At 68.6% G+C, this 54865-nt stretch carries 55 protein-coding genes, 9 tRNA genes and 1 other RNA gene (1 of these 65 only partly in view); 24 read left to right on the forward strand and 41 right to left on the reverse strand.

Annotation, left to right across the window (positions count from 1 at the left end):
• Positions 1-87: 87 nt before the first annotated feature.
• The 13 genes from ACTJIL_RS07660 to ACTJIL_RS07720 form a co-directional block, all read right to left on the reverse strand.
• Complete coding sequence (locus ACTJIL_RS07660; protein WP_440754944.1) at positions 88-771, reverse strand: 2OG-Fe(II) oxygenase; 684 nt, start codon at positions 769-771, stop codon at positions 88-90.
• Positions 772-841: 70 nt separating this feature from the next.
• A complete protein-coding gene (locus ACTJIL_RS07665; protein ID WP_440754945.1) occupies positions 842-1201 on the reverse strand; it encodes a PilZ domain-containing protein in 360 nt (119 codons plus the stop codon).
• Positions 1202-1364: 163 nt separating this feature from the next.
• On the reverse strand, positions 1365-2309 hold the full coding sequence (locus ACTJIL_RS07670) for a DNA polymerase III subunit delta' (RefSeq protein ID WP_440754946.1): 945 nt from the start codon (positions 2307-2309) through the stop codon (positions 1365-1367).
• Positions 2306-2965: a dTMP kinase gene (tmk, locus tag ACTJIL_RS07675; protein WP_440754947.1), complete on the reverse strand. Its 660-nt coding sequence runs from the start codon at positions 2963-2965 to the stop codon at positions 2306-2308. The genes ACTJIL_RS07670 and tmk overlap by 4 nt, the downstream gene beginning before the upstream one ends.
• Positions 2962-4017, reverse strand: a complete 1056-nt coding sequence (gene mltG, locus ACTJIL_RS07680) for an endolytic transglycosylase MltG (protein ID WP_440754948.1) — start codon at positions 4015-4017, stop codon at positions 2962-2964. Before mltG ends, tmk begins: the two co-directional genes overlap by 4 nt.
• 128 nt (positions 4018-4145) lie before the next feature.
• The gene (locus tag ACTJIL_RS07685; protein ID WP_440754949.1) at positions 4146-5510 is read right to left on the reverse strand and encodes an aminodeoxychorismate synthase component I; all 1365 of its coding nucleotides are present in this window, start codon (positions 5508-5510) and stop codon (positions 4146-4148) included.
• A gap of 262 nt (positions 5511-5772) precedes the next feature.
• A complete protein-coding gene (gene fabF / locus ACTJIL_RS07690) occupies positions 5773-7008 on the reverse strand; it encodes a beta-ketoacyl-ACP synthase II (protein WP_440754950.1) in 1236 nt (411 codons plus the stop codon).
• 180 nt (positions 7009-7188) lie between these two features.
• Positions 7189-7428: an acyl carrier protein gene (gene acpP, locus ACTJIL_RS07695; RefSeq protein WP_027081355.1), complete on the reverse strand. Its 240-nt coding sequence runs from the start codon at positions 7426-7428 to the stop codon at positions 7189-7191.
• Positions 7429-7574: 146 nt separating this feature from the next.
• Positions 7575-8318, reverse strand: coding sequence for a 3-oxoacyl-ACP reductase FabG (gene fabG, locus ACTJIL_RS07700; RefSeq protein WP_440754951.1), 744 nt, complete (start codon positions 8316-8318; stop codon positions 7575-7577).
• A gap of 104 nt (positions 8319-8422) precedes the next feature.
• Positions 8423-9367, reverse strand: coding sequence for an ACP S-malonyltransferase (gene fabD / locus ACTJIL_RS07705; RefSeq protein ID WP_440754952.1), 945 nt, complete (start codon positions 9365-9367; stop codon positions 8423-8425).
• 182 nt (positions 9368-9549) lie between these two features.
• Positions 9550-10545, reverse strand: coding sequence for a beta-ketoacyl-ACP synthase III (locus ACTJIL_RS07710; protein WP_440754953.1), 996 nt, complete (start codon positions 10543-10545; stop codon positions 9550-9552).
• Positions 10546-10668: 123 nt separating this feature from the next.
• Positions 10669-10863 (reverse strand): 50S ribosomal protein L32, encoded by a 195-nt coding sequence (gene rpmF / locus ACTJIL_RS07715; protein ID WP_027081359.1) that lies wholly within the window; start codon positions 10861-10863, stop codon positions 10669-10671.
• A 138-nt stretch (positions 10864-11001) separates the two neighbouring features.
• A complete protein-coding gene (locus ACTJIL_RS07720) occupies positions 11002-11520 on the reverse strand; it encodes a YceD family protein (RefSeq protein WP_440754954.1) in 519 nt (172 codons plus the stop codon).
• Between the two features lie 138 nt (positions 11521-11658).
• Between ACTJIL_RS07720 and ACTJIL_RS07725 the strand changes: the two genes are divergently transcribed.
• Both ACTJIL_RS07725 and ACTJIL_RS07730 read left to right on the forward strand, forming a co-directional pair.
• Positions 11659-12021 (forward strand): hypothetical protein, encoded by a 363-nt coding sequence (locus tag ACTJIL_RS07725; protein ID WP_440754955.1) that lies wholly within the window; start codon positions 11659-11661, stop codon positions 12019-12021.
• Positions 12021-12593, forward strand: a complete 573-nt coding sequence (locus ACTJIL_RS07730) for a Maf family protein (RefSeq protein ID WP_440754956.1) — start codon at positions 12021-12023, stop codon at positions 12591-12593. Before ACTJIL_RS07725 ends, ACTJIL_RS07730 begins: the two co-directional genes overlap by 1 nt.
• Before the next feature lie 198 nt (positions 12594-12791).
• Here the strand turns inward: ACTJIL_RS07730 and ACTJIL_RS07735 are convergent, their stop codons facing one another.
• The gene (locus ACTJIL_RS07735) at positions 12792-14606 is read right to left on the reverse strand and encodes an ArnT family glycosyltransferase (protein WP_440754957.1); all 1815 of its coding nucleotides are present in this window, start codon (positions 14604-14606) and stop codon (positions 12792-12794) included.
• 80 nt (positions 14607-14686) lie between these two features.
• Between ACTJIL_RS07735 and ACTJIL_RS07740 the strand changes: the two genes are divergently transcribed.
• Genes ACTJIL_RS07740 through ACTJIL_RS07755 form a run of 4 tightly spaced genes read left to right on the forward strand, consistent with a single transcriptional unit; the run spans position 14687 to position 19157 of the window.
• Positions 14687-15640 (forward strand): AAA family ATPase, encoded by a 954-nt coding sequence (locus ACTJIL_RS07740; RefSeq protein ID WP_440754958.1) that lies wholly within the window; start codon positions 14687-14689, stop codon positions 15638-15640.
• A gap of 13 nt (positions 15641-15653) precedes the next feature.
• Entirely contained in the window at positions 15654-16640 is a 987-nt protein-coding gene (locus ACTJIL_RS07745; RefSeq protein WP_440754959.1) for a DUF58 domain-containing protein, read from the forward strand.
• 43 nt (positions 16641-16683) lie between these two features.
• Positions 16684-18612: a transglutaminase TgpA family protein gene (locus ACTJIL_RS07750; protein WP_440755876.1), complete on the forward strand. Its 1929-nt coding sequence runs from the start codon at positions 16684-16686 to the stop codon at positions 18610-18612.
• A gap of 56 nt (positions 18613-18668) precedes the next feature.
• Positions 18669-19157, forward strand: coding sequence for a Slp family lipoprotein (locus ACTJIL_RS07755; RefSeq protein WP_440754960.1), 489 nt, complete (start codon positions 18669-18671; stop codon positions 19155-19157).
• Between the two features lie 123 nt (positions 19158-19280).
• Here the strand turns inward: ACTJIL_RS07755 and ACTJIL_RS07760 are convergent, their stop codons facing one another.
• The 5 genes from ACTJIL_RS07760 to dnaX all read right to left on the reverse strand — a co-directional run bounded on the left by ACTJIL_RS07760 (position 19281) and on the right by dnaX (position 22818).
• Positions 19281-19628 (reverse strand): histidine triad nucleotide-binding protein, encoded by a 348-nt coding sequence (locus tag ACTJIL_RS07760; protein WP_440754961.1) that lies wholly within the window; start codon positions 19626-19628, stop codon positions 19281-19283.
• 89 nt (positions 19629-19717) lie between these two features.
• Complete coding sequence (gene recR / locus ACTJIL_RS07765) at positions 19718-20314, reverse strand: recombination mediator RecR (protein ID WP_440754962.1); 597 nt, start codon at positions 20312-20314, stop codon at positions 19718-19720.
• A 43-nt stretch (positions 20315-20357) separates the two neighbouring features.
• Positions 20358-20666, reverse strand: a complete 309-nt coding sequence (locus ACTJIL_RS07770) for a hypothetical protein (RefSeq protein WP_440754963.1) — start codon at positions 20664-20666, stop codon at positions 20358-20360.
• Positions 20667-20717: 51 nt separating this feature from the next.
• Positions 20718-21038 carry a YbaB/EbfC family nucleoid-associated protein gene (locus tag ACTJIL_RS07775; protein WP_440754964.1) on the reverse strand — a complete coding sequence of 107 codons (321 nt, stop codon included), beginning with the start codon at positions 21036-21038 and terminating at the stop codon, positions 20718-20720.
• Positions 21039-21048: 10 nt separating this feature from the next.
• Complete coding sequence (gene dnaX, locus ACTJIL_RS07780; RefSeq protein ID WP_440754965.1) at positions 21049-22818, reverse strand: DNA polymerase III subunit gamma/tau; 1770 nt, start codon at positions 22816-22818, stop codon at positions 21049-21051.
• Between the two features lie 162 nt (positions 22819-22980).
• On the opposite strand from dnaX, the gene ACTJIL_RS07785 reads away from it, so the two are divergent.
• Positions 22981-23073: transfer RNA gene (locus ACTJIL_RS07785), tRNA-Ser, on the forward strand.
• 241 nt (positions 23074-23314) lie between these two features.
• Positions 23315-23411, forward strand: an RNA gene (gene ffs / locus ACTJIL_RS07790) — signal recognition particle sRNA small type.
• A gap of 436 nt (positions 23412-23847) precedes the next feature.
• Here the strand turns inward: ffs and ACTJIL_RS07795 are convergent.
• The 6 genes from ACTJIL_RS07795 to ACTJIL_RS07820 form a co-directional block, all read right to left on the reverse strand.
• On the reverse strand, positions 23848-24273 hold the full coding sequence (locus ACTJIL_RS07795; protein WP_440754966.1) for a molybdenum cofactor biosynthesis protein MoaE: 426 nt from the start codon (positions 24271-24273) through the stop codon (positions 23848-23850).
• Positions 24270-24512, reverse strand: a complete 243-nt coding sequence (locus ACTJIL_RS07800; protein WP_440754967.1) for a MoaD/ThiS family protein — start codon at positions 24510-24512, stop codon at positions 24270-24272. Before ACTJIL_RS07800 ends, ACTJIL_RS07795 begins: the two co-directional genes overlap by 4 nt.
• Complete coding sequence (gene moaC, locus ACTJIL_RS07805; RefSeq protein WP_440754968.1) at positions 24512-25006, reverse strand: cyclic pyranopterin monophosphate synthase MoaC; 495 nt, start codon at positions 25004-25006, stop codon at positions 24512-24514. The genes ACTJIL_RS07800 and moaC overlap by 1 nt, the downstream gene beginning before the upstream one ends.
• A 275-nt stretch (positions 25007-25281) precedes the next feature.
• Positions 25282-26304 carry a GTP 3',8-cyclase MoaA gene (moaA, locus tag ACTJIL_RS07810; protein ID WP_440754969.1) on the reverse strand — a complete coding sequence of 341 codons (1023 nt, stop codon included), beginning with the start codon at positions 26302-26304 and terminating at the stop codon, positions 25282-25284.
• Positions 26301-27059, reverse strand: a complete 759-nt coding sequence (locus ACTJIL_RS07815) for an MBL fold metallo-hydrolase (protein WP_440754970.1) — start codon at positions 27057-27059, stop codon at positions 26301-26303. The genes moaA and ACTJIL_RS07815 overlap by 4 nt, the downstream gene beginning before the upstream one ends.
• Before the next feature lie 45 nt (positions 27060-27104).
• A complete protein-coding gene (locus tag ACTJIL_RS07820; protein WP_440754971.1) occupies positions 27105-27863 on the reverse strand; it encodes a 3-deoxy-D-manno-octulosonic acid kinase in 759 nt (252 codons plus the stop codon).
• A gap of 20 nt (positions 27864-27883) precedes the next feature.
• On the opposite strand from ACTJIL_RS07820, the gene ACTJIL_RS07825 reads away from it, so the two are divergent.
• Both ACTJIL_RS07825 and ACTJIL_RS07830 read left to right on the forward strand, forming a co-directional pair.
• Positions 27884-28957: a glycosyltransferase family 9 protein gene (locus ACTJIL_RS07825; protein ID WP_440754972.1), complete on the forward strand. Its 1074-nt coding sequence runs from the start codon at positions 27884-27886 to the stop codon at positions 28955-28957.
• Positions 28958-29499: 542 nt separating this feature from the next.
• Positions 29500-29850 (forward strand): hypothetical protein, encoded by a 351-nt coding sequence (locus ACTJIL_RS07830; RefSeq protein ID WP_440754973.1) that lies wholly within the window; start codon positions 29500-29502, stop codon positions 29848-29850.
• Positions 29851-29925: 75 nt separating this feature from the next.
• Here ACTJIL_RS07830 and ACTJIL_RS07835 read toward each other — a convergent pair whose 3' ends face one another.
• A complete protein-coding gene (locus ACTJIL_RS07835) occupies positions 29926-30333 on the reverse strand; it encodes a DUF6165 family protein (RefSeq protein ID WP_440754974.1) in 408 nt (135 codons plus the stop codon).
• A 114-nt stretch (positions 30334-30447) separates the two neighbouring features.
• Here ACTJIL_RS07835 and ACTJIL_RS07840 point away from each other — a divergent pair.
• Together ACTJIL_RS07840 and ACTJIL_RS07845 are read left to right on the forward strand one after the other, a co-directional pair.
• Positions 30448-30538, forward strand: a tRNA-Ser gene (locus tag ACTJIL_RS07840).
• Positions 30539-30843: 305 nt separating this feature from the next.
• Positions 30844-31548: a PP2C family protein-serine/threonine phosphatase gene (locus ACTJIL_RS07845; protein ID WP_440754975.1), complete on the forward strand. Its 705-nt coding sequence runs from the start codon at positions 30844-30846 to the stop codon at positions 31546-31548.
• A gap of 106 nt (positions 31549-31654) precedes the next feature.
• Here the strand turns inward: ACTJIL_RS07845 and dnaQ are convergent, their stop codons facing one another.
• From dnaQ to ACTJIL_RS07860, 3 genes are read right to left on the reverse strand one after another with little or no spacing between them, the layout of a single operon-like run.
• Positions 31655-32353, reverse strand: coding sequence for a DNA polymerase III subunit epsilon (gene dnaQ / locus ACTJIL_RS07850; protein WP_440754976.1), 699 nt, complete (start codon positions 32351-32353; stop codon positions 31655-31657).
• 35 nt (positions 32354-32388) lie between these two features.
• Positions 32389-32844, reverse strand: a complete 456-nt coding sequence (gene rnhA / locus ACTJIL_RS07855; protein WP_440754977.1) for a ribonuclease HI — start codon at positions 32842-32844, stop codon at positions 32389-32391.
• On the reverse strand, positions 32841-33494 hold the full coding sequence (locus ACTJIL_RS07860; protein ID WP_440754978.1) for a methyltransferase domain-containing protein: 654 nt from the start codon (positions 33492-33494) through the stop codon (positions 32841-32843). The genes rnhA and ACTJIL_RS07860 overlap by 4 nt, the downstream gene beginning before the upstream one ends.
• A gap of 36 nt (positions 33495-33530) precedes the next feature.
• On the opposite strand from ACTJIL_RS07860, the gene gloB reads away from it, so the two are divergent.
• The 3 genes from gloB to ACTJIL_RS07875 are packed head-to-tail and all read left to right on the forward strand — an operon-like array spanning position 33531 to position 36379.
• Positions 33531-34295, forward strand: coding sequence for a hydroxyacylglutathione hydrolase (gene gloB / locus ACTJIL_RS07865; RefSeq protein WP_440754979.1), 765 nt, complete (start codon positions 33531-33533; stop codon positions 34293-34295).
• Positions 34292-35563, forward strand: coding sequence for a transglycosylase SLT domain-containing protein (locus tag ACTJIL_RS07870; RefSeq protein WP_440754980.1), 1272 nt, complete (start codon positions 34292-34294; stop codon positions 35561-35563). Before gloB ends, ACTJIL_RS07870 begins: the two co-directional genes overlap by 4 nt.
• Before the next feature lie 27 nt (positions 35564-35590).
• Positions 35591-36379, forward strand: coding sequence for an enoyl-ACP reductase FabI (locus ACTJIL_RS07875; RefSeq protein WP_440754981.1), 789 nt, complete (start codon positions 35591-35593; stop codon positions 36377-36379).
• Between the two features lie 82 nt (positions 36380-36461).
• Here the strand turns inward: ACTJIL_RS07875 and ACTJIL_RS07880 are convergent, their stop codons facing one another.
• The 8 genes from ACTJIL_RS07880 to tig all read right to left on the reverse strand — a co-directional run bounded on the left by ACTJIL_RS07880 (position 36462) and on the right by tig (position 45235).
• Positions 36462-38441: a SurA N-terminal domain-containing protein gene (locus ACTJIL_RS07880; protein ID WP_440754982.1), complete on the reverse strand. Its 1980-nt coding sequence runs from the start codon at positions 38439-38441 to the stop codon at positions 36462-36464.
• Between the two features lie 116 nt (positions 38442-38557).
• A tRNA-Asp gene (locus ACTJIL_RS07885) sits at positions 38558-38634 on the reverse strand.
• A gap of 30 nt (positions 38635-38664) precedes the next feature.
• A tRNA-Val gene (locus ACTJIL_RS07890) sits at positions 38665-38739 on the reverse strand.
• Positions 38740-38783: 44 nt separating this feature from the next.
• Positions 38784-39056, reverse strand: a complete 273-nt coding sequence (locus ACTJIL_RS07895) for an HU family DNA-binding protein (protein ID WP_440754983.1) — start codon at positions 39054-39056, stop codon at positions 38784-38786.
• Between the two features lie 218 nt (positions 39057-39274).
• Positions 39275-41740: an endopeptidase La gene (gene lon, locus ACTJIL_RS07900; protein WP_440754984.1), complete on the reverse strand. Its 2466-nt coding sequence runs from the start codon at positions 41738-41740 to the stop codon at positions 39275-39277.
• Between the two features lie 173 nt (positions 41741-41913).
• Entirely contained in the window at positions 41914-43200 is a 1287-nt protein-coding gene (gene clpX, locus ACTJIL_RS07905) for an ATP-dependent Clp protease ATP-binding subunit ClpX (protein WP_440754985.1), read from the reverse strand.
• Between the two features lie 101 nt (positions 43201-43301).
• Positions 43302-43928, reverse strand: a complete 627-nt coding sequence (gene clpP, locus ACTJIL_RS07910; protein ID WP_440754986.1) for an ATP-dependent Clp endopeptidase proteolytic subunit ClpP — start codon at positions 43926-43928, stop codon at positions 43302-43304.
• Between the two features lie 5 nt (positions 43929-43933).
• Complete coding sequence (tig, locus tag ACTJIL_RS07915) at positions 43934-45235, reverse strand: trigger factor (RefSeq protein ID WP_440754987.1); 1302 nt, start codon at positions 45233-45235, stop codon at positions 43934-43936.
• Between the two features lie 240 nt (positions 45236-45475).
• Here tig and ACTJIL_RS07920 point away from each other — a divergent pair.
• From ACTJIL_RS07920 to ACTJIL_RS07945, 6 genes are all read left to right on the forward strand, one after another.
• A tRNA-Pro gene (locus tag ACTJIL_RS07920) sits at positions 45476-45552 on the forward strand.
• A gap of 40 nt (positions 45553-45592) precedes the next feature.
• A tRNA-Arg gene (locus ACTJIL_RS07925) sits at positions 45593-45669 on the forward strand.
• 136 nt (positions 45670-45805) lie between these two features.
• A tRNA-His gene (locus tag ACTJIL_RS07930) sits at positions 45806-45882 on the forward strand.
• Positions 45883-45994: 112 nt separating this feature from the next.
• A tRNA-Lys gene (locus ACTJIL_RS07935) sits at positions 45995-46070 on the forward strand.
• A gap of 92 nt (positions 46071-46162) precedes the next feature.
• Positions 46163-46247: transfer RNA gene (locus ACTJIL_RS07940), tRNA-Leu, on the forward strand.
• Positions 46248-46350: 103 nt separating this feature from the next.
• Positions 46351-47106: a Bax inhibitor-1/YccA family protein gene (locus ACTJIL_RS07945; protein ID WP_440754988.1), complete on the forward strand. Its 756-nt coding sequence runs from the start codon at positions 46351-46353 to the stop codon at positions 47104-47106.
• A gap of 197 nt (positions 47107-47303) precedes the next feature.
• Here ACTJIL_RS07945 and ACTJIL_RS07950 read toward each other — a convergent pair whose 3' ends face one another.
• From ACTJIL_RS07950 to grxC, 4 genes are all read right to left on the reverse strand, one after another.
• The gene (locus ACTJIL_RS07950; RefSeq protein WP_440754989.1) at positions 47304-48629 is read right to left on the reverse strand and encodes a Na+/H+ antiporter NhaC family protein; all 1326 of its coding nucleotides are present in this window, start codon (positions 48627-48629) and stop codon (positions 47304-47306) included.
• A gap of 382 nt (positions 48630-49011) precedes the next feature.
• Positions 49012-50025, reverse strand: a complete 1014-nt coding sequence (locus ACTJIL_RS07955; protein ID WP_440754990.1) for an isocitrate dehydrogenase — start codon at positions 50023-50025, stop codon at positions 49012-49014.
• 155 nt (positions 50026-50180) lie between these two features.
• Positions 50181-50516, reverse strand: a complete 336-nt coding sequence (locus ACTJIL_RS07960; protein WP_440755877.1) for a carboxymuconolactone decarboxylase family protein — start codon at positions 50514-50516, stop codon at positions 50181-50183.
• Between the two features lie 62 nt (positions 50517-50578).
• On the reverse strand, positions 50579-50857 hold the full coding sequence (gene grxC / locus ACTJIL_RS07965; protein ID WP_440754991.1) for a glutaredoxin 3: 279 nt from the start codon (positions 50855-50857) through the stop codon (positions 50579-50581).
• A gap of 197 nt (positions 50858-51054) precedes the next feature.
• On the opposite strand from grxC, the gene ACTJIL_RS07970 reads away from it, so the two are divergent.
• From ACTJIL_RS07970 to phoR, 3 genes are all read left to right on the forward strand, one after another.
• The gene (locus ACTJIL_RS07970; protein WP_440754992.1) at positions 51055-52632 is read left to right on the forward strand and encodes a M48 family metalloprotease; all 1578 of its coding nucleotides are present in this window, start codon (positions 51055-51057) and stop codon (positions 52630-52632) included.
• 105 nt (positions 52633-52737) lie between these two features.
• Entirely contained in the window at positions 52738-53427 is a 690-nt protein-coding gene (gene phoB, locus ACTJIL_RS07975; protein ID WP_440754993.1) for a phosphate regulon transcriptional regulator PhoB, read from the forward strand.
• 322 nt (positions 53428-53749) lie between these two features.
• Positions 53750-54865 carry the 5' portion of a phosphate regulon sensor histidine kinase PhoR gene (phoR, locus tag ACTJIL_RS07980; protein ID WP_440754994.1) on the forward strand. The gene runs 234 nt beyond the window's last position, so 1116 of the gene's 1350 nt are visible here — the first part of the coding sequence; the start codon lies at positions 53750-53752; its stop codon lies beyond the right edge, outside the window.

The raw sequence follows: 54865 nt of genomic DNA on the forward strand, positions 1-54865 counted from the left end.
CCCCCCCCCCCCCCCCCCCCCCCCCCCCCCCCCCCCCCCCCCCCCCCCCCCCCCCCCCCCGCTCCTACGGGCTTTTCGGATCTGCGCTCAGCGCCGGAACCAGCCCGCAATGCTGTATCGGTCGTCACGCGCCCACGGCGTGACCAGGCCCACCTGGTGCATCTGCGGCACGTGGAACAGGCTCAGCGAGTTCCAGTGCGGCACGAATGTCTCGACGATGTCGCCGCCCTCGCCGAAGAACTGCAGTTGCCCGCCCCAGTCCGCCTGCCAGCCGCGGCCGAGGTTGATGACGTAGGCGAACGCGCGGTCCTCGTCCTTCGCGCTGTCGTTGTGCATGTTGAGGAAATGGCCCTGCCGGTAGCGCGCGGCCATCGCGCTGACCATGCGGATGCGGGTGTCGCCGGTGAGTTCATGCGTGAACGCGATGAACTGCGGGCTGTTGAGGAAGTCCAGCACCACGTGCAGGAGCAGACCGGGGTCCCGGCCGTCGCGCATCGCCTCGACCATGCGGTAGCGGTCGAACACGAATTCGAAGCCTTCGCGCGCCCGCGCATACGCTGCGCGCAGCAGTTCGTCGTCCTCGCGCGGAGCCGGAGGCGGCCCATCCAGTACCAGGTCGGCGCGCTGCGACACCTCCCACGGCACCTCGCGTTCGAGGCATTCGCGGATGCGCTCGGCGGCCGACGCCTGCAGGAAGTCGCGGATCTGCACGCGGCCGCGTTGCAGCAGCCGCGTGCGCCAGGGTTCGATTTCGAGTTCGTTGCTGATCATCGTCGCAAATCGCCATCCCGGTTGCCGCGCGTCCGGCAACTTGCCGGACGCACGCGACACCCGCTGCGGATCACATGGTGTGGGTCGGCTTGTCCGCGCCCAGCGCGCCGGCGAGCAGGGTCTCGATGCGGCCCTTGACCGTCTCGCCTTCGGGCGTGTCGGCGAACTGCACGCCGACGCCGGCGGTGCGGTTGCCCTGGGCGCCGGTCGGCGTGGCCCAGACCACCTTGCCGGCCACAGGCAGGCGTTCGCTGGATTCGGGCAGGGTCAGCAGCAGGAAGACCTCGTCACCGAGGAAGTAACGCTTGGGCGTGGGCACGAAGATGCCGCCATGTTTCAGGTACGGCATGTAGGCCGCGTAGAGCTGCGCCTTGTCCTTCACCGCCAGCGACAGGATGCCCTGTCGTGCGCCGCCCGCTGTTGCACTCATGCCTTCGCTCCCCTACTGCAATGATGCCGTCCATGGTGCGCCCAATCGGCTGGCGGATCGTTCGACCCGGCCATCCATGCCCAGGCGTTCAGGCCCGCGCGTTCAGGCCCGCGCGTTCAGGCCCGCGGCCGACGCCGACAGGACATCGGCCAGGCACGGCCCCTCACCCGCGCCATGCGAGCAACAGCTCGGTAACCGCGAGGTCCGCACGCACCGTGGTCTGCAGCAGTTCACGGGTGCGGTTGGCCGCGTCGAACCAGGCGGCCAGCTTCCGCATTCGCGCAGGCGTGGTCAAGCTCGCGGCCTCGGCGAGGGCGAGGTCGGCCGCGTGACGCAGGCGCATCGCCGCGTCGTCGCCGGCGGTCCAGCGCTGGGCGGCCTCGACCGCGCCCAGTTCGCCGCGCGCGAGCTTGCCAAGGTCGGCGGCCACTTCGCGCCGCAGCGCGATGCCGCCATCGTGCAGCCACGCGTCGGCCAGCCCCGGATGGCCGCGCGCGGCATCCAGCGCCTCGTCGGCGGCTTTCTGCGGGTGCCCCTGCGCCTGCAGCCAGGCCCGTGCCTCGTCGCGCGGCGGCAGGCGGAATTCGAGCCGCTGGCAGCGGCTGCGGATGGTCGCCGACAGCTTTTCCGGACGCGCGGCGACCAGCCACAGGTGGCGCCCCGGCACCGGCTCCTCAAGCGTCTTGAGCAAGGCATTGCTGGCAGCGTGGTTGATCATGTCGGCCGGGTCGATGATCGCGACCTGGGCGCCGCCGAACTGCGGTGTCAAGGTCAGCTGCTCCGACAGCGCGCGGATCTGTTCGATCACGATCTCGGTGCGCAGCTTCGAACCATCCTTTGTCGGGACGAACGAGATGTCCATGAAGTCGGGGTGGGTGCCGGCCACCATCAGCTCGCAGCCGCGGCATTTGCCGCAGGGCGCACCGCCGGCGACGGGCTGCGTGCACATCAGGCGTCGCGCCAGCTGCAGCGCGACGGCGTGCTTGCCCAGGTGCGCCGGGCCGCAGAACAGCTGCGCATGCCCGAGCCGGCCGGCGTCGAGCGCCGTGGCCGCATGGTCGTGGACGCGACGCTGCCAGGGCGCGAGGACGGAATTCGCCGCGCTCATGTCGCGCCGTCCCGCCACGCACGCAGTTGCGCGACCGCGTCAGCGGCCACCGCCAGCGCCGGTTGCGACGCGTCGATCACGCGTAAGCGCCGTGGTTCGGCAGCGGCGCGCGCGCGATAGGTGGCGCGCACGCGCTCGAAGAACTCGTCGCGCTCACGTTCGATCCGGTCAGGGCCATTCGCTCCGGGCGCCAGGTCGCGGCCGCGAGTGCGTTCGCGGCCCTGGGCGACATCCACGTCCAGCAGCAGGGTCAGGCCCGGCTGCAAGCCGACCACGCGGCGTTCAAGTTCGGCGATGAAGCCGACGTCCAGCCCGCGCCCGCCGCCCTGGTAGGCATAGCTGGAATCGGTGAAGCGGTCGCTGATCACCCATGCGCCGCGGTCGAGCGCCGGCAGGATCGTTTCGCGCACGTTCTGGGCACGGGCGGCGAACATCAGCAGCAGCTCTGTTTCGGCCGCCGGTGGTTCATGCGCAGGATCGAGCAGTAGATCGCGGATCATTTCCGCCAGCTGCGTACCGCCCGGTTCGCGCGTGTTGACCACTTCCGCGCCCTCGCCCTGCAGCGCATCGCGCAGCGCGTGCAGCACGGTGGTCTTGCCGGCGCCCTCGCCGCCTTCCAGCGAGACGAAACGTGGATGGGATCGCAGCGCCGTCATTTCGGGCCGTACTGCGCGCGGTAGCGGCGGATGTATTCGCGCACCGCCGCCTGGTGCTCGGCCAGCGTCTTCGAGAACACGTGCTTGCCGCTGCCGTCGCCGACCGCGACGAAGTACAGCGCGTCGCCGTCGGCGGGGTTGGTGACCGCCCGCAGCGCGTCGGCGCCGACCATGGCGATCGGCGTCGGCGGCAGGCCGTCGCGGGTGTAGGTGTTGTACGGCGTGTCGGTAAGCAGGTCCGCCTTGCGCAGGTTGCCGGCGTAGCTGCTACCCATGCCGTAGATCACGGTGGGATCGGTCTGCAGGCGCATGCCGAGCCTGAGGCGGCGCAGGAACACGCCGGCGATCTGCGGCCGTTCGCTGGCGATACCGGTTTCCTTCTCGACGATGGACGCGAGCACCAGCGCTTCGTCCTTCGACGCCAGCGGCAGGTCCGCGACACGCGACTGCCATGCCGCGTCGAGCGCCTTGTCGAGCGCGGCGTGGGCACGCTTGAGCAGGTCGAGGTCGCTGTCGTTGCGGGTGTAGGCGTAGGTCTCCGGCAGGAAGCGCCCCTCGGGGTGCTGGCCGGGATGGCCGAGCGTCTTCATCAGCGCCGCGTCGTCGAGGTCGGCGGTCTCCTGTCGCAGCGGTGTCGCCTTCGCCAGGGCCGCGCGCAGCTGGCGGACGCTCCAGCCCTCGACGATGGTGAACCGGTACGACAGCACCTTGCCATCGCGCATCCGGACCAGCAGCGCGTGCGGCGTTGTGCCGGGGTCCAGCGGGTATTCGCCGACCTGGATCTTGCCCGCCGCCTTGAGCTGCTTCGCCAACAGCTGCCATTCGAGGTCGTGGCCCTGGCTGACGCCGCTGGCACGCAATCGCTGCAGGACTTTCGCGAACGAGTCGCCGCGCTCGACCATGACGCTGTCGCCCGCCTGCAGCCCGGACAGCGGCGTGTCGACGAAACCGGTGTAGCGGTCGTAAGCCCAATAGACGAACGCGCCGACCAGCAGCGCGGACAGCACGAAGAAGGCGCGCAGGCCGTGCCTGCGCTTGCGGGGGGCGCTCACGGCGCGAAACCCGTGGAAACGGTGATCGGATGCATGGGGTCAGGATACCGTCCCGGGCCTTCCCGTAGGAGCGCCCCATGGGCGCGATCTTTCCCGCCCGGAGAACGGATTGCGCCCATGGGGCGCTCCTACAGGCCGAGCGCGCGCAGCATCCCGCGCGCCTTGTCGCGGGTTTCGTCGAGTTCACGCTGCGGTTCGGAGTCGGCAACGATGCCCGCGCCGGTGCGGAAACGCAGCCGGCTTCCACCCGATTCGCCAGCCTCGATCTCGGCGCTACGGATCAGGATGTTCAGGTCCAGGTCGCCGTCGCGGTTCAACCAGCCCAGTGCGCCGGTATAGGCGCCGCGGCCGATGCCTTCGAGCTCGGCGATCACCTGCATGCAGCGTACCTTCGGGCAACCAGTGATGGTGCCGCCGGGGAACACCGCGCGGATCACGCTGCCGGGCGTGGCGTCGTCGCGCAGGCGGCCGCGCACGTTGCTGACGATGTGATGCACGTGGGCGTAGCTTTCCACCGCCATCAGTTCGTCGACCTCGACGCTGCCGGGCACGCACACGCGGCCCAGGTCGTTGCGCTCCAGGTCGACCAGCATCACGTGTTCGGCGCGCTCCTTGGGGTGGCCGACCAGTTCGCGGATGCTCGCGCTGTCGTCGTCGCCGGCAAAGCGCGGGCGCGTGCCCGCGATCGGGCGCGTCTCCACCACGTCGCCGCGCACCGAGACCAGGCGTTCGGGCGAAGCGCTGACCACGGCCCATCCGTCGCCGGCGAACAGGCCGGCGAACGGCGCGGGATTGGCTTCGCGCAGGCGCGCATGGAGTTGTCCGGGTTCGAGTGGCGCGTCCAATTCGACCTGCCAACCACGCGACAGGTTGGCCTGGAAGACATCGCCGGCGGCGAGGTAGTCGAGGATGCGGACAACGCCGTCGGTGAAGGCACCTGGCGGGTCTTCGACGCAACTTTGCGGAGCCCGCCATGGCGGCAGCGCGGGCATCGCGCTTGTCGCCCCGATGTCGCCGGCGATGCGATCAAGCATCGCGCCACGACCCGCCTCGGCCACCAGCACGCACTCGCCGGTGGTGTGGTCGCGCAGCACGGCGGCGGGGCATCGCAGCGCCAGCGCGACCGGCAAGGTGCCGGGCGCCGCGGGCAGGTCCAGCACCGGCTCGACCTGCGCGGCCAGTTCGTAGGCGAGGAACAGGGCCCAGCCGCCGCGGAACGGCCAGCGTGGCTCCTCGCGCGGCAGCCGCAGGCGCTGCCATTGACCGTCGAGCACGGACAGGAAGTCGCCCACGACTTCCGCACCGGCGGCATCGCGCACCACGCCGTCCGTGCGCAGCGACAGCGCATCGCCGTCGGTCGCGAGCAGCATGTCCCAGCGCCCCTGTGCGGTGCCGGGGGCCGCCGATTCGAGCAGCAGCGGATAGCGCGACGGCGCGAGCCGGTGCAGGGCCAGCAGGTCGGTGTCGGGGGGAAGCGTTCGGGTGACGAGCATCAGCGGATCGGCCTGCCTTGCGTGCGCCCCACCGAAGGGTCGACGCGCTACGTGGTTTCTCGTGCCGTCATTCCCGCGCAGGCGGGAGGCGCTTTACAACAGCCGAAGGGCTGGTCATCCATGGACGCCGTGCGCGGAGCGGTACGCCTCCACGATGGATACATCCCCGACTTTCAGGAAGGGCAACCGCCCTGGACGCCGGCCTGCGCGGGGATGACGAACGGTGTGGTGCCGGGCGTGCCCGGATGGGCCGCCGCGCGCCTCACACCCGCCGAAATACCAGCGTGCCGTTGGTGCCACCGAAGCCGAACGAGTTCGACATCGCGATCTCGACCTGCTTCTCGCGCGCGGTATGCGGCACGTAGTCCAGGTCGCAGCCTTCCGACGGATTGTCGAGGTTGATCGTCGGCGGGATCACGCCGGTGTGCAGCGCCATCGCCGAGAACACCGCTTCCACGCCGCCGGCCGCGCCGAGCAGGTGGCCGGTCATCGACTTGGTGGAGCTGACCATGGTCTTGTAGGCGTGGTCGCCGAGCACGCTCTTGATGCCCATGGTTTCGGCGAGGTCGCCGGCCGGGGTCGAGGTGCCGTGGGCGTTGATGTAGCCGATCTCGGAAACATCGATGCCGGCGTCGCGGATCGCGTTGCGCATGCAGCGCGCGCCGCCCTCGCCGTTCTCGCTGGGCGCGGTCATGTGGAAGGCGTCGCCGCTCATGCCGAAGCCGGCGAGCTCGGCGTAGATGCGCGCGCCGCGCGCCTTGGCGCGTTCGTATTCCTCGATCACCAGGATGCCGGCGCCATCGCCCATGACGAAGCCGTCACGGCCCTCATCCCAGGGGCGCGATGCACGCTCCGGATCGTCGTTGCGGGTCGAGAGCGCCTTCATCGCGCAGAAGCCGCCGACGGACGTCGGCGTGGTCGCGTACTCGGCGCCGCCGGCGATCATCGCTTCGGCCTCGCCGTACTGGATCATGCGCATCGCCAGGCCGATGTTGTGGGTGGCCGTGGTGCAGGCGGTGACCGCGGCGATGTTCGGGCCCTTGGCGCCGGTCATGATCGACACCTGCCCTGCGATCATGTTGATGATGGTGCTGGGCACGTAGAACGGCGAGACCTTGCGCGGGCCGCCCTCGTGGTACTTGATCGTGGTTTCCTCGATGCCCTTCAGGCCGCCGATGCCGGCGCCGATCGCCACGCCGATGTTCTCGGGGTCGGCGGCGATGTCGAGCCCGGCGTCCTGGATCGCCATCAGCGAGGCGGCGACGCCGTAGTGCACGAAGGGATCCATCTTCTTGATGTCCTTCGGCGCGATCCATGCAGTGGGGTCGAAGCCCTTCACCTCGCCGGAGATGCGCGTGGCGAAGGCGGAGGCGTCGAAGTGGGTGATCGGGCCGATCCCGGAACGGCCGCTGGTGATGCCGTCCCAGCTCGAGGCCAGGTCGTTGCCGACCGGCGACAGGATGCCGAGACCCGTGATGACGACGCGACGCTTGGACATTGCGGACTCCGGTTGCGGATTCTTCGATTGCGATGCGCGTCCCGCGTCGCGGCGGGTTCGCGCCCAAAACGCCCGAGGCCGCATTCGCGGCCCCGGTCAGTCACGGCACGGCGGCAGGAAGCGCATGCTCCTTGCCGCCGTGCAGGCCCGGCGCAGGCGCCGGGCATGGTCCCAAGGACGTCAGGCCTTGACGTGGGCCTTGATGTAGTCGATCGCCTGCTGCACCGAAGTGATCTTCTCGGCTTCTTCGTCGGGGATCTCGCACTCGAACTCTTCTTCGAGCGCCATCACCAGTTCGACGGTGTCCAGCGAGTCGGCACCGAGATCGTCGACGAAGGAAGCGCTGTTGCTGACTTCTTCTTCCTTGACACCCAGTTGTTCGACGACGATTTTCTTGACGCGTTCTTCGATGCTGCTCATTGGCTGTTGGCTCCGGTGGAGGCTGTTACAAGGGATAGTGTAAGGGAAAGCCGGGCAATGGACACTGCGCCGCCGCTCCCTTTTCGTTCAAGGGCTTGCGCCCCATTTCCTGCAGTGGATTCGGTTGATTGGCCGCCCCTGGCGGGTCACGGCATGTACATGCCGCCGTTGACATGGAGGGTTTCGCCGGTGATGTAGGCCGCCGCCGGGCTGGCGAGGAAGGCCACTGCCTGGGCGATGTCCGCCGGCTCGCCGAGGCGGCCCAGCGCGATCTGCTGCACCAGCGCCTGCTTCGAGGCTTCGGGCAGGTCGCGGGTCATGTCCGTCGCGATGAAGCCGGGTGCGACCACGTTCACGGTGACGCCGCGCGAACCGATCTCCTTGGCCATCGACTTGCTGAAGCCGATGATGCCGGCCTTGGCCGCGGCGTAGTTGGCCTGGCCGGCGTTGCCGGTGACGCCGACCACCGAGGCGATGTTGATGATGCGGCCGTGGCGCGCCTTCATCATGCCGCGCATGGCGGCCTTGCAGCTGCGATAGACGCTGGTCAGGTTGGTGTCGAGGATCGCCTGCCATTCCTCGTCCTTCATCCGCAGCAACAGGTTGTCGCGGGTGATGCCGGCGTTGTTGACGAGGATGGAGATGCCGCCAATGTCCTTGCCGACGGCCTCGATCAGGGACTCGATCGCGCCGGCTTCGTTCACGTCGAGCTTGCGGCCCTGCCCGCCCGAAGCCGCGAGGCGTTCACCGATGGCAGTCGCGCCGGCGTCGCTGGTCGCGGTACCGATGACGGTCGCACCGCGCGCCGCGAGTTCGTCGGCGATCGCCGCGCCAATGCCGCGGCTGGCACCGGTCACAAGTGCGATTTCGCCGGTCAGTGTCTTGTCCATGAAGGGATTCCTCGAATTGCCTTGCTTGCCGCGGGCATGCGCGGACCGATGCGGATGTGAAAGGAGTACCCGGCGCCGCGTCGGCACCGATGCAGGGCCCGGGATCAGGCCTTCCAGTCGGCGATGGCGGCCTCGAAGTCGCCTAGGGTACCCAGCGTACGCGCGTCGAGCGACTTGTCGATGCGCCTGGCCAGTCCGGTGAGCACCTTGCCGGGGCCGCATTCGGCCAGGCGCGTGACGCCCATGGCGGCGAGCGCCTGCACCACGCCGGTCCACTGCACCGGCAAGTACAGCTGCCGCACCAGCGCGTCGCGGATCGACTGCTGGCCCTCGTGCACCTCGGCGTCGACGTTCTGCACGATCGGCAACTGCGGTTCGCGCCACGACAGCCCGGCCATGGTCTCGGACAGGCGATTGGCCGCCTCGCGCATCAGCGGCGTATGCGAGGGCACGCTGACGGCCAGTTTCACGGTCTTGCGAACGCCCTTTTCCGCCAGCAGCGCCAGCGCGCGGTCGACCGCGGCCGCATGGCCGCCGATGACGACCTGGCCCGGCGAGTTGTAATTGGCAGGCACCACGACCTCGCTGCCCGACGCCTCGTTGCAGGCGCTGCGCACGAGTTCGTCGTCGGCGCCGATCACCGCGGCCATCGCGCCGCTGCCGGCAGGCGCGGCTTCCTGCATCAGCTGGCCGCGGATGCGCACCAGGTGCGCGGCATCGCGCAGCGACAGCATCCCGGCCGCGACCAGCGCGGTGTACTCGCCAAGGCTGTGGCCGGCCAGCGCAACCGGCGTGGCCCCGCCCTGCTGCTGCCACAGGCGCCATACCGCGACACCGGCGGCAAGCAAGGCCGGCTGCGTGTACTCGGTGCGATTGAGCTGTTCCTCCGGGCCCTGCTGCGACAGCGCCCACAGGTCGACGCCGGCGCCGTCGGAGGCTTCGGCGAAGGTTTCGCGCACCAGCGGGTGCAGCTCCGAGAGCTCGGCCAGCATCGACAGCGACTGCGAGCCCTGGCCGGGAAACACGAATGCGAGCGTGGAAGCGGTCAAGCGCCGGTCCTGCGGAAAAAGCGAGCCGCGATGATACGGGCGAACCGGCGCCGATGTCTGTACTCGGGCGTATTGACGGGGAGCCGGATTGGGGTGTCGAAAAAGCAAAAGGCCGCGATCGCTCGCGGCCCTTGTCCCGGGGATCGGTTCTTGCGAATCCCCCGCATCCCGGATCCCGGCTGTCAGTAGCGCAGCAGCGCCGAGCCCCAGGTGAAGCCGCCACCGAAGGCTTCCAGCAGCAGCAGTTGGCCGCGCTGCACCCTGCCGGAGCGGATCGCCTCGTCGAGCGCCAGCGGTACCGAGCCCGACGAGGTGTTGCCGTGCCGGTCGACGGTGACGATGACGCGGTCCATCGGCATGTCCAGGCGCTTGGCCGTCGCCTCGATGATGCGCAGGTTGGCCTGGTGCGGGATCAGCCAGTCGAGCGCGTGGCGATCCAGGCCGTTGGCCTCCAGCGTCTCGTCGACGATGGCGTCCAGCGCCTTCACCGCGTACTTGAAGACTTCGCTGCCGGCCATGCGGATGCGCACGCCTGCATTCTTCTCGTTTTCATTGAAGCCGACCGAAACGCCGACTGGGTTCCACAACAGTTCCTTCTTGCCGCCGTCGGCGTGCAGGTGGGTGCTGAGGATGCCGGTTTCGTCGTCGGCCTTGAGCACCACCGCGCCGGCGCCGTCGCCGAACAGCACGCAGGTGGTGCGCTCGGTCCAGTCGACCATGCGGGTGAGCGTTTCCGAACCGACCACCAGCACCGTCTTCGCGCTGCCGGTGCGGATGAACTTGTCGGCCACCGACAGTGCGTAGACGAAGCCCGAGCACGCGGCGTTGACGTCGAACGCCGCGCAGCCGTTGGCGCCGAGGCGGTGCTGCAGCAGGCAGGCGGTGGACGGGAAGATGAGGTCGGGCGTGGTGGTGCCCAGCACGATCAGGTCGAGCTCGGACGCGTCGACGCCGGCGGCCTCCAGCGCACGCACCGAGGCGTGGTAGGCCAGGTCGCCGGTGGTCTCGCCTTCGGCCGCGATGTGGCGCTCGCGGATGCCGGTGCGCGACGCGATCCACTCGTCGCTGGTATCGACGAACTTCGCCAGGTCGTCGTTGGTCAGCACTTTCTCCGGCAGGTAGCTGCCGGTGCCGGCAATCCGCGAATAAATGCGCTGGTTCGAGGCTTGCTCGCTCATCTTGGGTGCTGCCCTCAAGTGGTGCCTGCCGGCACGTGCCGGCGGACGATCAGCACGCCGGGACCACTGCGGGGCAATGCTGCAAAACTCGACCGTACCCCGCCGCCTGCGACGGGGCGGGGATCAGTCTTCCTCGACGACCTGTGCCTTCGGCACGATCACCTGCTTGCCGCGGTAGTAGCCGTCGGCGGTGACGTGGTGGCGCAGGTGGGTCTCGCCCGAGGTCGGGTCGGTCGACAACTGCTTGGCGGTCAGCGAATCGTGCGAACGACGCTGGCCACGACGGGCGGGGGAAACGCGGGACTTCTGCACAGCCATGGGATTGCTCCAGAACGGATTTGTCTGACTACGAACTTGTTCAACTACGGGTTTGTCCTGCCAGGAATCTCACGGGCGCGCCCTGGCAGGTTCAACGATATTGCGTGGGTGTTGCGGGTGCCTCTGGTTCGATTGCCGCTAGTGTTTCTTCAGGTCCTTCAGCGCCGCGAACGGGTTGGCGCGCAGTTCCTCGTCCGCCTGCACCGGCCAGTCGCGTTCGACCGCCTCGGAGCCCGGCTTCACCGGCACCACCGGGATGGCGAGGATCAACTCGTCCTCGACCAGCTCCGCCGGCCGCAGCATCCCGTCCTCGGGAACCTGCAGTGCCTCGTAACCCTCCGGCAGCGCGGCCTCCTCGACTTCATCGTCGCTTCCGGCGGCGATCAGGCCGAGCCGCTGCACGATCGCCACCGGGAACTCGAAGCGTTGCAGCGTGCGCTGGCATTGCAGCGGCAGCGCGGCATCGATCCGCAGTTCCACGTACGGCACCTGCAGCGCATCGCGGTCGAACTGCAACGCGAACGCCACCTCGCCTTCGCAATCGAGCAACGCATCTCGCAGGCGCGGCATCGACGACAACGGCAGGCGCCCCGTGAAACCGCGCCGGGCCGCGACCATGCGCCAAGCGTCCAGGCTCTCGGGGACATCTGTGGACATAAGCCGGAGAATGTTAAGGATCGCCCTCCCGGGTGTCAAACGGCGCCGATGCCGGCCGGCGCCCGAAGCGGCGGGGAATTTGCCGGTCGCGACCGCCCCGGGCAGACTGCGGCCTCGCCCGCCCGGATGCCCGCCTCCTTGACCCCGATCCTCGTGCTGCTGGCCGCCCTCGCCGCGGCCCTCGCCCTGGTCCTGTTGTTGCGCCGCCGCCGGGGCGGCGAGCGCCAGCGCGCGCTGGGGCAGCTGCTGGACGCGGCCGACGGCCTGGAAGCCCGGCTGCGGGACGCGCGGACCGAGATCGAGGCGATCGCCGGCAGCGACGGCAATCCCGTGCGTGAGGCCATGGCAGAGATGCTGCGCCAGCGCCTGTGGCTGCAGCAACACGGCGGCGACGCCTCGCTGGGCCAGCTGTACTCGGTCCGCGACTCGATCGAGGCCGCGCGCCGGCGCATCGACCAGCAGCTCGTCCAGATCGAACGGGCCCGCGCGCCCCTGCCCTGATGCCGCTGATCCTGGCCTCGACCTCCCCGTACCGCCGCGAACTGCTCGCGCGCCTGCGGCTGTCGTTCGACACGCAGCGCCCGGAGGTCGACGAAACGCCGCTTCCCGGCGAGTCCCCGACGGCCCTGGTCGCCCGCCTGGCGCTGGCCAAAGCGATGGCGGTCGCCGGCGGCAGGCCGGGCGACTGGGTGATCGGCTCCGACCAGGTCGCCGAACTCGACGGCAGGCCGCTGGGCAAGCCCGGCGATCGCGAGCGGGCCATGGCCCAGCTTGCCGCGATGTCGGGCCGCACGGTCGCCTTCCGCACCGCGGTCGCGCTGGTGGGGCCGGAAGGCCGGCAACTCGCCGCGCTCGATACCACCACGGTGCGCTTCCGGATGCTGGCGCGCGACGAGATCGCCCGCTATGTCGACAACGAACAGCCCTTCGACTGCGCCGGCAGCTTCAAGTCCGAGGGGCTTGGCATCGCCCTGTTTGCGGCCATCGAATCACGGGATCCGACTGCGTTGATCGGGCTGCCGCTGATCGCAACCGCGGGCCTGCTGCGCGAGGCGGGATTCGCATTGCCGTAGCGCTGGATGCGCAAAGCGCGACGGGGCGGCAAGATCGGGGGTCTGCAGGCGCGGCGGAAGCCGCGAGCTTTTGATGTTGCCCGCCCGCCTTCGAAAAGCTCGCGGCTTCCGCCGCTCCTACCGTTGTCGCGTCGCTGCCATGCGGTTGCCCGGAAGCCGGAAGCCATGCCCCGCGCCCGGATCAATCCGGGGCAGGCCTTACGGGATCGTGACGGGCTGCTCGCTCCACTCCTCGACGCTGCCGTCGCGGCCGTGCAGGCGCAGGCCCAGCCAGTGGCGGCCGGGCGCGAATTTGCCGGCATCGACGCGGGCGCGGAACCCGACCTTCGGATGCTGCGGGTCGGTGGAGATCTTCCAGTACGCGGCGGCGCCGGGATTCACCAGGCCGTATTCGGCCTTTGCCACCATCTTGCCGTCGAGAAGAATCTCGACCGCGGACAGGCCAATGCCGTCCTTGAACGCCCAGCCGGCCACATCGAATGTCCGGCCCACCTGCGCACCCGACACCGGCGCATCGATCCAGGCCATCGCCGGCGTCGTGCACGGTGCGCCGGCTTTCGCCGGCTTGCCGTCGAACTCGAACAGCACGTAGCGCTGGGCGCCGTGGTCGATGTTCAGCGCGTGCGGCTTCGGCAGCGGCCCGAGCTGCGCGCACAACACGTGGTAGCGCTGCAGCAGGTGCTTGTATTCCACGTCGCTGGCGCCGGCGACCAGCAGCGTTGGCCGTTCGAACGGGTGCTCGCGCTGCAGGCCCCACAGCCGCAGCTGCGGTGCGCGGCCGTGTTCGCGGTTGAGCGGGTGTTCGAGCACCGGAATGTCCGGCTCGCCCAGCGCGAAGCCCAGTTCGGCGCCGATCTTGAAGTTGCCGGCAACGATCTGCGTACCCTCCGGCATCCGCGCACGTCGTTCGCGCACCTCGGCGGCGAGCGTATCCCAGCCGGCGAAATTCGATGGATACCATTTCAATGCCGCCGACTGCTCGCGCAGCGAAGGCATCGACACGGCGGCGTAGTAGCCCAGCACGACGACCAGGCCGCAGGCGGCGATCGCCCAGGTCAGGCGTCGCAGCCACGGCGCCCATGCGGCGAGCACGACGGGCAGCAGCGGCAGCAGCGCGAGATACCCCGGCAGCGGCCAGTGGAAGCTCACGCGCCGGGTGTCGGCGAAAAATCCGAGCACGAAAAAGCCCAACACCACCAGCCCGCCGAGCCAGGCGAGATAGCGCTGGCTGTCGGTCGTCCATCCACGGCGGCAGGCAGCCGACATCAGCGCAACGAACAGCGGCGGCGTCACCAGCAGGCCCTGGATGGCGAGGAACAGCAGGCCATCGGCATGGAACGCCCATGGGTGGCGATCGACCAGCTGGAAGCGCAGGCCGGCCTCGGCGTTCTCCATGTTCCACGCCATGAGCGGCGTCCACGCGGCGGCGCCGAAGGCGATCGCGATCCAGACCCGCGGGTCGGCCAGCGCGCGACGACCGGCCGGCATCGACAGCAGCACCAGGAAACCGACGCCGATCACGGCGATGAAGCGGTAATGGCTGAGCGCGCCGATCGCAAGGCCCGCGCCGAGCAGCAGCGCGGCGCCATCGCTGACGTTGCGCAGCAGGCGCGCGCCGGCGTCGATGCACAGCAGCGTCGCCAGCGCCATCGGCACGTCGGGCAACGCCAGCAATCCGAGCGAACCGGCCAACGGCAGCAACACCGCGGCGATGCCTGCGAGCCAGGCGTGGCGCTGGTCGAACTCGCGCGCGGTGATCCGCACCACCAGCCAGGGCAGCGCCGCGGCGATCAGCAGGAACGGCGCGCGCAGCGCGAGCCTGCCTTCGCCGAACACGAAATCGCCGAGCCGGATCAGCCAGGCGGTAAGTCCCGGCAGGTCCGAATACGCCCATGACAGGTGCCGGCTTTCCTGCCAGTAGAAGGCTTCGTCGACGAACAGCGGCAAGCGCGCGGCCATCGCCACCTTGAGCAGCGAGACCCCTGCCCAAAGCGCGATGAAGAGCACGCGCATGTCCATCCGCTCCTCGATCCGCTCCCGCATCACGTCACGACCTCGCTACACTCGGTTTCTTCCACAGGGAGCGACGACGCATGACCGCAATCCCCGCACAGCGGCACATGCTAACCGACGGCCTTCGCGATGCAGTGAAGCGCGCGCAGGCGCAGGTCAACACGCTGGTGCTCGGAAAGCCGCACGAGGTGCGGCTGGCCTTCGTCGCGTTGCTCTCGGGCGGACACCTGCTGATCGAGGACCTGCCCGGCCTGGGCAAGACCACGCTGGCGCACGCCATGGCCGCCACGCTGGGACTCGGCTTCCAACGCGTGCAATTCACCTCCGACCTGCTGCCGTCGGACATCGTCGGCGTGTCGGTGTTCGATGCCCAGGCGCAGCGCTTCGAATTCCATCCCGGCCCGGTATTCGCGCACGTTTTGCTGGCCGACGAGATCAACCGCGCGCCGCCGCGCACGCAAAGCGCGCTGCTCGAGGCGATGGCCGAACACCAGGTCACCGTCGACGGCACCACCCATGCGTTGCCCGACCCGTTCTTCGTGATCGCCACCCAGAACCCGGTCGACCTCGCCGGCACCTACCCGCTGCCCGACTCGCAGCTCGACCGCTTCCTGCTGCGGCTCACCCTGGGCTATCCGGACGAAGGCGCCGAACGCGCCCTGCTCGCCGGCACTGACCGCCGCGACCTGATCGCGCAGACCCTCCCGGTGCTCGGCGCCGACGACGTGCAGGCGCTGCGCGACGCCGTCGCCCAGGTTCATGCCAGCGAAGCATTGGTCACCTACGTGCAATCGCTGCTGGCGCGCAGCCGCCACCATCCCGGGGTGCGGGTCGGGCTATCGCCGCGGGCCGGCATCGCCCTGCTGCGCGCAGCGCGCGCTTATGCGCTGCTGCTGGGGCGCACGCACGTGCTGCCGGAAGACGTGCAGGCGCTGTTCCCGGCGGTCGCCGCGCACCGCCTCGTCGCCGATGCCGACGCCGGCGACGGGTACGCGCTGGCGAAGGCGATCCTGCACGGCGTCCGGGTCGACTAGGAGCCCGTACACCATGGGCACGACCGCGGCGTCGAAACCGGGCTGGCGCCGACGCATCGAATCGCTGGCGCGGCCGCGGCATCCCGAACCGCTGCCGGTCGCGCTCGATCGCCACCGCGTCTACATCCTGCCGACCGCGTTCGGCTGGTTCTTCCTGCTGCTGTTGCTGGCGATGCTGGTGGGCGCGCTCAACTACAACAACAACCCGGCGCTGCTGCTGGCGTTGCTGCTCGCGGGCGCGGCCAACACCAGCCTGTTCGCCGCTCACCTGCAGTTGAGCGGCCTGCAAGTCATTGCGATCGACGCCGAGCCGGTCGCGGCCGGCAAGCCGCTGCAACTGGGCGTGCACGCGCGAGCGCAGCCCGGCCGCTCGCGTCGCGGGCTGCGCGTCGAATGCCTGGGCACGGCCGGCGTCCTCACGCTGGACAACGGTGCCGGCAGCACGACGCTGGAGATCCCGACCACGCGCCGCGGCTGGCTCGATCCCGGACGCCTGCGCATCTCGACCACCCGCCCGCTCGGCCTCGCCCGCGCCTGGGCCTGGGTGTGGCCGGAAGCACCACTGCTGGTCTATCCCGCACCCGAAGTCCACGGCCCGCCCCTGCCCGAAGGCGGCGGCGACAGCGCACAGGCGCGCTTGCATCCGGCCGGCGACGACGTCCACCACCTGCGCGCGTATCGCCGCGGCGACGCCCGCCGTGCGATCGCGTGGAAGCCCTCCGCCCGCCACGGCGCGCTGCTGGTACGCGAGTACGAACAACCGCTCGGCGCCGACCTCGTGCTCGACTGGCACGCGCTGCATGCGCTGGCCTGGGAAGACCGCATCCACCGCCTGGCGCGCTGGGTCGACGAGGCCGAGCGCGAAGGCCGCCGCTGGCGGCTGCAACTGCCCGGGCAGCCAGCGCTGGGTCCGGCGCGCGGCGCCGACCATCGCCATGCCTGCCTGCGCGCGCTGGCACTGCTGCCCGAAGCAGGAGGCGGCGATGTCGGTACGCGCTGAATCCGGCCCCGCCCCGACGGCGAAGGCCAAGCCGGCGCGTTCGATGGCGCTCGATCCACAGAGCCGCCTGTGGACACTCGCGGCCGCAGCCACCTGCCTGATGCCGCTGCTGCTGCAACTGCCCGCCTCCATGGCCATCGCCATCGCGGCAATCGGCATCGCCATCGCGGCGACAACCTGGCGTCGGCGCCTGCCCGCGTGGCTGCGGCTGGTGCTGGCGATGGCGCTGCTCGGCTATGTGCTGGCCAGCTCGCGCTTCGCCTTGGGCCGCGACACGGGCTGTGCACTGCTCGCGGCCATGCTGGCGATCAAGCCGGTCGAGCTGTCCAGCGTGCGCGATGCCCGCAGCCTGCTGGGCTTCGCCCTGTTCGCGCCGTTTTCCACCTTCCTGCTCGACCAGGGGCCCCTGTCGCTGGTGCTCGCGCTGCTCGGCGCAACGCTGGCGCTGGCCGCGCTGCTGCGCCTGGCCGACCTGGAATCGGGCGATGCCGCGCGCACGCTGCCGCCATGGCGCCGGCTGCTGGGCGTGTGGCGGCTGATCGCGATCGGAGTGCCGCTGGCGCTGGCGGCGTTCTGGCTGTTTCCGCGCATCGCGACGCCCTTGTGGGGCGTGCCGGAACGCGTACTCGCGCGCCCCGGCCTGTCGGACCACATGTCGCCGGGCGAATGGATCGACTTCATGGGCGACGACAGCCCGGCGCTGCGGGCGACGTTCTTCGGCCCCGCGCCAGCACCGTCGCAGATGTACTGGCGCGGCCCGGTGCTGTGGAATTTCGACGGCCGCACCTGGACCAGCGCGCAGTGGCTTCGGGGCCTGCCGCCGGCGCCGGTGACGCATGCCGCGCGCAGTTGGGATTACGAGATGGCGCTGGAGCCCACCGACCGGCGGCAGATGGTCGCGCTCGAACTGCCCACGCAGGCGCCGGACGGCACCCGGCTCAGCGTCGACTACAGCCTCCATGCACCGCGCCCGCTCGATACGCTGACCCGCTGGCGCATGCGCTCGGCCGCGCCGGTCGCATTCGAGGCGCAGCTGCGGCCGCTGTTGCGCAACATGGCGCTGCGCCTGCCCGACGGCTACAACCCGCGCACGCTGGCGCTGGCCCGGCAGTGGCGGCGCGAGGCCGGCGCGAACGATGTCGCGATCGTCGAACGCGCGCTGTCGTGGATCCGTGCCGACTTCGCCTACACCCTGACCACGCCGCTGCTCGGCCGCCATTCGGTCGACGAGTTCCTGTTCGAGCAGCAGGCCGGGTTCTGCGAGCACTTCAGTTCGGCGTTCGTGGTGCTGATGCGCGCGGCCGGGATCCCGGCGCGCGTGGTCACCGGTTACGTCGGCGGCTACCACAACCGCTACGGCGACTACTGGCTGGTGCGTCGTTCCGACGCGCATGCCTGGGCGGAAGTCTGGCTGGAGGGCCGCGGCTGGGTGCGCGTGGATCCGACCGCCGCGGTCGCACCCGAACGCATCTACGACACCCTCGACGACCTTGCCGCCGGCGACTTCGGCAGTCGCCTCGCGCCGATGCGGGACATGGGCGACTGGCTGCGCCGCGGCTGGAACGATTTCGTGCTCGGCTTCGACGCCGCGCGCCAGCAGCGGTTGCTGCAGCCGCTGGGCATCGACCGCCTCGACCAGCGCGGCCTGATCGCCCTGTTCGCCGCCGCGGCGGTGTTGGCAATCGGCTGGATGCTGTGGCTCACCGCCCGCGCCGAACGCGAACGCGACCGACTGCTGCGCGCCTGGCACCGGCTCAGCGCACGCTATGCCCGGCTGGGCCTCGGCCGCGCGCCGCACGAACCGGCCGGCGACTGGGCCGCGCGCGTCATCGCCACCCGCCCCCGCGCGGCGGAGCTGGAATCGCTCAGCGCGCGTTTCGCCCAATGGCGTTACGCTCACCATGACGGGCGTACCCAGGGGCGGCGCGAGCTGGACGAACTGGTCCGCGCACTGCGCCGGCATCGTCCCTGATCCGCGCCGGATTCGATCACATCCGAATTCGATCAAACGTTACCGGAGAGAACCGCATGAACGTCCGACTGTTCGCCGTGGCCTGCATCGCAAGCGCCGTGCTCGCCGCCTGCGCCACCCAGCCCAAGCCGCTGCAGGGTGAGTTCAACCCGATCACGCCGCGCGACGCCGCCACGCAGGAGAGCACCGGCGCCGTGGTGCGCTGGGGCGGGCGCATCGTGCAGGTCGAACCGAAGGAAAACCGCACCTGCTTCGAAATGATCTCCACCCGCCTGACCGCCAGCGGCCGCCCCTACTGGGCCGAGGACGACACCGGCGGCCGGTTCATCGCCTGCCGCGACGGCTTCTACGATCCGGCGATCTTCGAGAAGAACCGCGAGGTCAGCTTCACCGGCCGCATCGACGGCTACGAGAACCGCCGCATCGGCGGCTACGACTACCGCTTCCCGCATGTCGCCGCTGACGTGGTCTACCTGTGGCCGATCCGCGAACGCGTGAACGTGGTAACGCGCCCGGCCCCGTGGCCGTGGTGGGGCTGGTGGTGAGCCATCCGCGACCTGCGTGATCTCGCAGGAGCGGCTTCAGCCGCGAGTTTTTTTTTCGCGTGCGCAGATGCGAAAGGCTCGCGGCTGAGCCGCTCCTACACCAGCGTTTCCGCAATGGCTGCTTTACGCCGTGGTGCCGAAACGGCCGAGCGGCGCGCCAGCCAAAAGGTGCAGGTGGATCTGGAACACGGTCTGCCCCCCGTGGTCGTTGCAGTTCATCACGATGCGGTAGCCGTCCTCGGCGAAGCCCTGCTCTTTCGCGTACCGTGCGGCGGCGAAGGCAAGACGTCCGACGACCTCGGCCTGGCTGACCTGCAACTCGTTGAGCGTGGCCACGTCGGTCTTCGGCACGAACAGCACGTGCACCGGCGCCTGCGGCGCGATGTCGCGGAACGCGATCAGGTCGTCGTCCTCGTAGACGATGTCGGCCGGGATCTCGCGGCGGATGATCTTGTGGAAGATGGTGTCCATTGAAAGCCGGGGAGCGGAATCGGGGATTCGGGATTCGATGGTACCGCCGCTCTTGCGAATCCCGAATCCCCGATTCGGATTCCCGGCCCTTACGGCATCTCGCTGCGCGACCCGAACGCATGCGACAGCGTTCCGCGATCGACATATTCCAGCTCCCCGCCCAGCGGCACGCCGTGGGCCAGGCGGCTGGGACGCACGCCGTGGTTGCGCGCGAGCTGGGCAAGATAATGCGCGGTGGCCTCGCCTTCGACGGTCGGATTGGTGGCGATGATCAGCTCCTGCACCTCACCGGTCGCCAGTCGCGACGCCAGCTGCTCGAGGCCGAGCTCGCGCGGGCCGATACCGTCGAGCGGGCTCAGCCGCCCCTGCAGCACGAAGTACAGGCCGCGATAGCCGGTCGCCTGTTCGATCACCAGGCGGTCCGCGGGCGACTCCACCGCACACAGCTGCTGCGCATCGCGCGAAGCGCTGGCGCAGGTGGCGCAGGTTTCGGTTTCGCTGAAATCACGGCAGCGCACGCAATGGCCGATGCGCTCGATCGACGATGCCAGCACCTCGGCCAGCCGCCGTCCGCCGTCGCGTTCGCGTTCGAGCACGTGGTAGGCCATGCGCTGCGCGGTCTTCTGGCCGACGCCGGGCAGGATGCGGAAGGCTTCGATCAGTTGTTCGAGCAGCGGGGCGGTCATCGGGATCCGGTCGGGTTGGTCGCCGCGCGGTACGGCAGCGCGGTCAGAGCATGCGCGAGAACTGCGCAGCCCAGGCGTAGGCGGGTTCGCGCACCAGCAGCAGCGCGCCGACCACGATGCCCAGCACGAACCCGGCGAGGCGATTCTGCCACGGCCCGATCACCAGCAGGATCAGCGCCACGGCGCCCGACAGCGCGGCAAGGATCGCGGTCGCGGCCCAGAGCCAGCGGATCGGTTCGGGCAACGGCAGGAATGCGCGCAGCAGCAACAACAGCACCAGCAGCATCGGACACAGGAAGCCGAGCAGCTTCGCCAGCCCCGCGCCCGCATAGCCGTAGCGTGGCCGGAACACGTCAGCGGGCCCGGCGTTCGCAGGCCATGCGCAGGGGCGTCCGCGCCATCTTCAGAACGGCAGCTTCATGCCCGGCGGCAGCGGCACGCCGGCAGTGGCCGCGCCCATTTTTTCCTGCGAGGCGGCATTGGCCTTGTTGACCGCATCGTTGAAGGCGGCGGCGATCAGGTCCTCGGCCATTTCCGGGTCCGACAGCGCTGCCGGATCGATGCGCACCTTGCGGCACTCCATGCGGCCGCTGAGCGTCACCGACACCATCCCGCCGCCGGCGTTGCCGGTGACTTCGAGGTTGGCGAGCTCTTCCTGCACGCGCTGCATGTTCTCCTGCATCTTCTGCGCCTGCTGCATCAGCTGGGCGATGTTTCCACGCATGTCGTTCTCTCTATTCGTCGTAGGGGCGGATCGAATCGGGCACCAGCTTGGCGCCGTGCTGCGACATCAGCCGCTGCACCTGCGGGTCGGCCAGGAAGGCGCTTTCGGCCGAGGCCTGGCGCTCGTCGCGCTGGCGTTCGTTGCGCGCATGCAGGGTCTCCGCGGCGGCCTGCGCGGCGTCGAAGCGGAGCTGCGGCTGGGTCCCGAACGGCACCGCCAGCGCAGAGGCCAGCTGCGACACCAGGAACGGCGCCTTGAGGTGGTCGTCGGCCGGTGGCAGCGACAGCCGCAGCACGCCGTCGGACCAGGCAATGAAGCCGGCGCTGGCGGCGAGTTCCTTCACCGGGCCGCGCAGGTCGAGCGCGGCGACGAAATCGGGCCAGGATGCGGCATCGAGGTCGATCGCTGCGATGGGGCTGGCCGGCGCGTCGGGGCGCGACGGCGCTTCCGGTTCCGGCGTGGCTTGCGGAGCGGGCCGTGGCGGTTCCGGGGCAACGGCAGCCGATGGCATGGCCACCGGCGATGCGACTTCCTGCTCCGACGCACGCTGCGGCTTCGACGGCGCGGCCATCGGTTCCGGCGCGCGTGGCGACCTCGGCGGCGCGCCCCCCTCCAGGGCCGCGCGGGCTCCAGCAGGCCCCGTGCCGCGCTGCATCGTGGCCGGCGCGCTTGCCGATACCGTTCCGCCCTCGGCCGGCCGGAACGCCAGCATCCGCAGCAGGCACATCTCGAAGCCCGCACGCGCGCTGGGCGCCAGGTGCAGGTCGCGGCGGCCGCCCAGCGCCATCTGGTACCACAGCTGCACCACTTCCGGCCGCAGGCCCGATGCCAGCGCTTCCACGTCCACCCCGCCGGCTTCGACGTCGTTCTCCGGCACCAGCTGCTTCACCTGCACCCGGTGCAGCGCCTCGGCCAGCGCGTCGAGCACGCCCGCCCAGTCCGGCGAGAACTCGGCCAGCGTCGCCACTTCATCCAGCAGCGCCTTGCCGTCGCCGGCGGCCAGCGCACCGAGCAGCGCGCCAACGCGAGTACGGTCGACGGTGCCGAGCATGGTCGCCAGTGCGGCATCGGTCAGCGCGCTGTCGGCATTGGCGCCGGTGTAGGCGATTGCCTGGTCGAGCAGCGACAGCCCGTCGCGCAGGCTGCCGTCGGCGGCCTTGGCGAGCTGGTGCACAGCGCCCGGCTCGGCGGCGATGCCTTCGGCCTCCAGGATCTTCGTGATCTGGCCCCCGATCTGCGCCTCGTCCAGGCGCTTGAGGTTGAACTGCAGGCAGCGCGACAGCACGGTCACCAGCAGCTTTTCCGGGTCGGTGGTGGCGAACAGGAACTTGACGTGCTCCGGCGGCTCCTCGAGCGTCTTGAGCAGCGCGTTGAACGCCGCCTTCGACAGCATGTGCACTTCGTCGATCAGGTAAACCTTGTAGCGGCCGCGCGAGGGCATGTACTGCGCGTTCTCGATCAGCTCGCGGACGTTGTCGACGCCCGTGTTGGAGGCGGCGTCGATCTCCAGCAGGTCGATGTAGCGGCCGGCATCGATCGCAAGGCACGTCTCGCATTCGCCGCAGGGGTCGGCGCCGGTGCCGCGCTCGCAGTTCAGGCTCTTGGCGAAGATCCGCGCGATCGTGGTCTTGCCGACCCCGCGGGTGCCGGTGAACAGGTAGGCGTGGTGGACGCGGCCCGAATCGAGCGCATTGGACAGCGCGCGGACGACGTGTTCCTGCCCGACCAGTTCGGCGAAACGCTTGGGGCGCCACTTGCGGGCGAGGACGAGGTAGGACATGGCGCCATTCTGCCGCGCCCCGGCGAACCTTGCCTACCCTGATGTCGAACGCGCCGCAGCGCGCCCGGATATGTGGCTACGGGCCTTTGTTGTGATACCCGCCGGTCAAGGCTAGAATCTGCGCCCCTGAGCGTGGCCGGAATGCCGTCTTCAGGTTCCAGCGGAGAGGTGTCCGAGCGGTTGAAGGAGCACGCCTGGAAAGTGTGTAAGCGTCTAAACCGCGCTTCGGGGGTTCGAATCCCCCTCTCTCCGCCACATACGTGAAGCGCCCCGCAAGGGGCGTTTTGCGTATGTGGCGGAGAGAGGGGACTTGGTGCGAGCCCCAACGGGTTCGACAAATCGGCAGGATTGCCGATTTGCACGGTGCGGCCGCCCGAAGGGCGAGGCACATGGATGTGCCGAGTGCATCCCCCGGCCGGACATCGACGCTCGCGATACTGGTAGAATCCCGCGCTCGCTTCGCGCCGTTCCACCGCGCGCAGTCTCTATGGTGGCCCTGTCGGCCCCTCGCGACGCTAGGTCGAAAACCCCGCCAGGGCCGGAAGGCAGCAACGGTATCGATCGACGCGGGTGCCGAGGTCAGCCGGCAGGGTCATCGCCTTTTCTTCTCTGAAACTCCTGCGCCGACAGGCGGCTGTTCATTTTCGCAAGCCGTGGCGACGGCATTCATCTGCATCGCACCGGACACATTCGTCCGGCGCGGCAGCAACGGTATCGATCGACGCGGGTGCCGAGGTCAGCCGGCGGGGCCATCGCCTTTTCTTCTCTGGAACTCCTGCGCGGACAGGCGGCTGTTCATTTTCGCAAGCCGTGGCGACGGCATTTATCCGCATCGCACCTGACACATTCGTCCGGCGCGGCAGCAACGGTATCGATCGACGCAGGTGCCGAGGTCAGCCGGCAGGGTCATCGCCATTTCAATGTTCCGCATTGAAATTCCAAGATTTGCGTCGAAGACACCCAGGCGGCCATGCATCCCATGATCGCGGCAGTGGGAGGCGACGTTGGCGTCGGAGGCGTAGCCCCGACCTACGGATGCCGCCAGTCCTCGTCGCCTTCGGCGTAGCGCTCGCGCTTCCAGATCGGGACTCGCGCCTTGACCTCGTCGATGACGTAGCGACAGGCGGCGAATGCGGCGTCGCGGTGGGCGGCGGTGACGCCGACCCAGACGGCAAGGTCGCCGATCGCGAGGTCGCCGGTGCGATGCACGCAGCGCGCATCGAGGATGTCGAACCGCTCGATCGCCTCGTCCAACACGCGTTCGCCTTCGGTTTCGGCCAGTGCCACGTAGGCTTCGTAATGCAGGCCGTCCACCGATCGGCCGTCATTGTGGTTGCGCACGCGGCCTTCGAACGCCGCGAATGCGCCGGCCCGGGCATCGCCCAGGGCGTCACGCAACGGTGCGATCTCGAATGCTTCCGGTGACAGCGAAAAGCGCGGCATGCCGGTACTCATCCGCCACTCACCGGCGGGATGAAGGCGACCTCGCTGCCCTCCGACAGCGCGTCGTCCCATGCGGCGAATGCGCCTCCCACCGCCACGCGCAACCGCTCGGCCGGCAATGCGAACCCGTGGCGTTCGCGCAGTTCGCCGTAAAGCGCGCGCAGGCTGGCGGCGGCGGAATCGACCGTTTCGTCGGCCACGCCCGCCGCGTCGCGCAGGCTGGCGAAGTACAGCACGGTGACCCGCGTCATCAGCCTGTCCTCCCGAAATCGTGCCGGCCACCGCGCTTGCCCAGCAGCCTCGCCGGCCCAAGCACGATCGCGTGCGACAGCGCCTTGCACATGTCGTAGACGGTCAACGCGGCGACCGTCGCGCCGGTCAGCGCTTCCATTTCGACGCCGGTGCGGTGGGTGGTCTTCACCGCGCACTCGATGCGCAGTTCGCGTTCGCCATGCCAGTCGATGCCGATGCGCACGCCGTCGATCGGCAGCGGGTGGCAGAAGGGAATCAGCTCGTGTGTCCGCTTGACTGCCATGGTGCCGGCGATCACCGCGGTCTCGACAATGCCGCCCTTGGCGCTCCGCAGCCCGCTCGCGCGCAACTGCGCGGCGACGGCAGGCGGGAACTTCACCCGGCATTCGGCGACGGCCTCGCGCGCGGTGACGGCCTTGTCCGAGACGTCGACCATCGCCGGGCGGCCGCTGGCATCAAGGTGGCTGAGTTTGCGGGTGGGCTTCGGTGTCATGGTGGCGGAAGGCGAAGATCGGTCATGGCGATTGTAAGTCGTTGTCCGGGTCGCCCACGTTCTTGTGGGAGCGGCTTCAGCCGCGAGCGTTCCCCGGTGCAATGGCTCGCAAAAACCAGTGCGTCACCTTCCAGAAGCATTCGCGATCCGGATGACGGATCCGCGGCCCCAAAAGCTCGCGGCTGAAGCCGCTCCCACAAAAAGACTTGGCTCGCCGGGCCGATTCTGCGCACTGTTGCAGGGCGCCTTTCACGGCGCGGCAGCCTGGCCAGCGGCTATCCGCCAACCAGGAACATCTCCACATGCCGCCGCGACGCGCCGGCGCGTCCGCGCAGCTCGCTGTAGCGGTCGCCGCGCCCTGTCCACAGCCCGGCGACATGGCCGGCCAGCGCGGCATCGCCACCGCGCAGCCACGGCCGCAGGTCGGCGCCTTCGGCCGCGAACAGGCAGGTGTACAGGCGACCGTCGGCGGACACGCGCGCGCGGTGGCAGTCGCCGCAGAACGGCGCGCTGATCGAACTGACGAAACCGACTTCTCCCGCGCCGTCGTCGAAACCGTAGCGCGACGCGACTTCGCCGCGGTAGTTGGCGTCCAGCGGGTGCAGCGGCCAGCGGGCGTGGATGCGGTCGCGCAGCTGTGCCGACGGCAGCACGCGCCCGGCATCCCAGCCGTTGCAGGTGCCGACGTCCATGTATTCGATGAAGCGCACGATGTGGCCGCTGCTGCGGAAGCGTTCGACCAGCGGCAGCACCTGGTCGTCGTTGACGCCGCGCTGCACGACGCAGTTGAACTTGATGCGCTCGAAGCCTGCGTCCTCCGCAGCGGCGATTCCGGCCAGCACATCGGACAACTGGCCGCGGTCGCCGGACAGCGTGCGGAACAACGCGGGGTCGAGTGCATCGAGGCTGATCGTGATCCTCCGCAGCCCGGCATCGCGCAGCGCGCGCGCCTGTCGGGCCAGCAGCGCACCGTTGGTGGTCAGGGCCAGGTCGTCGATGCCGTCAACCGCCGCCAGTCGCGCCACCAGCTCCGGCAGGCGCTTGCGCAGCAGCGGCTCGCCACCGGTCAGGCGCAGCTTGTGCACGCCCAGTCGTGCGAAGCCGCGCACCAGCGTCTCGATCTCGTCGAACGACAGCCGCGACGCCGCATCCATGCCGTAATCGTCGGGCACGCGATCGGCGGGCATGCAGTAGCCGCAGCGGAAGTTGCAGGCTTCGATCACCGACAGGCGCAGGTCGCGCAGCGGCCGGCCAAGGCGGTCGAGCGGCATCGCCGGTGCGTCCAGAACGGCGTTCATGCCGGCAGTCCCCGCTCCGCTGTCGGCTCGGCCAGTACGACCACTTCGCCCGGCGTGGCGATGCGATGCCCACGCCCCGCCAGCGCCTGGCCGTCGGCGACGCCAGCATAGTGATAGAGGATGCAGCGTTCGAGCAGTTCGTCGGGATACTCGCGCTCGAGGTCGTCGATGCCGCTGTGTGAAGGATTGCCGTGCAGCGCGCAATCGTGCGCGACCAGCTCGCCGGCGTCGGCATGTTTCGCGAGCATTTCCGGGATCGGCCGGGTGTCGCCGCTCCAGACCAGGCTGCCGCGCAGGCGCAGGCCGTAGGCGGTGTCGGGCCAGTGGTGGCGCACCGGGAACACCTCCAGCCGCACGCCGTCGTGCCAGAACGCATCACTTACGGGAACCAGCTGGAACGCGTCCCAGAAGTTCGCGCCGCCCTCGGCGAGCACGTTCGGGTAGTCGCCCACGCGACGGTGCAGCAGCGGCACCACGGTTGCGGGCACGTAGAGCTTCGTCTTGCCGCGGCGTGCAGCGTCGAAATAATCGGACACGAACAGCCGCTCGAAGCCGGCGACGTGGTCCAGGTGCACGTGGGTGACGAACAGCGCGCGCGGCGCCTCGCCGTAGTGTTCGAGATACGCGGTCAGGCCCTCGGCGCCGCAGTCGATGCCGAGCCACGGCGCGCCATCGCGCTCGATGGTGGCCATCGGCGATCCCAGCGCCACCGCCGAGGCATTGCCGACTCCATGGAAGCGCAGCGACCAGGCCATCAGCGCACGTCCATCAGGTCATACCCATGAGATCAGGTCCATCGATCAGATACCGCGATCCCAGTGCTCGTCGTAACCCTTGCGCAGGCGGGCGAAGTCCTCCTCCACCTCCGCCACGCTGCGGTGCCCGCGCTGCTTGAGCAGCGAGCGCTTCAGCCGCGCCAGGTTGCCTTCGCGCCAGCCGGTGGCAGGGATGCGCAGCGTGCTGCGGTCGAAGTCGATCATCCAGCCTTTTCCATCCGCATCGAACAGCAGGTTGTGGGCATTGAGGTCGGCGTGGTCGAGCCCGGCGCGATGGAAGCGCGCGACCAGGCGCCCGGATTCGTCCCAGGGCGCGCTGTGGCCATCGAGCGCAGCCAGGTCGGCCAGCGAGCGCACGTCGAGCAGGCGTTCCATCAGGATCGAGGCGCGATAGAACGAACCCTCGCGCATGTAGCTGGCGGCGATCGGGCGCGGCACGGGCAGGTCCTGCTTGAGCAGGTCGCGCAGCAGCCGGAACTCTGCAAAGCTGCGCACCCGGTCGGCACCGCGCCAGACGTACTTGTCGCGGCTGAACTTCGCCGCCAGGCCACCGCGCAGGTAATGGCGCAGCACGCAGGGCCCGTGGGAGGCATCGATGTACCACGCGCCGCCGCGGCCGCCGTCGCTGACCGGCTGCGCTCGTTCGCCCCAGCCCTTGGGATCGAACCAGCGCGGATCGGCTTGCCGCAGCTGCGTCGCGTCGAACAGAATCGACCCCACACCGCGATCTCCGCGGCCGGCGCGGAACGGCGTCAGGCTTTCGGTAGCATCGAACGCGGCCATCTGGTGAGTCTAACAAGCGCATGCCTTCCGATCCCGTTATTCCGGCCGTTTCCGTTGCGGCCGGCCCCCGCACGATCTGCCTGCTGCGCCTGTCGGCGCTTGGCGACGCCACCCACGTCGTGCCGCTGGTGCGCACCCTGCGCCGCGCCTGGCCGGGTGCGGCGCTGACCTGGGTGATCGGCAAGGCCGAGCATCGGCTGCTGGACGGGCTCGAAGGCGTGGACTTCGTCGTCTACGACAAGCAGACCGGGCTGGCGGGAATGCGCGCGCTGCGCCGGCAGTTCGACGGCCGGCGCTTCGATGCGCTGCTGCAGATGCAGGTGGCCGCGCGCGCCAACCTGCTGTCGGCGTTCATTCCGGCGGCGCGCCGCATCGGCTACGACCGCACGCGTTCGAAGGACCTGCACGGGCTGTTCGTCAACGAACGCATCCCCGACCGCCCGGGAATCCACGTGCTCGACGCCATCGGCAGCTTCTGCGAGCCGCTCGGGCTGAAGCAGGACGCGGTCACCTGGGACCTGCCGGTACCGGACGAAGCGCGTGCTTGGGCGCGGGCGCAATGGCCGGAGGACGGTACCCCGACGCTGCTCATCTCGCCCTGTTCCAGCCATGCCCTGCGCAACTGGCGCGCCGACCGCCATGCCGCCGTCGCCGACCACGCCGCGTCGCGTGGCTGGCGCATCGTGCTGTGCGGCGGCCGCAGCCGGCTTGAACGCGACACCGCCGACGCGATCCTTGCCGCGATGCAGGCGCCGGCACTGGACCTGGTCGGCAAGGACACCCTCAAGCAGCTGCCCGCCCTGCTGGAACGCGCCGACCTGGTGATGACCCCGGACTCCGGGCCCATGCACATCGCCAACGCCATGGGGACCAAGGTGCTGGGCCTACACGCGGCCAGCAACCCGGCGCGCAGCGGCCCCTATTCGGATCGGCGCTACTGCGTGGACCGCTACGACGACGCCGCGCGCAAGTACCTGGGCAAGCCGGCAAGCGCGCTGAAGTGGGGAACGAAGATCGAGCATGACGGAGTGATGGATCTGGTGACTGTCGACGACGGCATTGCCGCGTTCGAACGCTTCGCTGCGACGCGTTAGACCGAGCCAGGTCGGAGTCGCTGGCCGGGCGGCTGGCTGTGGCTGTGGCTGTGGCTGTGGCTGTGGCTGTGGCTGTGGCCGTTGCCGTTGCCGTTGCCGTTGCCGTTGATCTTGACCTTCGGGGCCCCTCCGAAGCGGCGGAGACGGCGGGCAAAACCCCGCAAGGGGCGCCGCACAAGGATGTGCGGCGTTTTTCGCAGGGGCAGGATGCCCCTTCGAAAAATTCCCGCCGGCTCCGCGAACCCGGTGCGCAGCGCCGGGCGCGCAGGCGGGGTGTGTTTCTTTGGGTCACGTTTCTTTGCACAAGCAAAGAAAGGTGACTCGCGCCATCACGGCGCGAAACGCTCTTGATCTTTGACCGCAAAGGCAACTCGCTTCGCTTGCCCCCTTATCCGTCCCCCAATAAAGCACTCGGGGGTAGGTCTTCGGGCGTCTTCCCCTGCAAGCTAGAGAAGGGCTTCCACGAGAACTGCTTCGCGGGCCCCCGCAATGCGCACTGGCATACTCGCGCAACCCCCAGCGTCCCCGAGGAGTTCCACCCGATGGCAGCCTGGTTCACCGTCGTCGCGCCATTCCTGCCCGACATCATCCAGATGGCCAAGCCGATGTTCACGCGCGACAAGGGCGCGGACAAGATCCCGCAGCAGATCAAGGAACTGCAGGACGCGGCGACGCAGAACGCGGACGCGATCAAGCAGCTGGCCGGCGAAATGCAGCGCACGCTGGCGTCCCTGCAACAGGGCGCGACCCAGCTCGAAGCCACCCTGGCGACACTGCAGCAGCGCAATGGCACGCTCGAACGCGAGCTGCGGCACGCGAACCGGCTGTCGCTGGTCGCGGTCACCGTGGCGGTGCTGGCGTTCGCGCTGTCGGCCTACGCGCTGGCCGCCTGAAGCCGGCCGACCTGACGCCCCGGCACGTCCCTTCCCTCACCGAGGAGCGGGCTCAGGCCCGCCGCCCCGCCGTCTTCAAGCCGCGCCGCCGGCCCCGTAGTCCTCGTAGGACTTCTCCTCGACGTAGCTCGAGCCCAGCGCCAGGTTGATTTCCTTCTTGATCCGCGCACGGGTGTCGTTCTCGACGTAGACGCTGCGGGCCAGGCGGATGAACTCGTCGTCGAAGGCCTGCGCCTTCTCCTTGATGCGGATGTCGTCCTCGATCACCCACAGGCGCTCGTTGACCGCCTTCAGGTCGGCGCGCATCCGGGCGATATCGTGGCTGGCCGCCGGATGCGCCATCCAGGTCTTTTCCAGGGCATCCAGCTCGTTGCGGACGTTGGCCAGCTTGGCCGGGTCGGACATGCGCTCGGACTTGATCTGCAGGATGGCGATCTTGTCGAGCAGCTCGCCGAACGACACGGGGACGGAAATCTCGGACATGGGCCCTTCGCGGCTGGGAAAACAGCGCCCAGTGTACCGTCCTCGCCTTGTCCGCCACCGCGGCGGCCCGTATCATTGCGCCCCCGGTCACGGCCCTGCCGTCGGGAAAGTTCCGGAGAGGTGGCAGAGCGGTTGAATGTACCTGACTCGAAATCAGGCAGGCGTTTATAGCGCCTCGGGGGTTCGAATCCCCCCCTCTCCGCCAGATTGCGCAAAGGCCCCCGCATGGGGGCCTTTTCGTGACCGGGGCCGGAAGGCCATGGGATTTCCGAGGAGCCTCAATCCCCGGAATGATCCCGGACCAGGTATTTTTCGCATGCCCCGTGCATCGAAGCCGGAACTGCGGCCCTGTACCCTTCATGGCCATCGGACCAGGCCCCGCCTCCACGCCAGCATCATGTATTTCTTCCTATTTTCCCCGCGGGGGGCCTGCCTCCGTCCTGTTCAGCCTCATCTTCACGTTGTCCGGGACGAGAAGGTTCCCGCCCGCCGCTGCCCGCAGAGCTGCCCATGATCGAGTTCGGACACCTGACCCATGTCGGCCTGCGGCGCGAGCTGAACGAGGACACGTACTACGGCGACAGCGAACTGGGCCTGTGGCTGGTGGCCGATGGCATGGGGGGACACGAGTACGGCGAGGTCGCCAGCGCGCTGGCGCGCGAGGCGATCGTCCGCGAGATCCGCCAGGGCACGCCGCTGCAGCAGGCGATCCGGATCGCCGACGAGGAGATCATCCGCGCCTCGCGCAAGCGCAGCGATTCGCTGCCGATGGGCACCACCGTGGTGGCCGTGCGCATCGCCGGCAACCACTTCGAGGTGGCCTGGGTCGGCGACAGCCGCATCTACCTGTGGCACGAGCGCAAGCTGGCGCAGTTGTCGCAGGACCACAGCTACGTGCAGGAACTGATCTCGCAGGGCACGATCACCGTCGACCAGGCGCGCACCCATCCGCATCGCAACGTGGTGACCCAGGCGCTGGGGGTGACCGATCCGCAGAACCTCAACGTCGAGACCCTCTCGGGCGACCTGCTGCCGGGCATGCAGTTGCTGTTGTGCAGCGACGGCCTCACCGAGGAGGTCGACGACCGCGGCATCTCGCAGGTGCTGGCGCATACCGAATGCAGCGCGCAGGAGTGCGTCGACGGACTGGTGGCGGCGGCGCTCGATGGCGGCGGCTCGGACAACGTCACCGTCGTCCTGGTGCGCCGCCACTGATCTGCTCCCGATGTGGGAGCGGTCATGGACGCGAAGCGTTCGCGGCGTGACGGCGCGGGTGCGTTGTCAGCGGGATGAGGTCAACCAGGGACGCGGCAGGCCTTTGCTACCGGTCCCACACTGCGCTGCCCGCCCTTTTCCGGATCGCCTCCAGCCGTGCCGCATGCGCGGCCAGGTCGGCCTCATCGACGATGACCTCCGGCCGCGGGCCGCGTGCAACCGCACCCAGCGACACGGTGGCATTGCGCGTTTCCACCACGTCCGCACTGCCGAAACCGATCTCGCTCTGCCCGGCGGTCAGGGCCAGGTAGGCCTCGGCCAGCAGTTGCGCATCGAGCAGCGCCCCGTGCAGCTGGCGATGCGAGTTGTCCACGCCCAGCCGCCGGCACAGCGCGTCGAGCGAATTGCGCTGGCCCGGGTAGCGCTGGCGCGCGAGTTCCAGCGAATCGAGCACCTGGAAACGATCGCGGATGCGGCCGTAGTGGTCGCCCAGGCGCGACAGTTCGTGATCGAGGAAGCCGACGTCGAACGCGGCGTTGTGGATCACCAGTTCGGCGCCATCGATGAAGGCCAGGAACTCGTCCGCGATCGCGGCGAACTTCGGCTTGTCAGCAAGGAACTCCAGGGTCAGGCCGGTGACTTCCTGCGCCCCGGGCTCGAACTGGCGCTCCGGATGGATGTACTGGTGGTACGTGCGCCCGGTGGGCCTGCGTTCGAGCAACTCCACGCAGCCGATCTCGACGACGCGGTTGCCCTTCTTCCATTCCAGGCCGGTGGTTTCGGTGTCGAGGACGATCTGGCGCATGCGCGGGAAAGGGAATCCTGAAGTCGGAAAGAAGGCTACAGCATGGTGTTCGCGACGGCCTTGAGCTTGATGGCCTCGTCACGGGCAAGCACGTCGACGCGCTCGTTGTCCGGATCGCCGGAATGGCCCTTCACCCAGCGCCAGTCGATGCGATGGCGCGCAGTCGCGGCGTGCAGGCGTTCCCACAGGTCGCGGTTCTTGACCGGCGCGCCGCCGGCAGTTTTCCAGTTGCGGCGCAGCCAGTTCGGCATCCACTCGGTGATGCCCTGGCGCACGTACTGCGAATCGGTGTGCAGGATCACGCTGCACGGCTCGGTGAGCGTTTCCAGCGCCATGATCGCGGCCATCAGCTCCATGCGGTTGTTGGTGGTCTGCGCTTCGCCGCCGGCCAGTTCGCGCTCGCGGGCGCCGTAGCGCAGCAACGCGGCCCAGCCGCCGGGGCCGGGGTTGCCCAGGCAGGCCCCGTCGGTATGGATCTCTACATGCTTCATGCAGCGGGGATTCCTTCGGGCATCGGCAGCCGTTGGCGCTGGCGCACGGGCGTCAGCGGCCAGGCGCGCTTCTCGGCGCGGATCGCGTAGGCCGCGCGCATCCCCGGCCCGTTCTGTGGCTCGTGCGCCACGCGCACCTGCCAGCGCGGGCCGAGGCCCTGCGAGACCGGCTCCGGCGCGAGCCCGGCCTCGCGCATTCGGCGGCGCCAGGTCAGCGGCTCGGAGGCGCCCAGGCCGGCGCCGCGCCAGTGCCAGCGGTACGGCGCCAGGGGATTGAGTGCGAATACCCACAGCCGCCCGCCCGGCGCGAGCACGCGGGCGCATTCGGCGAACAACCCGCGTCCGGCGCGGCCGCGCGCGGCCACGTGCTGCAGCACGACCACGCCGATCGACTCGCTGGCCAGCGGCAGCGGCAGGCCGCAATGCGCATCGCCGGACCAACCGCCGCCCGAAGCCACCAGATGCAGCCCGTCGCCGTCGACCCGGGTCACCTGTTCGATCGGGCCCAGCCACAGCCACGGCAGCGCCGGGCGCTCGGCCAGGGCGCGCAGGACCGCGGGCCGCTCGCTCTCGAGCAGCGCCAGGCCGGCGTCGGTTCCGAACCAGGCGCGGGGGTTGTCGGGTTGACCGGTGGCGGAAAGCGGGGGCATGGTCGCCATTCTAACGGCCCCGGGAACCTCCCCCCGATGCACCTGCTGCCGCTGCCCGCGTTCGACGACAACTACATCTGGACGCTGCGCGACGAGGCCGGGAATGCCCTGGTCGTCGATCCCGGCGAGGCCGGGCCGGTGCTGTCCGCCGCCGCCGACGGCTTGAAGCCGGTGGGGATCCTGCTGACCCACCACCACCACGACCACATCGGTGGCGTGGACGAACTGCTTGAACGCTGGCCGTCGCTGCCGGTGATCGCGCCGGACGACGAACGGATCACCGTCGCCAGCCGGCGGGTGGGCGGCGGCGATCGGGTCCAGGTGGGCGAATGGGGCTTCGACACCCTCGCCGTGCCCGGCCATACCGTGAGCCACATCGCATTCCACGGCCATGGGCTCTTGTTTTGCGGCGACACGCTGTTCAGTCTCGGTTGCGGGCGCCTGTTCGAGGGTACCCCGGCGCAGATGCTGGACTCGCTCGAAAAGCTGTCTGCCCTGCCCGGCAACACCCGCGTCTGCTGCGGTCACGAATACACGCTGTCCAACGCCGCCTTCGCGCGCGTGGTCGAACCCGACAACCCGGCGCTCATGCGCCGTATCGAGGAAGCCCAGGCGATGCGCCAATCCGGTCGTCCCACCCTGCCCAGTTCCCTCGCCGCCGAATGCGAGGCCAATCCGTTCCTGCGCATCGACGCGCCCGCCGTCCGTGCGGCGATCGTCGGCCAGACCGGCCATCCGATCCACAGCCGGGTCGAAGCGTTCGCCGCGCTGCGGCGCTGGAAGGACGGATTCCGCGCATGACGCGGCCCGCTCCCGCCGCCCGGCGGCTGTCGACCGCACTGGCGGGCCTGCTCGCGCTGGCGGGCGCCCAGACCGCGGGATCCGCGACCCCGCAACCGGCAACGACGGCCGTGGCAACACCGGCCGTGGAATCCGCCGCAACGGCCGCGCCCCCCGCCACCCGCAACGGCCGCGAGATCTATGCCAGCTTCCGTGAGGGCCTGGCCGACCCGTCCTGCGGGCCCGACACCAGCCAGCGCTGGCAGCGGCATTTCGCCGCCGCGCCGAAGCGACTGGCCGAGCGCAACGACGACGTGCTGCCGCTGTTCGGCTACGTGGTCGACGCGCTGCGCGAGGCGCACCTGCCGACCGAATACGCCTTGATTCCGTTCGTCGAGAGCGGCTACAAGCCCGGCGCCCGCAGCGGCTCCGGGCCGGCCGGGCTGTGGCAGTTCATCGCCCTGACCGCGCGCAACCATAAGATCGCGATCCGTCCGGGCTACGACGGCCGCCTGTCGCCGGTCGAATCGACCCAGGCCGCAGTGCGCTACCTCAAGACCCTGCATGGCATGTTCGCCGGCGACTGGCGGCTGGCGGTGATGGCCTACAACGCCGGCGAATACCGCGTGCTCGGCGCACTCAAGCACAGCGGCCAGCGCGCGATGGATGCCGATCCGGAAAAACTGGTCGGCTTGTCCGGGATCACCCGGGCCTACGTGCGCAAATTGCACGCGCTGTCCTGCGTGCTGGACCAGGCCGACGACCGGGAGGAATGGCTGCAGGCCCTCGACCGGCCGGTGGCGGTGCTGGCACCGAAGCCACTGCCCGCAGGGACGTCCAGCCTCGACGCCTGGGCGCGGCAGCACGACCTTGACCCGGCCAATGTACGGCGCATCAATCCGGCCTTCGCGGGTGGCCGCATCGCGAAGGGCAACCGCCCGATGCAGGTCCTCGTCCCGCTCGCGCCGGGCCGCGCGCCTGCCGCGGATCAGGCGACTCAGACCACTACCCTCGCCGACGCCTCCGACGCCATCGTCATCAACCCGCCCGCAGCGGACGCCGATGCAAGAACGGAAACGGCTTCGTCGTCCTCGACCCGCTCGCACACCGTGCAGCGCGGCGACTCGATCTGGCGCCTGGCCAAGCGCTACGGCGTGAGCCGCGCCGAGTTGCTCGAACGCAACGGTCTGTCCGCCGACGACATGCTGCGACCCGGCATGGTGCTGGAGATCGACGCGCCGGTTGCGGCCGCTCCCGCTCCCGAGAGCCTGTCGGCCGTGCCAGAATAGAGCCATTGCTCAACCAGCGAGAACACCATGGGTTTCCTGCAAGGCAAACGCGCCCTGATCACGGGCATCGCCAGCCAGCGCTCGATCGCCACCGGAATCGCCGAGGCGATGCACCGCCAAGGCGCCGAACTGGCCCTCACCTACCAGACCGACAAGCTGCGCTCGCGCGTGGAAGATGCGGCGAAGGAGTACGGTTCCAACATCGTGCTGCCGCTGGACGTGGCCTCCGACGAACAGATCGACGCCTGCTTCACCGAACTGGGCAAGCACTGGAGCGACGGCTTCGACATCCTCGTCCACTGCATCGCCTATGCGCCGCGCGAGGCGATCGGTGGCGATTTCCTTGACGGCCTGACCCGCGAGAACTTCGCCATCGCCCAGGACATTTCGGCCTATTCGCTGGCAGCGCTGGCGAAGGCCGCGCGGCCGCAGATGAAGGGCCGCAATGGCGCGATCCTGACCCTGAGCTACCTCGGCTCGATTCGCGCGCTGCAGAACTACAACGTCATGGGCGTGGCCAAGGCCAGCCTTGAATCCACGGTGCGCTACCTGGCGCTCAACCTCGGCCCCGAGGGCACCCGCGTCAACGCGATCTCCGCCGGCCCGATCAAGACCCTGGCCGCATCGGGCGTGGGCAACTTCCGCAAGATGCTCAGCACCTTCGAGGCCACCGCACCGCTGCGCCGCAACGTCACCATCGAGGACGTCGGCAACGCCGCCGCGTTCCTGTGCTCGGACCTGGCCGCCGGCATCACCGGCGAGGTGACCTACGTCGATGCCGGGTTCAGCGTCGTCGGCATGGCCGGGATCGACTGAAGCTCCGACCGGTCACGGCCGCCAGCAAGGGATACGAAAAAGCCCGGCGATGCCGGGCTTTTTCATTGCCGCGCGAAGCTGGTCAGAGCCGTGATTCGGCGACCGTGATCTTCATCCGCTTGCGCAGCGACTTGAGCATGCCACTGGCATCCTCGTTGCCCGCAAGCTGCGCCAGCTGCTGCTGCAGGGCCGTCCGCTCCTGCTCCGACGCTTCCTTCGGATCGCCGGGCGTGACCTTGGTCACCGCAAACACCACCGCGCTGCCGTTATCCAGTACCACCCGGCCGGGCGACACCTTGCCTGTCGCGGGCACCGGCACCTCGAAATAGGCCTCGGTCGCGGCCGGATCCGGCACCGGTACGCCGCGCGGCACGTTCGGCACGTCCTGCGCGGTCAGACCGTTCGCCGACGCCAATGCGGACAGCGCTTCTCCGCCCTTGAGCTTGGCGACCATCGCGTCGGCCGCTGCCTGCGTGGCCTTGCGCATGCGGTCGCCGCGGATCTCGGCGGCCACCCTGTCCTTCACTTCCGTCAGCGCCAGCGCGCGTTCCGGCGTGTGCTGGGTGACGCGGATCACCACGCTGTGGCCGGGCGCGATTTCGATCGGGTCGCTCACCGTCCCGTCCTGGATCAGCGATTCGGAGAACGCCGCGCGGACCACCGCCTGGCTGGCGGCAACGCCGGTGCCCTGCCCGCGCGCAAACGGCCCGAGCTTCTGCACCGGAAGGTTCACCGCGCGTGCTGCGGGCGCGAGCGCACTGGGATTCTTCAGCACCTGGTCGACCAGCTTGCCGGTCAACTCGTTGAATGCACGCTCGCGGTCGACATCGGCCTGTTCCCGCGCGAGTTCGTCGCGCGCGTCCTCGAACGAGGTCTGCTTGCCGCTCCTGACTTCGCGCAGCTGGATCACATGCCAGCCGAACTCGGTCTTGACCGGCTCGCTCACGTCGCCGGCCTGCATCGCGAACAGCGCGTCCTCGAACGGCTTGACCATGCCGCCGTCGTGCGCCACCCAGCCGAGGTCGCCGCCGTTTTCCTTCGAACCGGCATCGTCGGATTCCGCGCGGGCGAGCGCGGCGAAATCCGCGCCCGGCTTGCGTGCTTCCGCGGCGACCCTGGCAGCCTTTTCTTCCGCTGCCTTCTGCGCCTTGGCGTCCGCCCCCGGGGCGACGTTGACCAGGATATGCGAGGCAAGCCGCTGCTCGGGATCGACGAAACGCGCCTTTTCCTGCTCATAGCGTGCACGCAGGGCGGCTTCGTCGGCCACGGCCGCGACGGGCAGCGCGGTCGAATCGATGTCCACGTACTCGATCGAAACGGTCTCCGGCGCGCGGTACTCGGCCTTGTGGGCGTCGTACCAGCGGCTGGCTTCCTCATCGGTGACCGGGGCGGTGTCCTCGGCCGGCGCCGGCAGCACGACGAACGACACGTCGCGACGCTCGCCGATCAGCTTCATCAGCCGATCCATCTGCGATGGGGTGACGAACGCGGAGGCCGCCACCTGGCTGGCCACCAGCGACTGTTGCAGGCCCTCGCGGACGTTCTGTTCGAAGCCGCGCGGCGACATCGCCGGCACCTGCGACGCCAGCGCGAGTTGGTAGCGTTGCGGATCGAACTTGCCGTCGACCTGGAACGCGGGGATCGACTGGATCACGTCGCGAACCTGCGCATCGCTCACTGCAATGCCGGCGCGCTTGGCGGACATCCGCATCACCAGCTGGTCGACCAGCCCGTCAAGCACCTTGCGCTTGTTGTCGATGCTTTCGAACTCGCGCGGATCGAAGTTGTCGCCCAGCGCCTGGCGCTGCTGCTGGCGCGCCTGCTCGAATGCGTCGCGGAACTCGTTCTGGTCGATCTCGTCGCGCTGCCACAGCATCGTCGCCGGCCACCAGGACGGCGCCGACTGCCACCACTTCGGCGGCGCCTCGACCTTGGCCGCGAACGTCTGGTTGCTCTGGAACAGGTACTGCTCCATGCCGAAGAAGGCAAACGGAATGCACAGCAGGCCAAGGATCACCATGGCGATCCAGCCCGAGGTTTTTTCGCGGAGTTTCTGCAGCATCGGTCGGGAATGTCGGGACGAAGCGGGCCAGTTTACCTGCAATGGGCCCGCCAGGCCCCACTTGGGCGACGGCACAAAAAAAGAGGGCACCGTTTCCGGTGCCCTCTTCAGATGATTGGCGGAGTGGACGGGACTCGAACCCGCGACCTCCGGCGTGACAGGCCAGCATTCTAACCAACTGAACTACCACTCCGCTTTTCTTGAACTTCGCGCCTCGCCCGACTGGTGGGTGCTGAGGGTTTCGAACCCCCGACCCTCTCCGTGTAAAGGAGACGCTCTACCGCTGAGCTAAGCACCCGGTGCCTGGCTTGGCCGGGACAACTCACCCGGCCGGCGGGCTGATCAGTTTACGGCATCCTTGAGCGCCTTGCCAGCCTTGAATGCAGGATTTTTTGCGGCGGCGATCTGGATCTCCTCGCCGGTCCGCGGGTTGCGGCCGGTGCGGGCTGCCCGGTCGCGCACGTCGAAGGTGCCGAAGCCGATCAGGTTGACGCTCTCGCCCGCCTTCAGCGCACCGGTGATCGAGCCGACCACGGCATCGACCGCACGGCCGGCGTCGGCCTTGGACAGGCCGGAATGGGCGGCGACGGCATCGATCAATTCGTTCTTGTTCATTGGATTGGAAACTCCCTGTGCGGACAATCGCCCGCTGATGGTGGTGGCCGGATTGCCCTGCGCACAGCACAGGCCTACCGGACCTTGTTGACCCGATGCACGTACGTTTACTGCTTCGTGGTTGTGGCCGTTATACCAGTGGGGTATGGGGTGCGCAACACGAAAAAAGCGCGGAAAACGCCGGGCTTCCGTGCATTTTCATGGCAAACGGAAAAACGTCAATGCTTGACATCCGCAGGCCTGGACGCCTTGCCCGATTCCCGCCGCACCTCTTCCACGCCTTCGGCGACCACCTTGGGCGCAAGCGGCCGTTCGAGCGCGAGGTCGAGCACCTCGTCGATCCACTTCACCGGCACGATCTTCATCGTCTGGGTGACGTTCTTCGGAATGTCGGCCAGGTCCTTGCGGTTCTCCTCCGGGATGATCACGGTGCGGATCCCGCCGCGCAATGCGGCGAGCAGTTTTTCCTTCAGTCCGCCGATCGCCGTGACCTTGCCGCGCAGGGTGATTTCGCCGGTCATCGCCACGTCCGCGCGCACCGGGATCTTGGTCAGGGTCGAGACCAGCGATGTCGCCATGGCGATGCCGGCACTCGGCCCGTCCTTCGGGGTCGCGCCGTCGGGCACGTGCACGTGCACGTCGAGCTTCTGCAGGAAATCGAGTTCGATGCCGAGCCGGTCGGTGCGCGCGCGCACCACCGACAACGCCGCCGAAGCCGACTCCTTCATCACGTCGCCGAGCTGGCCGGTGAGGATCAGGTTGCCCTTGCCCGGCACCAGGGTCGATTCGATTTGCAGCAGGTCGCCGCCGACTTCGGTCCACGCAAGGCCGGTGACCAGGCCGATCTCGTTGTCCTGCTCCGCGCGGCCATAGTCGAAGCGCTGCACGCCTAGGTACTTCTCGAGATTCTTCGAAGTCACGCTGAGCGCGCGCGGCTTCTTCTTCCGCGCCCCCGCCGGCGCCGGTCCCTGCAGCGCGATCTCCTTGACCACCTTGCGGCAGATCTTGGCGATCTCGCGCTCGAGGTTGCGCACGCCGGATTCACGCGTGTAGTAGCGCACGATGTCCTGGATCGCGCTCTCCGCGATCTTCAACTCGCCGTCGCGCAGGCCGTTGGCCTTCATCTGCTTGGGCACCAAGTAACGCATCGCGATGTTGATCTTCTCGTCCTCGGTGTAACCGGGGATGCGGATGACTTCCATGCGGTCGAGCAGCGGACCGGGGATGTTGAGCGAGTTGGAGGTCGCCACGAACATCACTTCGGACAGGTCGAGATCGACTTCCAGGTAATGGTCGTTGAAGGAATTGTTCTGCTCCGGATCAAGCACTTCCAGCAGCGCCGAGGACGGATCGCCACGGAAGTCCATCGACATCTTGTCGATCTCGTCGAGCATGAACAGCGGGTTCTTCGTGCCGACCTTGGTGAGGTTCTGCACGATGCGGCCCGGCATCGAGCCGACATAGGTGCGGCGGTGGCCACGGATCTCGGCCTCGTCGCGCACGCCGCCGAGCGACATGCGCACGAACTTGCGGTTGGTGGCCTTGGCGATCGACTGCCCGAGCGAGGTCTTGCCCACGCCCGGCGGGCCGACCAGACACAGGATCGCGCCCTTCATCTGCTTCACGCGGGTCTGCACCGCGAGGTACTCGAGGATGCGCTCCTTGACCTTCTCCAGCCCGTAATGGTCGGCGTCGAGCACTTCCTGCGCGGCGGCGAGGTCCTTGCGCACCTTGCTGCGCTTCTTCCACGGCACGCCAAGCACCCAATCCAGGTAATTGCGCACCACGGCGGCCTCGGCCGACATCGGCGACATCTGCTTGAGCTTGTTGAACTCCGAGCGCGCCTTCGCCTCGACCGCCTTGGGCATGCCCGCCTCGGCGATCTTGCGCGCGATCTCCTCGATGTCATTCGGCGCGTCGTCGATCTCGCCGAGCTCCTTCTGGATCGCCTTCATCTGCTCGTTGAGGTAGTACTCGCGCTGGCTCTTCTCCATCTGCGACTTCACCCGGCCGCGGATGCGCTTCTCCATCTGCTGCACGTCGATCTCGCCGTCGACGAAGCCGACCAGCAGCTCGAGCCGGTCGGCGACGTCGATGGTGTCGAGCAAGCGCTGCTTGTCGGCCAGGCGCACGCCCAGGTGCGCGGCGATGGTGTCGGCCAGGCGGCCCGGTTCATCGATGCCAGACAGCGTCTGCAGCAGTTCCGGCGGCAGCTTGCGGTTGGTCTTGACGTACTGCTCGAACAGGCTCATCAGCGAGCGAGCGACGGCCTCGACCTCGCGCGGGTCACGCGTGGCGGTCGATTCCACCGCGACGCCGCGGCCCGACAGGCAACCGTCGCGTTCACCGACGTTGCCCACGCGCACGCGCGCCACGCCCTCGACCAGCACCTTGATCGTGCCGTCGGGAAGCTTGAGCAGCTGCAGCACCTGCGCCAGGGTGCCGATCTCATACAGATCCCCGGCATCGGGATCGTCGGTTTCGGCCGACTTCTGCGCGACCAGCAGGATGCGCTTGTCGGCTTCCATCGCCAGGTCCAGCGCACGGATCGACTTCTCGCGACCCACGAACAGCGGGATCACCATGTGCGGGAAAACGACCACGTCGCGCAGCGGCAGGACGGGCAGGTCCTGTCCCGGACCGGATCCGGGGTCGAGCGTTTCGTGTTCGGCGGGACTGGTCATCGGGACTCCGGAATAGGCTGCGTGCGCGGACACGGCCGCGATGGCTTCGTTATGGGGCGCACGGGCGGAGGATGCAAGCAGGAAGGGCCGCTGGATCGCAGCGGCCCTTCATAATCACTGTTGAATCAAAGGCTTGGCAGGGATTCCCGCGCCACCCCGATGCGCGCGGCCGGTTATTCGGCCGCGGCCACTTTCGGCGCCGCCGGCGGCGTCTGGTAGATCAGGTACGGGTCGGACTTGTGCTCGATCACCGACTCGTCGACGACCACCTTGCTGACGTTCTCCAGCGACGGCAGGTCGTACATCGTGTCCAGCAGCACCGATTCGACGATCGTGCGCAGGCCCCGCGCACCGGTCTTGCGCTTGAGCGCCTTGCGGGCGATGGCCGCGAGCGCGTCCTGGCGGAATTCAAGCTCCACGCCTTCCATGTCGAACAGCTTCTTGAACTGCTTGGTGATGGCGTTCTTCGGCTCGGTCAGGATCTTCACCAGCGCCGCCTCGTCGAGTTCCTCGAGCGTGGCGACCACCGGCAGGCGGCCGACGAATTCCGGGATCAGGCCGAACTTGATCAGGTCCTCGGGCTCGACGTCGGCCAGCACCTTGCCGACCTCGACCTTGCGCTCGGCACTCTTGAGCTTGGCGCCGAAGCCGATGCCGCTGGCGTCGGTGCTGCGCTGCTGGATGATCTTGTCGAGACCGGCGAATGCGCCGCCGACGATGAACAGGATATTGCGGGTATCGACCTGTAGGAATTCCTGCTGCGGGTGCTTGCGCCCGCCCTGCGGCGGCACGCTGGCGACGGTGCCTTCGATCAGCTTCAGCAGCGCCTGCTGCACGCCCTCGCCGGACACGTCGCGGGTGATCGACGGGTTTTCGCTCTTGCGCGAGATCTTGTCGATCTCGTCGATGTAGACGATGCCCTGCTGCGCCTTGTCGACGTCGTAGTCGCACTTCTGCAGCAGCTTCTGGATGATGTTCTCCACGTCCTCGCCGACATAGCCGGCTTCGGTCAGCGTGGTGGCATCGGCCATGGTGAACGGCACGTTGAGCATGCGGGCCAGGGTTTCGGCCAGCAGGGTCTTGCCCGAGCCGGTCGGGCCGACCAGCAGGATGTTGGACTTGGCCAGCTCGACGTCGTCGTTCTTCTGCCGGCTCTCGATGCGCTTGTAGTGGTTGTACACGGCGACCGCCAGCGTGCGCTTGGCGCGGGACTGGCCGATCACGTACTGGTCGAGGACCTCGAGGATCTCCTTCGGCTTGGGCAGCGAGCTGCGCGCCGACTGCGCCTTCTCCTCGAGCTCCTCGCGGATGATGTCGTTGCACAGCTCGACGCATTCGTCGCAGATGAACACGCTCGGGCCCGCAATGAGCTTGCGCACCTCGTGCTGGCTCTTCCCGCAAAACGAGCAATACAGGATCTTGCTGTTGTCGCCGGAACGGCCTTGTCGGTCTTCGGTCATGCCTTTGGTCGATCTTTGCGGATTACGGTTCGAGAATAGCATAGCGTCCGCTCCCGCAAGCGCGGGGGCGGAACGCTCGATGCTTCAATGAAATCAGCCAGTTACGCCGGCTGGATGGAGTCTTCCGGACGCCGCTCGAGGACCTCGTCGACCAGCCCGTATTCCCGGGCCGCCTCGGCGCTCTTGAAGTTGTCGCGCTCGGTGTCGTTGGCGATGGTCTCGAAAGACTGCCCGGTGTGGCGGGCAAGGATCTCGTTCAGACGCTGGCGCAGGGTCAGGATCTCGCGGGCCTGGATCTCGATGTCGGTCGCCTGGCCCTGCGAGCCGCCGGACGGCTGGTGGATCATCACCCGCGAGTTGGGCAGCGCGTAGCGCTTGCCCTTGGCGCCGGCTGCCAGCAGCAGCGCGCCCATGCTCGCCGCCTGGCCGATGCAGATCGTGCTCACGTCGGGCTTGATGAACTGCATCGTGTCGTAGATCGACATGCCGGCCGTGACCACGCCGCCGGGCGAGTTGATGTACAGGCTGATGTCCTTCTCGGGGTTTTCCGCCTCGAGGAATAGCATCTGCGCCACGATCACGTTGGCCATGTGGTCGTCGATGGCGCCGACGAGGAAGATCACCCGCTCCTTCAACAGGCGCGAGTAGATGTCGTAGGCGCGTTCGCCACGGCTGGTCTGTTCGACCACCATGGGGACGAGGTTCAAGGCTTTGGTTTCGTGGCTCACTCGATTCAACTCCCGATCGCTTCCTGGAAGGTCATGGCCTGCTCGGTGTGCTGGGCGCGCTCGGCGATCCAGTCGATCACCTGCTCTTCCATCACCCGGTTCTGCAGTCCCGACATGAGTTGGGGGTCGTTGCGGTACAACTCAACGACCTGATCGGGTTCCTCGTAGGTCGAGGCGATCAGGCGCAGCGTCTCGTTCAGGCGCTTGGGGTCCAGGCGCAGTTCATTGCGGCGGGCAACCTCGCCCACCACCAGGCCAACCAAGACGCGCTTGCGGGCCGCGTCCATGAAGCCTTCATGCGCGTTGTCCGGCACTTCGGCCTGTTGGCCCTGGCGACGCGCCTGCTCGACCGCCTGCTGGAGCATCGCACGCGCTTCGTTCTCGACCAGCTTCGGCGGCATCTCGACGTCCGCATACGCGGTGACCAGGTTCTCGCCGACCTCGCGGCGCAGGCGGTTCATCAGCGCCCCCTTGAGCTCGCGCTCGAGGTTGGTGCGGATGTCGGCCCGGAACTGGTCCAGCTCGCCGCTCTTGACCCCGAAGCTGCGGATGAAGGCGGCATCGGCTTCCGGCAGCACCTGCTCGGACACCTGCTCGATCTTCACGTGCACCTGCGCGGCCTTGCCGGCCAGCTGCGGCACGCGCCAGTCCGCCGGGAAGGTGACGTCGACGGTCTTCTCGTCGCCCTTGGCCATGCCGACCAGCGCGTTCTCGATCTCGGGGTACATGCCGCCGGTGCCGATCACGGTCACGCCGCGCTCGGCGCCCTCGGCCGGCAGGCGCTCGTCGCCGACCTGCGACCAGGTCTCCACGTCGACGGCATCCTCGGCCTGGGCCGGGCGCGTCACCGCGGTCCAGCTGCGGCGCTGCATGCGCAGGTTCTCGATCATGCGGTCGATGTCGGCCTCGGTCACCTCCGCCGTGTGGCGGGCGACGTTGAGCTTGGAGACGTCGATCTCGCCGAAGTCCGGCACCACTTCGAACGTGGCCACGTAGGCCAGTTCCTTGTCGCCGCCGTCCTCGCTGCGCTCGATCTTCGGGCTGCCGGCCAGGCGCAGGGCGTTGTCGCGCACGGCCTCGTCGAAGCCTTCGCGCAGCAGGCCGTCCAGGACCTCGTCGCGCACCTGCTTGCCGAAGCGCTGCTCGATGACCTTCGCCGGTATCTTGCCGGGACGGAAACCCTTGATGCGGGCCGTGCGCGCGATCTCGCGCAGGCGACCGCCCACCTGGTCCTCGAGGCGCTCCGCCGGCAGGCGGAACGTCATGCGGCGCTCGAGATTGCCCAGGGATTCAACCGAAACTTGCATACCCTCTCCTGCGATCCGCGAGGCCTTCGCGGGATGATGTTGGAAACCATGTGCCGGGCGGCGAAAGGCCCGCAATGAGCCCGCCGGACAGCGGAACGGTCTAGTTTCGCTGATTCCGGGCCCGGCCGCCAGCCGGAATCCGCGCGCGCGCGTTGACAGCGGATCGTACGCTCCGGACAATGGCCGGCCTTCCGCGGACGTGGCATCGCCGGGGAACCCGAACCAACCGTGCGGCACCGGCGGGGTATAGCGCAGTCTGGTAGCGCGCCTGCTTTGGGAGCAGGATGTCGGGGGTTCGAATCCCTCTACCCCGACCATCCGCCGACCGCCCTCTCCGGCCCGCTATCATGCGCCCAGGCGCCCGTAGCTCAACCGGATAGAGCACCGGCCTTCTAAGCCGGTGGTTGCAGGTTCGAGTCCTGCCGGGCGCGCCACGCCGGACCGGGTATTCCCGGTGGATTCACGTTGGGCCGTACGCCCGACGCGTCGCGACAACGCACTACCGGCTTCCGGCAATTCTGGATGTCGGCGGGAAGCCCGGGGAAACGGGCTTTCCGGAATGCTCCAATGGTGGCTGTAGCTCAGTTGGTTAGAGTCCTGGATTGTGATTCCAGATGTCGGGGGTTCGAGTCCCCTCAGCCACCCCACCCTTGCAGCGAGCCCGGAAGCAGGATGCACCGGGACCGCGATCGGCCACGATGATCAGGTCGGCAAAAAGAATTGTCGCGCGATGCGCGGCTGCGTTATTATTCGAGTTCGGGGCCGTTAGCTCAGTTGGTAGAGCAGTTGACTCTTAATCAATAGGTCCAAGGTTCGAATCCTTGACGGCCCACCAAACTTCAGGCGCCCGGGCAACCGGGCGCTTTTTTTGTTGCCGGGTTCATGCCGGCGCGTAAGATGCGCCTGCGCCGCCTGGCGCCCGGTATCGCGAAAGTGGCGGAATTGGTAGACGCCCTGGTTTTAGGTACCAGTGCCGCAAGGCGTGGGGGTTCGAGTCCCCCCTTTCGCACCAGCCCGATCTCCATCCCATCGGCATTCACGCCAGGGCGACCTTGAAACCGGCTGCCCTGTATCCTCATATCTGGCCTGAACAGACACTCCTTGCGAGGACTCCAATGCGTAGCGGCAACCCGGCTTTGAAGGAATCCACCTTCCTCGACCTTGGCAGCGGTACCGTCGTCTCGCGCGCCAGCGGCGCGATGACCCTGAACGGCACGGTCAACAAGACCGGGCTCCTGCTCGTGCTGGCCGTGATCACCGCGGCGTTCGCCTGGAACCAGGTCGAGGTCACCGCGGAAGGCATGACCGGCGGCCTCTATGTCTGGGGCGGCCTGATCGGCGGCTTCATCCTCGCCATGGTCACGGTGTTCAAGAAGGAATGGGCGCCGGTCACCGCGCCGATGTACGCACTGGTGGAAGGCCTCTTCCTCGGCGGCATCTCCGCAGTCTTCGAGGCCAGGTATCCCGGCATCGCGTTCCAGGCCGTGCTGCTGACCTTCGGCACGCTGTTCGCGCTGCTGTTCGCCTATCGCTCGGGCCTGATCAAGGCCACCGAGAACTTCAAGATGGGCGTGGTTGCGGCGACCGGCGGCATCGCGCTGGTCTACCTGGCGACGATCGTGCTGGGCTTCTTCGGAGTCGATATCCCGATGATCCACGGCAACGGCATCGTCGGCATCGGCTTCAGCCTGTTCGTGGTGGTGATCGCCGCGCTCAACCTGGTGCTGGACTTCGACTTCATCGAGACCGGCGTCGAGCGCGGCGCGCCGAAGTACATGGAGTGGTACGGCGCGTTCGGCCTGATGGTCACGCTGGTGTGGCTGTACATCGAGTTCCTGCGGCTGCTGTCGAAGCTGCAGTCGCGCAACTGACACTGTCAGCCGCGGACGGAAGAAGGCGCTTCGGCGCCTTTTTTCGTTCCCTGCTCCATGTCGGAGGCGCGTAGCCGAATCGAGCACTGCAGGAGCGGCTTCAGCCGCGAGCTTTCGCAGGACGCATCGCGCCCAACAAAGCTCGCGGCTGAAGCCGCTCCTGCAAGAGCACTAGCGCACAAGCGCGCTCGCCCGGCCTAAACGGCATCGGGCAACGTAACAGTCGACCTGCTGCGCGCGGGCCAGAGCATGAAGCCGATCGCCACCGCAGCCAGGATCCAGCAGTAGTACACCTTGCCGGCCAGCGCCAGCGGCGACACCGCGGCCAGCGAGCCGGCCAGCAGGATCTGCGCGCCGTAGGGCAGCACGCCCTGGACCACGCAGGCAAAGATGTCGAGCAGGCTGGCCGAACGCTTCGGCGTGATGCCGTGGCGCTGCGCGATGTCCTTCGCCACCCCGCCGCCGACCAGGATGGCCACGGTGTTGTTGGCGGTGAAGGCATCGCCCAGCGCCGCGAGCGCAGCGATGCTGAATTCTCCCGTCCGTCGCCCCGTGTGTCCCCGCGCGAAGCGGGCGATCGCATCGGCCAGCCACTGCAGGCCGCCGCTCGCCTTGGCCAACGCCGCAAGGCCGCCGATCAACAGCGACAGCAGGGTGATCTCGACCATGCTTTCGTAGCCGCCGTAGATGTCGCCGGCGAAGGCCTGCCAGTCGTAGCCGGGCGACAGCAAGAAACCGAACGCGCCGGCCAGCGCGATGCCGATCCCCAGCACCACGATCACGTTGAGTCCGCTCAGCGCCAGCACCAGCACCGCCAGGTACGGCACCACCAGCCACTTCGAGGCCGCGTCGGACGCCTCGACCGGCGCCGCGTCGCCAAGGAAGCCGAGCAGCACGGCCGTCGCAAGCGCGGCAGGCAGCGCGATCTTGAAGTTCTCGCGGAACTTGTCGCGCATCTCGCAGCCTTGGCTGCGGGTGGCGGCGATGGTGGTGTCGGAGATCACCGACAGGTTGTCACCGAACATCGCGCCGCCGATCACCGCGCCCACGACCAGCGCGCGATCCAGCCCGGCGGCATCGGCAACGCCAAGCGCGATGGGCACCGTCGCCGCGATCGTGCCCATCGAGGTGCCGATCGACAGCGACACGAAACCGGCCACCACGAACAGCCCCGGCAAGATCAGTGCCGGCGGCAGCGCGCCCAGTCCCAGCGCGACCACGGCATCGACCGCACCGATCGCCTTGGAGACCATCGCGAACGCGCCCGCGAGCAGGAAGATCAGGCACATCATCACGACGTTGCTGTCGCCCATCCCCGCCAGCAACGTGTCGAGCGCCTTGATGCCGCGCCGGTGCGCCAGCCACGCGGCGAGCGCCAGCGCCGGCAGGATCGCCACCGGTGCGCGCAGCTGGTAGAAGCCCATGGCTTCGCCCTGCAGCGTGAACCAGATGCCGGCGCCGAAGAACAGCGCCAGGAACAGCAGCAGCGGGGTCAGAGCGATGGGGCTCGGGCGTGCTTTCATCGCTTTATCCGGATAAAGGGATTGGCGATTGTGCGGCGCAGCACCGACGCTGTCCACGGCCGGAAATGGAAAAGCGGCGTTCCAGCAACGGGGCGAATCCGTGGTTTTACGGATGCCGGCAGCCAATGAAGGCGCGGTGCGCCCTTTCGAGCCGGAACTGGTCAGTCATCCCCGGCGCGCTTGTTTTCAGGCGTTCAGAGTTGCGGACCACTGTCGTCATCCCCCGCGAAGGCGGGGATCCAGGGACTTTCCGACGTTACGGCGAGAGCAAATCCCCTCGCCCCTCTTCGAATGGAAAGACCGGCAGGGACACTGATCAGGAAGGCCCCGGAAACGGAACGGGGCGCCGAAGCGCCCCGTCGAGGAACCCATGCAGCCTGGATCAGGCAGCCGCGCGGCTGGCGATCGCCTTGGCGAACGACATCGTGGTGCCGGTGCCGCCCAGGTCCGGCGTCAGCGAATCCTTCGCCTCCAGCGTGGCGACGATGGCCGCGCGCAGCTTCGTGGCCTGCTCCGGCATGCCCAAGTGGTCGAGCATCTGCGCCGCACCCAGCAGCAGCGCGCAGGGGTTGGCGACGCCCTTGCCGGCGATGTCGGGGGCCGAGCCATGCACCGCCTCGAACACCGCAACGTCGGTGCCGATGTTGGCGCCCGGGGCCAGGCCGAGGCCGCCGACGAGGCCGGCGCACAGGTCGGAGATGATGTCGCCGAACAGGTTGGTGGTGACGATGATGTCGAACTGCTCCGGCCGCATCACCAGCTGCATGCAGGTGTTGTCGACGATCAGCTCGTTGCACTCGATCTCCGGATACTGCGCCGCCACTTCGCGCGCGACCTTCAGGAACAGGCCCGAGGTCGACTTCAGGATGTTGGCCTTGTGCACCACCGTGACCTTCTTGCGGCCGGTACGGCGCGCGAGGTCGAAGGCGTAGCGGACGATGCGCTCGGAGCCCTTGCGGGTGGTGCGGGTGATCGAGGTCGCGGTGTCGCCGTCGGCCGACACTTCCTGGCCTTCGGCGCTGTACGCGCCCTCGGTGTTCTCGCGCACGGTGATCAGGTCCACGCCGCTGGGGAAGCGCGACTTGGTGTTCGGGAAGGAGATCGCCGGGCGCACGTTGGCGTACAGGTCGAAGCGCTTGCGCAACTCGACGTTGATCGAGGAGAAGCCCTCGCCGACCGGCGTGGTCAGCGGGCTCTTGAGCGCGACCTTGTTCTTGCGGATCGAGTCCATGGTCGCCTGCGGCAGCAGCTCGCCATGCTTGTCGAGCGCGGCCATCCCGGCGTCGGCGGGTTCATACACGAGCCCGAGGCCCATGGCGTCGAGCACGTGCAGGGTGGCGTCCATGATTTCCGGGCCGATGCCATCGCCGCGGATGACGGTAATCGTGTGGGACATGCGTATGGGGTCCATGCAGAAGGACGCCGGGGCGGGGGTGCCGGGCGTCGGAGGCGAAAAACAGCCGCTTATTATGCCGGATGGCGCGCAAGCCCGCCCGTGCGCGCGTTCATACGAACGTCGTAGCAGCCCCCGCCGTCACGTTGCGGCGCGGCTCAGCCGTGGTCGTGCGCGTCCGGTGCGGTGGCCCCGCCCTGCTCCAGCCGATCCAGGAAATCCACCGCCCGGCGCAGGTGCGGGATCACGATGCTCCCACCGACCACCAGCCCCACGGAGAACGCCTCGAACATCTCGTCGCGGTTGACCCCGGCATCGCGGCACTGGGCCACGTGGTAGCTGATGCAGTCGTCGCAACGCAGCACCAGCGAGGCCACCAGGCCCAGCAGTTCCTTGGTTTTCACGTCGAGCGCGCCGGCCTGGTAGGCCTGGGTGTCGAGCGCGAAGAAACGGCGCACCACCTGGTTGGGCTCGGCCAGGATGCGGTCGTTCATGCGCTGGCGGAATTCGGTGAACTCGGCGATGCGGTCGCCCTCGCCCTTTCCTTCAGCGCCACTCACGGGGTTTCTCCCGCCAGCAACGGCTCGAGCTTGCCGGCGCGGTGCAGCGCCATCAGGTCGTCATAGCCGCCCACGTGGGTGTCGCCGATGAAGATCTGCGGCACGCTGGTGCGGCGGGCGAGCGCGACCATTTTTTCGCGCTCGGCCGGATCGGTGTCGATCCGCACTTCGTTCCAGCCCAGGCCGCGGCTCTTGAGGAAGTTCTTCGCGGCCATGCAGTAGCCGCAGACGGCGCTGGTGTAGAGGGTGATCTGCGGGTCGGACGGGGCATTCAAGGCGGGCTCCTGAAACTCGGCGGGCGGGACATGGTCGAATGATGCGGCCCGGATGCCAACCTGCAACCTCCGCGCATGGAACGCTGAATGATCGCGCGTGCCGGGTTAACCGCGGATTCACGCGGCTCGACGCGCCCCTCGCCATCCTGCACGCTGTCCCTCGTGCTCCGCCGACCGTTCTCCACCGAAGAGACCCCATGCGCCTACCTGTCGCCGTTGCCGCCCTGATGTTCGCAGTCGCCAGCGTGTGCGCGCCCGCGCAGGAGGGCGCACGCCTGCCGGACATCGGTTCCTCCGCCGGCACCGTGCTCAGCCCCGCCGACCAGAAGGCCTATGGCCAGATGATGCTGAGCCAGCTGCGCAACTACGACTACATCCTCGAGGACCCGCTGATCGACACCTGGCTGCGCGGGCTCGGCAACCGGCTCGCGGCCGCCAGCGACGACCCGAAGCAGGACTTCACCTTTTTCATGATGAGGGACCGCCAGGTCAACGCGTTCGCCACCGTGGGCGGCTACGTCGGCGTCAACGCGGGTCTCGTGCTGGTGGCCGACACCGAGGACGAAGTCGCCGGCGTGCTCGGCCACGAGATCGCGCACGTCACCCAGTCGCACGTGCTGCGCAGCGTCGAGCGCGCGCAACGCGACAGCGTGCCGATCCTGCTGGCGATGCTGGGCGCGATCGCGATTGCGCAGTCCGGCAGCAGTTCGTCGGGCGATGCGGCCATGGCCGCCATGGCCAGCGCCCAGGGCATCGCCGCGCAGCGCCAGATCAACTACACCCGCAGCAACGAGTCGGAAGCCGACCGGATCGGCATCCGCACCATGGCCCGCAGCGGCTACGACCCCCTCGCGATGGCGCAGATGTTCGAGCGCATGCAGGCGCTGGAGCGCAGCAACCAGGGCGGCGAGAAGGACCGCACGCCCGATTACCTGCGCAGCCACCCGGTCAACACCACCCGCATCGCCGAAGCCAAGCAGCGCGCCGCGAAGATGGAGAACGGAGACACCCGCTTCACGCCGGCCTTCACCGTCAGCGACAACCCGCTGCTGCCTTCCTCGCTGCAGATCAGCACCGCACCGTCGGGCAGCGACAGCGTGCAGTTCGGCTGGGTACGCGAGCGCCTGCGAGTGCTCAGTGCCAACACGCCCACGGCGGCGGTCAACGAATACGGGCGCATGCGCCGCGCCGGCAAGCTCAGCGCCGCGCAGCGCTACGGCCTGGCCTACGCACACCTGCTCGCCGGCCACGGCGACGATGCGGTGAAGGAACTGGAACCGCTGCTGGACCAGTACCCGGGCGACACCTGGCTGCTGCTGGCGATGGGCCAGGCCCAGGCCCGGGCCGGCAATCCGGCCGCTGCCGACGCGGTCTTCGAGGACATGCTGGCGCGGATGCCGCGCAACCGCGCGGTCGCGCTGACCTACGCCGGGGTGCTGGCCGAACGCAACAACGCCGCCGCGGGCAAGCGTGCGCAGGATGTGCTGCGGCCGCTGCTGGCCGGCGCCGGCGACGACCCGCTGTTCCAGAGCACCTTCGCGCGGGTGAACGAGATCGCCGGCGACCCGATCCGCGCCGGCGAGGCCTGGGCCGAGGCCGCGTACCTCAACGGTCGCCCGGAACGGGCCCTGGTCCAGCTCAACAACCTGAAGAAGCGCAGCGACCTGGACTATTACGCCCGCGCCCGCATCGACGCGCGCATCGCCGCGATCACGCCAGCGGTGCTGGAACTGCGGCGCCAGGGCGTTCGCGACCCGGACCTCGATCGTCGCTGACAGCGGTCGCTGGCGGCCGCCGCCAACGACTGTCACGTACCTGTCACAAAAACGTAGTCTACTGGCCGCACCGGAAAACCCACGGAACGGCAGACGCGCCACGCCATGCAAAAACGCATCCTGATCGTCGACGACGAACCCGCCATCCGCGAGATGGTCGCCTTTGCCCTGCGCAAGGGCGAATACGAACCGGCGCACGCCGGCGACGCACGCGAGGCGCAGGAATCGATTGCCGACCGCGTCCCGGACCTGATCCTGCTCGACTGGATGCTCCCGGGCACCAGCGGCATCGAGCTGGCGCGCCGCTGGCGCCGCGACGACCTGACCCGCGAAATCCCGATCATCATGCTCACCGCGCGCGGCGAGGAAAACGATCGCGTCGGCGGCCTGGAGGCCGGTGTCGACGATTACGTGGTCAAGCCGTTCTCGGCGCGCGAACTGCTGGCGCGCATCCGCGCGGTGATGCGGCGCTCGCGCGACGACGACGAGGACGGCAGCGTCAGCGTCGGCGAACTGCGCATCGACGGCACCGCGCATCGCGTGTTCGCGCACGGCGAACCGGTCCAGATCGGCCCCACCGAATACCGCCTGCTGCACTTCTTCATGACCCATCCCGAGCGCGTCTACACCCGCACCCAGCTGCTCGACCACGTCTGGGGCGGCAACGTCTACGTCGAGGAGCGGACCGTCGACGTCCACATCCGGCGCCTGCGCAAGACGCTGGAACCGTCGGCGCTCGACAACATGGTGCAGACAGTGCGCGGCGCGGGGTATCGATTCTCGGCGTCGACGTGACGGGCCGCGGAATGTGAGGGCCGAAGCATCGGAGTCCGAGTCAGAGCCCGAGCCGGAGTCGAAAACGCATTGGTTGCCGTCATTCCCGCAATTCCCGCTGGAGAACCCTCCGGAGAAACGTGAATCCGGCGACTTTGCCGCTGCCGGCGTTCGGACACCGGAACACCGGGTTGACCGATCGGCACCGTTGGCAAGCACTCCCGCGTTACCGGGCATCCGTCTGTTGAAAGCCACGGGAACGACAAGCAAGGAAGACACCTCGCAAGCCTGCGGTCGCCCTGCCCATTACTATTCCCCACACCTGCTCCCGACTTCCGGCCCGATGCCTCCCAGCACCCGCTCCGCCTGGACCAAGACGCTCGGCCAGCTCACGCTGGTGCTGGTCGCGGCGTTGCTGGTCGGGCTGCTGGTCGGACATCCCTGGCCGCTGCTCGCGATCGCCGCGCTTGGCGTGGTCGCCTGGCACTACTGGAAACTGCGCGACGTGCTGCTGCGGCTGACCGCGCGCCAGCGCGTCGAACCCTCCGGCGGCGATGGCGTGTGGAACGAGCTCGACCGGCTGCTGTACCGCACCCAGGAGGAAATGCGCGGGCGCAAGCGGCGCCTGGTGGACATGCTGCGCGCCTACAGCGCCGCCGCCGCCGCGCTGCCCGATGCGGTGGTGGTGATCGAACGCAACAGCCAGCGGGTGCGCTGGTTCAACGACGCCGCGACCCGGCTGCTGGGCCTGCATTACCCCGACGACGTCGACGCCGGGCTGGGCGATCGCCTGCAGCCATTGCCGATATCGCGCTGGCTGGCCGCCGGCCGCCACGCCGAACCGATGACCGACGCCGCCTCGCCGGTCGACCCGTCGCTGCGCCTGAGCCTGCGCCTGATCCCGTATTCCGATGAACTTTGGCTGCTGGTCGCGCGCGACGTGAGCAAGATGATGCGGCTGGAGCAGATGCGCCGCGACTTCGTGGCCAACGTCTCGCACGAACTGCGCACGCCGTTGACGGTGGTGCACGGCTACCTCGACATGCTCGACCCGGGCGAGCAGCCCGAATGGGCGCCGATCCTGGAAGAGATGCGCCATCAGTCGCAGCGCATGACCCAGCTGGTCGAGGACCTGCTGACGTTGTCGCGGCTGGAAGCCCAGGACAGCGTGGTCGACGAGGAAGTCGCCATGGATTCGATGCTGGTGACGCTGCGGCGCGAGGCCGAGGCACTCAGCCAGCGCCGCCACGACATCAGCGTCGAAGACAGCGCCGGCATCGACCTGCTGGGTTCGACGCGCGAGCTGCACAGTGCGTTTTCCAACCTGGTCGGCAATGCGGTGCGCTACACGCCGGCCGGTGGCAGCATCGCCATCGCGTTCGCCCGCACCGCCGACGGGGGCGCCGAGCTGTCGGTGCGCGACAGCGGCTACGGCATCCCCGCCGCGCACCTGCCGCGC

The sequence above is a fragment of the Luteimonas sp. 22616 genome (assembly GCF_052044325.1).
Taxonomy (GTDB): domain Bacteria; phylum Pseudomonadota; class Gammaproteobacteria; order Xanthomonadales; family Xanthomonadaceae; genus Luteimonas.

Coding starts and splice junctions, on each gene's coding strand:
- ACTJIL_RS07755 (WP_440754960.1), top strand. CDS start 18,669: ATGAACGTCCGACTGTTCGCCGTGGCCTGCATCGCAAGCGCCGTGCTC.
- tmk (WP_440754947.1), bottom strand. CDS start 2,965: ATGACGGCGCTGCGATCCCATCCACGTTTCGTCTCGCTGGAAGGCGGC.
- lon (WP_440754984.1), bottom strand. CDS start 41,740: ATGACCAGTCCCGCCGAACACGAAACGCTCGACCCCGGATCCGGTCCG.
- ACTJIL_RS07815 (WP_440754970.1), bottom strand. CDS start 27,059: ATGGCCTGGTCGCTGCGCTTCCATGGAGTCGGCAATGCCTCGGCGGTG.
- ACTJIL_RS07760 (WP_440754961.1), bottom strand. CDS start 19,628: ATGGACACCATCTTCCACAAGATCATCCGCCGCGAGATCCCGGCCGAC.
- ACTJIL_RS07960 (WP_440755877.1), bottom strand. CDS start 50,516: ATGAACGACCGCATCCTGGCCGAGCCCAACCAGGTGGTGCGCCGTTTC.
- ACTJIL_RS07740 (WP_440754958.1), top strand. CDS start 14,687: ATGACCGCAATCCCCGCACAGCGGCACATGCTAACCGACGGCCTTCGC.
- ACTJIL_RS07950 (WP_440754989.1), bottom strand. CDS start 48,629: ATGAAAGCACGCCCGAGCCCCATCGCTCTGACCCCGCTGCTGCTGTTC.
- ACTJIL_RS07710 (WP_440754953.1), bottom strand. CDS start 10,545: ATGAGCGAGCAAGCCTCGAACCAGCGCATTTATTCGCGGATTGCCGGC.
- ACTJIL_RS07845 (WP_440754975.1), top strand. CDS start 30,844: ATGATCGAGTTCGGACACCTGACCCATGTCGGCCTGCGGCGCGAGCTG.
- rnhA (WP_440754977.1), bottom strand. CDS start 32,844: ATGAAGCATGTAGAGATCCATACCGACGGGGCCTGCCTGGGCAACCCC.
- ACTJIL_RS07750 (WP_440755876.1), top strand. CDS start 16,684: ATGGCGCTCGATCCACAGAGCCGCCTGTGGACACTCGCGGCCGCAGCC.
- ACTJIL_RS07825 (WP_440754972.1), top strand. CDS start 27,884: ATGCCTTCCGATCCCGTTATTCCGGCCGTTTCCGTTGCGGCCGGCCCC.
- ACTJIL_RS07835 (WP_440754974.1), bottom strand. CDS start 30,333: ATGTCCGAGATTTCCGTCCCCGTGTCGTTCGGCGAGCTGCTCGACAAG.
- fabF (WP_440754950.1), bottom strand. CDS start 7,008: ATGTCCAAGCGTCGCGTCGTCATCACGGGTCTCGGCATCCTGTCGCCG.
- ACTJIL_RS07685 (WP_440754949.1), bottom strand. CDS start 5,510: ATGCTCGTCACCCGAACGCTTCCCCCCGACACCGACCTGCTGGCCCTG.
- ACTJIL_RS07860 (WP_440754978.1), bottom strand. CDS start 33,494: ATGCCCCCGCTTTCCGCCACCGGTCAACCCGACAACCCCCGCGCCTGG.
- ACTJIL_RS07735 (WP_440754957.1), bottom strand. CDS start 14,606: ATGCGCGTGCTCTTCATCGCGCTTTGGGCAGGGGTCTCGCTGCTCAAG.
- dnaQ (WP_440754976.1), bottom strand. CDS start 32,353: ATGCGCCAGATCGTCCTCGACACCGAAACCACCGGCCTGGAATGGAAG.
- ACTJIL_RS07670 (WP_440754946.1), bottom strand. CDS start 2,309: ATGAGCGCGGCGAATTCCGTCCTCGCGCCCTGGCAGCGTCGCGTCCAC.
- ACTJIL_RS07830 (WP_440754973.1), top strand. CDS start 29,500: ATGGCAGCCTGGTTCACCGTCGTCGCGCCATTCCTGCCCGACATCATC.
- acpP (WP_027081355.1), bottom strand. CDS start 7,428: ATGAGCAGCATCGAAGAACGCGTCAAGAAAATCGTCGTCGAACAACTG.
- ACTJIL_RS07665 (WP_440754945.1), bottom strand. CDS start 1,201: ATGAGTGCAACAGCGGGCGGCGCACGACAGGGCATCCTGTCGCTGGCG.
- ACTJIL_RS07880 (WP_440754982.1), bottom strand. CDS start 38,441: ATGCTGCAGAAACTCCGCGAAAAAACCTCGGGCTGGATCGCCATGGTG.
- ACTJIL_RS07795 (WP_440754966.1), bottom strand. CDS start 24,273: ATGAGTACCGGCATGCCGCGCTTTTCGCTGTCACCGGAAGCATTCGAG.
- tig (WP_440754987.1), bottom strand. CDS start 45,235: ATGCAAGTTTCGGTTGAATCCCTGGGCAATCTCGAGCGCCGCATGACG.
- moaA (WP_440754969.1), bottom strand. CDS start 26,304: ATGAACGCCGTTCTGGACGCACCGGCGATGCCGCTCGACCGCCTTGGC.
- ACTJIL_RS07730 (WP_440754956.1), top strand. CDS start 12,021: ATGCCGCTGATCCTGGCCTCGACCTCCCCGTACCGCCGCGAACTGCTC.
- clpX (WP_440754985.1), bottom strand. CDS start 43,200: ATGACCGAAGACCGACAAGGCCGTTCCGGCGACAACAGCAAGATCCTG.
- fabG (WP_440754951.1), bottom strand. CDS start 8,318: ATGGACAAGACACTGACCGGCGAAATCGCACTTGTGACCGGTGCCAGC.
- ACTJIL_RS07745 (WP_440754959.1), top strand. CDS start 15,654: ATGGGCACGACCGCGGCGTCGAAACCGGGCTGGCGCCGACGCATCGAA.
- ACTJIL_RS07970 (WP_440754992.1), top strand. CDS start 51,055: ATGCGCCTACCTGTCGCCGTTGCCGCCCTGATGTTCGCAGTCGCCAGC.
- dnaX (WP_440754965.1), bottom strand. CDS start 22,818: ATGTCCTACCTCGTCCTCGCCCGCAAGTGGCGCCCCAAGCGTTTCGCC.
- ACTJIL_RS07720 (WP_440754954.1), bottom strand. CDS start 11,520: ATGTCCACAGATGTCCCCGAGAGCCTGGACGCTTGGCGCATGGTCGCG.
- recR (WP_440754962.1), bottom strand. CDS start 20,314: ATGACCGCCCCGCTGCTCGAACAACTGATCGAAGCCTTCCGCATCCTG.
- ACTJIL_RS07775 (WP_440754964.1), bottom strand. CDS start 21,038: ATGCGTGGAAACATCGCCCAGCTGATGCAGCAGGCGCAGAAGATGCAG.
- ACTJIL_RS07875 (WP_440754981.1), top strand. CDS start 35,591: ATGGGTTTCCTGCAAGGCAAACGCGCCCTGATCACGGGCATCGCCAGC.
- ACTJIL_RS07895 (WP_440754983.1), bottom strand. CDS start 39,056: ATGAACAAGAACGAATTGATCGATGCCGTCGCCGCCCATTCCGGCCTG.
- ACTJIL_RS07800 (WP_440754967.1), bottom strand. CDS start 24,512: ATGACGCGGGTCACCGTGCTGTACTTCGCCAGCCTGCGCGACGCGGCG.
- moaC (WP_440754968.1), bottom strand. CDS start 25,006: ATGACACCGAAGCCCACCCGCAAACTCAGCCACCTTGATGCCAGCGGC.
- gloB (WP_440754979.1), top strand. CDS start 33,531: ATGCACCTGCTGCCGCTGCCCGCGTTCGACGACAACTACATCTGGACG.
- ACTJIL_RS07660 (WP_440754944.1), bottom strand. CDS start 771: ATGATCAGCAACGAACTCGAAATCGAACCCTGGCGCACGCGGCTGCTG.
- ACTJIL_RS07945 (WP_440754988.1), top strand. CDS start 46,351: ATGCGTAGCGGCAACCCGGCTTTGAAGGAATCCACCTTCCTCGACCTT.
- ACTJIL_RS07820 (WP_440754971.1), bottom strand. CDS start 27,863: ATGGCCGCGTTCGATGCTACCGAAAGCCTGACGCCGTTCCGCGCCGGC.
- phoB (WP_440754993.1), top strand. CDS start 52,738: ATGCAAAAACGCATCCTGATCGTCGACGACGAACCCGCCATCCGCGAG.
- rpmF (WP_027081359.1), bottom strand. CDS start 10,863: ATGGCTGTGCAGAAGTCCCGCGTTTCCCCCGCCCGTCGTGGCCAGCGT.
- ACTJIL_RS07955 (WP_440754990.1), bottom strand. CDS start 50,025: ATGTCCCACACGATTACCGTCATCCGCGGCGATGGCATCGGCCCGGAA.
- ACTJIL_RS07870 (WP_440754980.1), top strand. CDS start 34,292: ATGACGCGGCCCGCTCCCGCCGCCCGGCGGCTGTCGACCGCACTGGCG.